We start from the raw sequence: 49,557 nt of genomic DNA on the forward strand, positions 1-49,557 counted from the left end.
ACCGCCTCACGGGCCAGGGTATTAATACTGTTACTCATGGTTTATTCCTTTGCTTCATCTGTCAGAGCGGCCAGGCGTAAGGTTACGGCGTTGGCGTGCGCCTGCAGGCCTTCTGCTGTGGCCAGCACTTCAATTGCCGGGCCTATATTGCGCATGCCCTGCGCCGATAATGTTTGCACCGTGTAACGGCGGTAAAAGTCGGTTAACGATAAGCTGGAAACGGTTTTGCTGTAACCGTAAGTAGGCAACACATGGTTGGTGCCGCTGGCATAGTCACCGGCCGATTCCGGTGTCCACTTGCCAACAAAGATACTGGCGGCGCTGGTAAACTGCTCTGTCAGCGCTTCATCACAAGCGGTTTGCACTATTAAATGCTCCGGCGCGTAGGCATTGGTTACCGCAACGGCCTGCGCAAGATCAGCCGTTAAAATATAGCGGCTATGGCTAAGCGCGGCTGCGGCAATCTCTTGTCGAGGCAACTGAGCCAGTTGCTTCGCGACTTCAGCTTGTACTGCATCAATTAACGCTGCGCTGTCGCTGACTAAGATCACTTGGGAGTCCGGGCCGTGCTCGGCTTGTGACAATAAATCGGCGGCAACAAAGGCCGGGGTGGCGCTGCTATCGGCCAGTACCAGCACTTCCGATGGTCCGGCCGGCATGTCGATCATCGCGCCTTTGGCATCCTGGCTTACCTGCTGTTTGGCTTCGGTCACATAACGGTTACCCGGGCCAAAAATTTTATCGACTTTGGCAATGGTCTCTGTGCCATAGGCCAGGGCTGCTATCGCCTGAGCACCGCCAAGGGTGTAAATTTCGTTGATACCGCACAGCTCAGCGGCGTACAGAATCTCGGGGGCAATATCACCCGCGTCTGGTTTACCCGGCGGCGTGACCAGTACAATGCGCGCACAGCCGGCTAACTGTGCCGGTACACCCAGCATCAGCACGGTAGAGGGCAGCGGCGCGCTGCCGCCCGGAATATATAAACCTACTGCAGCAATGGCGCGGCTTTTCAGCTGGCAGACTACGCCAACACTGGTTTCTACCTCGATATCACGCGGCAACTGCGCAGCGTGGAATTTGCGGATATTGTCATACGCCAGCTCTATTGCCGCTTTACGCTGTGGCAGTAACTTATTTAGCTGCACCAGTTTTGTCTCAACGCTTAAGCGCAGTGGATTCGCGCTTAAACCATCAAACTGCCGGCTGTAGGCAATCAGTGCCTCATCACCTTGCCGGCGCACGCTATCAATAATAGTGCGCACCTGGCCGCTTAAGCTGGCAGAGTCGGCAAGCTCGGGCCTTGCCAGCGCCGCTTGTTGCTCGCTTTTTGACAATTGTGCCCAGTTAAAAACACTGGTAGCAGGTATAGAGGCCATAGCTACTCCATCATCTTTTCAATTGGCAGCACTAAAATCGAGCTGGCGCCCAGCGCTTTTAGCTGCTCCATGGTTTCCCAAAACAGCGTTTCACTGCTAACCACATGGATGGCCACCATATCGCTGTTACCAGCCAGTGGCAGCATCGTCGGGTTTTCGGCGCCCGGCAGCAGCGCAATCACTTCATCCAGGCGTGCACGTGGTGCGTGCAACATAATGTACTTGCTTTCATTGGCCTGCATCACGCCGTTGATGCGCGGCATCAGCTTGTTAATCAGCTTAAGCTGGCGCTCATCAGTAAGGTTTTTGCGCTGAATAAGCACGGCTTTACTGCGGTAAATCACATCCACTTCTTTTAAGCCGTTGGCTTCGAGCGTCGCGCCGGTAGATACCAGGTCACAAATGGCATCGGCTAAACCGGCGCGTGGCGCCACTTCGACTGAGCCTTTTAAATTCACAATGCGGGCATTAACGCCTTGCTGTTTTAAATAACGAGCCAGCAAGCGCGGATAGGTAGTAGCGATGGTTTTACCTTCCAGCGACGCTGCACCGCCGTAGTTTTCTTCCTGCGGCACGGCAATGGATAAGCGGCAGCCGCCGAAATCCAGCCGCTTTAATACCGTGTAATCAAAGCTGTCGTTGTCGAGTTTACGCTGTAAGGATTCTTCTTCCAGTACGTTTTCGCCAACGATGCCCAAATCACAGACGCCGTCCATCACCAGGCCCGGGATGTCGTCATCACGTACGCGCAGGATATCAATATCCATATTTTCCACATGGGCGATAAGGCGCTGCTCGCGCAGGTTGATTTTTAAGCCACAGCTGGTGAACAGGGCCTGAGAGTCGACCGACAAGCGGCCGGATTTCTGCATGGCGATACGTAAGCGTTTAGATTCTGTTGCCGGACTCATACTGGTCTCCGTGACGATATTTAAAATGTGTAAGGCGAATAAACAAAAACCCCGGGCCTGGGCTCGGGGTTTTTGTTGCTGTACCACCGGAGCGCCAGAAAACAGCCCTCCGGAATATCCGGACGGCTAGTCGCTATGATGATGCAGTACAGTGACAGTTTTCATTTCGCAATTCTTGCTAACTAAGATATTATACAAGTTAATCGTTTCGGATTTAAACTGCAAGCAAAAGTTCAGTCAGTATTAGTGTGTTATTTTATCTTAATGCTTTGTTTTTATTTAGCTATTGTTTTAAGTTGGTTTTTTGTGCTGAAATTAATATTGCTGAAACTACCTGAATTCACCAAATTTATGATTGAAATATCGCCAGCTTGTATAGTCAATTTGTGTCAGGCAGGCAATTGTTGCAGCTGTCTCGGGCTTTGCGTCAGCAGTTCGTAACCGTCTTGGGTAATGACAATGTCATCCTCAATTCGTACGCCGCCAAAACCGGGTTTATATAAGCCAGGCTCAATAGTTATAACCATACCCGGTTGTAACCGCACGTCACAGCCGCGGCGCATCAGTGGGTATTCGTGCAGTGCTAAACCGACACCATGGCCTAAACCCTCGCCAACATAGGCAGCATAAGGCGAGGCCGTCAGTACAGCTTGGGCTATCTGATCGAGCCGGTGGCCGCTGACACCGGGTTTTACCGCAGCCAGTGCCGCCTGCTGTGCGGTCAGCACGGTGTGATAAAACTGCTGCTGTTCCGCACTGGCCTGGCCCAGCACCACAGTGCGGGTCATATCAGAGCGGTAGCCTTCAACGCGGGCACCAAAATCGAGCAGGATCCAGTCACCAGGTTCAAAGCAGCGCTGGCCCGGCTTACCATGAGGTAAAGCACTGCGCTCACCTGACAGCAGTATGGTAGGGAAGGCCAGCTCATCAGCGCCCAGCGCATAGATTTTTTGCTGCAGTAAATCCGCTGCTTGCCGCTCTGTCATGCCAATCTGCAATTGTGGCAGTAGCCAGGCTAACGCCTCGTCGGCAATAATGGCGGCCTGGCGCAGGCATTTTAACTCGTGCGGATCTTTGCAGGCGCGCAGCTGCTCAGGCAGATTAGTGGCCGGGCTCAGGGTAATGGCTAAGTCATGTTGCAGCTGCATAAACAGTTCAACACTTAAGTGGCCATATTCCAAATGCAGGCGGCTGACAGCAGTTGGCTGCAGTAAAGAGGCGATACATTGCCCCAGGCTCTGCGCTGAGCGATCGCGACAGATAATGTCAAAGCCGGCACACTCAGCCTGCGCCTGTTCGGTATAGCGATAATCGGTGATCAGGAATTGCTGCTGTGCGGTGATCAGCAAACTGGCTGAGCTGCCGCTAAAACCCGACAGATAGCGGATATTTAATGGTTCAGTCAGCAGCAATGCCTGATAGTTCAGCTGTGCCATCATCTGGCGTAATTTGCGTAAGCGCATTGGCAGATCCCTGATTGTTTTTGTATACAATATCCAAAATGATTAGCTGTAGCAAGCGCTGTTTTTGCCGCGCTGCTAAGTTATTGCTGCAGCAATAAATGTATTTGATATACTGCATACCATGTCAATGCAAAAGCAGGCTCTGTAATGGTTGTTGAATATAAAACCCGAACCCAGGTAGTAGTTGAGGCGATCCGGGAAAAAATTCTTACCGGTGCCATTAAAGCGGGTGAGCCACTGCGACAAGCGGCGCTGGCGGATGAGTTAAAAGTAAGCCGTATTCCGGTGCGTGAAGCGCTGCTGCAGTTGGAAGCCGAAGGCCTGGTAGAGTTTGAAGCGCATAAAGGCGCTACTGCCACTAAACTGTCGGCAGAGCAGGTGACCGAATTATTTGAATTGCGAGCCTTACTGGAATGCGAATTGCTGCGGATGGCAATACCCAAGCTAACCGAAGCCGAGCTGGCGCAAAGCGAGCAATTGCTGCAGCAAATGAGTGCAGCCTATCAGGCGGCCGATACCTCAGGTAGCTGGAGTGAGCTGAACAGCCGCTTTCATATGAGCTTATACCGGGCAGCCAACCGGCCGCTGACTTATGAGATGGTGCAAAACCTGAACAGCAATTCTGATCGCTATATCCGCGTGCATTTAATGCTGGCCGGCGGCGTTAAAAAAGCCGGGCCGGAGCATGAAAATTTATTGCAACTGGTACGGCAGAAAAAAGCCGACGCCGCTTGTCAGTTGTTAAAACAGCATATTCTCGGCGCTGCGGCCGAAATTAAACTGCTGGTGACCAAGCTGGATGCCGGCTAACTAACCAGGCGCCGGTTTTTCGTTGCTAAAACAACAAAGCGGGCAGCATCAGTGCCCGCTTTGTTGTGGTTACTCCACCATATACACGGTTAAATCGACATTATTAAAGCCCTCCAGCGTATTGACCATAATATGGTAATAGCTGCCGGCGACAATATTTGTCAGATGGATTTTCTGCGTGGTACCGCGGGTGATGCTGGATGCGCCATCATAATTGCCCGGCGTCGGCCAGCCCTCGCGTTTAACATACAGCTGGGCATCACCTGTGCCGTTGTCCAGGGTAAAATACAAAGCCTTGGCCTGTGGTGGCACGTATACCCACTGATACAGAGCATAATTGCTGCTAAGCATGGGCCATTGCTGCAGCGAGGTTAAAGTGCCCAGTTTCCAGCTTGCGGTTACATTGGCATCAGTAAATTGGCGATAGCCGTGCAACATCACAAACCAGTCCGGCTGTTGTGGTTGTAAAATACTGACTTGCTCAGCATTGCCAATCACATAGGGGCGGTAATCCCACTCTGTCAGGCTGGGCGCCAGTTGCTGACGCACATATAAGTCGAGATCACCACTGCCGCCTGCAGTGGCAATTTTCACATCATAGGCGTTATCTGGCAGCGTAATACGGAAGTGTTGCTCAGAATCACGCGCGCCGCTAACCATTACCGGCACGCCGTTTTGCAGTTGGGTAACCGGGTCAGTGTTGTTGCTGCAATCTTCGTTGCTGACGATGCAGTCCAGCCAGTTATGAAACTCAGCGTCAAACTGGTTGCCCCAGGCGGCAATAATTTCTGCATAAGGCGTGTAGTCGGGCAGCTCCGGCATGTTGTCATCATTGATTTGGCCACAGGTCCAGACCCAGTTGCCCTCACTCCATTCGCTGTCGTCATACAGCCAGCTCCAGTTATTGGCAATGGCCTCGCTCTTACTTTGCCAACCCCAGTCGAAGCTGCAGGGCGCATCGGAGATCAGGTATTTTACCGCGCGCATGCTGGGCAGCAATTCGTTGTCGATGCGCTGACGCTGGCGCTCAAACATAAAGCGGGTGGCCAGGTAGCCCCAGTGGTAGGTACGGGCAGTATTGCTGTTAGCATAAGTGGTTTGAAACAGCTCACTTAGCTGATAGGTTTTATCCGGTGCCGCCGCCAGTGCGGTGGGGTTGTCATTGCCCTTCGATGAATATTCGGCCAGGCCTTCGCCCCACCAGACAGAGTTAGCCGGCTGATCACTAAAGCTGCCCCATTGGTTAAAGCGACCATCCAGGTAGTGCACATATTCATGTTCTAAATTCCATACCACAAATTCCGGCTGCAACCAGGTAGCCTGATAAGCAATAAAACGCGCCTGATTGTTTGGATCAGACGGCGTGCCTTCCAGATACATACCGCCGTTATTGGTATTGATATTGAAAAAGGTACCGGCGTAGTTCTGATAATCGGCTGAAGAGCTGAAAATGACCATTTCCAGTGCGGTGTTATTGTCGTTGGCCACCGGGCTGCTGTGGCCGAACAGGGTATGGAAGCTTTGCTCCTGTATCGCCAGATCAGTACAAATTTGCTGTAAGTTGCTGGCCGCTATCGGTTGCTGATAGCGCAGTTTCAACGTATCGCCACAGTTATGCCGGCCACTGAGTACCGTGCTTTCCAGATCAAAGTCACAAGCATCGCCGTACAAATGGCAATTAGCGCTGTCGTAAAATTTCACCATGCCCTGGGCATTCACCCAGCCGTTAGAGCCTGTGCCATCATACTGATAGGTGCTGAGAATAGTTTGCAACGCCGGACGCACCTGCTGTGCAATAGCACCACCAAACTTAAGCAAGCGCCCAAGCTCGGTTACGGCATCTGACCATTGATACTCGCGGGTATGGCCGACCAGCCACAGGCCGTCAGTCATAACAAAATTGCGCAGATTATTGATAATTTGCGGCTCGCTCAGCAGCAGTTGCTGCAGAGCAGTGCTACCGTTATTAGTGGCATTATAATAGTGGGTTAACACCTGAGTCAGGCCGTTTTCTTCATAGGCCAGACCCCAGTTATCGCTGCGCGATACCGTATCGGTATAGCCTTTCAGTGCCTGACTAAAACGGGCTAAATAGCGCAGCGGATCGGTACCGGAGCTGTTCACCAGGATCAGCATTTCATAGCGCAGCATAAAATTGCGTGACGCATTGCCGTCAAAACGAACAAAGTGTGCGCCGGCAAAATACTGATCAAAGGCCTGCTGTAGGGTATGCAGATAGACGGCGCTAAACTGGCGGTTGCTGCCGGATTCTACCCAGTGCATGGCGCGCAGGTAGCTGACCAGCTTCTCCAGTTCGGCAGCACCGCTGGCATCTGAGCCATCAAAACCCGCCATCCGGCTGTGGATCGCTTGCACCACAGTGAGAATTTTATCGTCGCTAAAGTGGCCGCTGCCTAATAAATTGCTGTCATAAAGTGCATATAAGCAGCTGGTTAAAATGGCATTTTCAATGGCACTGATCAGCGCCGCACCGCTAAGTGGCAGCAGAGTGTCAGGTGAGGTGCAACTGCTTTGTGTGAGTAATTGGCGCTGTGCTGACATAGCTTTGTCGGCATCGGGGACCAAGTGCGCCGGCAACGGCAGTTGGTTGCGTTCGGCGTGCAACCTGGCCTGCACTTTTTCAAATTCATGCGGCGATACCAGCCGCGGCGGTTTTGGGCTGTGCTGGCGTACATTGTGCTCGTGGCCATGTTGTAAGTCCTGCGCCAGCAGGCCAGGATGCGACGGTGAGGCCGGTTCACCGGCCAGCAGGGTGCTGCTGCCAAATAGCAGGCTAAGCAGCAAGGTGTTTGTTTTCATTTATGTTTGTTCCTTCTCGTGCTGTTGTTATAGTTAATCTGCCGTTAACGGCTGCACTAAATTAGCATAAAAAATATTGTATACAATATAATGTTATAGTTTGATTTACGTCTAAAACCGGGCAGTAAATAGCGTTTTGACATAAGAGAAATAAGGGACAACAGAAATTGCTTTATTGGATATTGTATGCAATAAAAATGCTTGCTAAGCTGCAATGCCGACTTTCCAGCAGGAAATATTATGACTGTCCGTTATATGCTGATGGCTGCCGCGTTATTGTCAATGCCGCTGGCCGCGTCTGACCCATCTGTTATGCAATCTGCTTACCAGCAGGCGCAGCAGTATTTTTACCCCAATGTGCGGCCTTTAGTGCTAAATGCTGAGTTGCCGTTTTACTGGCAACAGCAAGGCTATTGGTTTAGCCGGCAGCAAGCCGGTGGCCGCCGCTTTTACTTTGCCGACAGCTTGCAACAGCCGGTAAGGCAACTGGATATGGTTGAACTGGCACGTGCATTGGGGGCAAGCGCAGTGCCGGATGTGGATAACTTGCAGCTGCAACTAAGCCGCAGCGACAACGTGTGGCAAGCAAAATTGCAGTATCAGCAGCAAAGCTGGCAGTGCGACCTGGCGCAATCGCTGCCGCTGCAAAAAAAGCCGGCGCAAGCGCAGTATCAGTGCCGGGTGGTAGCACAGCCAACTGCCGTAACATCTCCGGATCAGCGCTGGCAGCTTAATAGCGTGGCGCATAATCTGCAGTTAACTGAGCTGAGCACCGGCAGCGTGCAACAACTGACCACAGATGGCAGTGCCGACTATGCCTGGGGCGAGTTAAATGATTGGTATCAGCTGGACCAGATTAATGGCGCGGCGCAAACACCAAAGCGCAGCACGCAGTTTGTTTGGTCAAAGGGTAGCCGCTTTGCCGCCACCTTTGTGCTGGACAGGCGTACTATGCCAAGCCTGCATATGCTGCAAAATATGCCGCCGCAGGGCCACAGCGCGGTATTACACTCGTACAAGCGCGCGTTGCCCGGCAATGATCTGCGCTCGCATTATCAGTTGGCGATTGTCGATACGCACAGTGCCAAAGTGACGCTGACGCAGTTGCCACCACTGGAAACCACGCAAAACTGGGGCGATGTCAGCTGGCATGACGATGGTTTTTTCTATCTGGTGGCGCGCGACCGTGGCATGCGGGCGCTGACATTGTGGCAAATTGATACCGCAGGTGTTGCAACGATTAAATGGCAGGAGCGCAGCGAACAGTTTCTCGATTATGCCAAACACGCTATTGCCTGGCTGGACGCAAAGCAGTTTGTTTTTAGCTCTGAGCGCGATGGCTGGAACCATTTATATTTGCAGCAAGCAGGTGGCAACATACAGCAGCTTACCAAAGGCGAGTTTGTTGTGCGCCAACTGCATGGCGTAGATCCCGAAAACCAGCAGCTGTATTTCTCTGCGTCCGGTCGCGAGAGTGGCGATCCGTACTTTCGCTACCTGTACCGGATTAATCTGGATGGCAGTGCGCTTACCTTGCTGACACCGGAATATGCTGATCATCAGGTGAGTCTGGCGCCAGACTGGCAGCATTTTTATGACAGCTATTCCCGCGTTGATTTGCCGACCGTCAGCACTATACGCCAAAGCACAGATGGCAGCTTGCTGCAAACGCTGGCGGTGGCCGATGACAGCGCGCTGCGCGCTACCGGCTGGCAGCCGCCGGAGCCCTTTAGTGTGCTGGCGCGTGATGGCAAAACACCGCTGTATGGCCTGATCTATAAACCTGTCAATTTTGACCCGGCCAAACGCTATGCGGTGGTGCAGCATATGTATGCCGGGCCGCATACTATCGTGAGTGCTAAGCGCTTCTCCCGCGGCTTTGCCAATACCGAAACACCGCTGGCCCAGTTGGGTGTGGTGGTGGTTAATTTAGATCCGCTGGGTACCGCGCACCGTTCGCGCGCCTTCCAGCTGCACAGTTATAAGAATCTCGGTGATATAGGCGGGCCGGATTATATCAGCGGCTTGCGGCAACTGGCCGCCAAAAGGCCTTATCTGGATTTAAGCCGGGTGGGGGCCTATGGCCATTCTGCCGGCGGTTATGATGCCGCCAGGGCGCTGCTGAAATACGGCGATGTTTATAAAGTGGCGGTGGCCTCGGCCGGGAATCACGATCATCGCATGTCAAAAGCCTGGTGGCCGGAAATGTGGATGGGTATGCCGGAAGAAGGCGAGCATTATGATAGCAACAGCAATATGACGCTGGCGCATCAGTTAAGCGGCAAACTGTTATTAGCTACCGGCGATTTGGACAATAATGTTAACCCGGCCAACAGTTTCCGGCTGGCTGCAGCCATTCAGGCGGCGGGCCGTGATGTCGATTTGCTGCTATTGGCCAATAAAGACCATGATTTGCGCGAAGACAGCTATTTTACCAGGCGGCGCTGGGACTATTTTGTCCGGCATTTACTTGAGCAAACACCACCGGCGTTTTTTTACATCAACAGCAACTGAGTAACATAACGCGGCGGTCGTTAATGCAGCAAAAATTAATGCGCCGCGTTATCAATCAGGCTTTGCCGTGCATCCAGTACACCAGTTTGTCGGCCAGTAAATACAACAGTATCGCCGCTAATATAGCCGTCAGGCTAAAACCACTGAAGATGGCCAGCGCATTGGTTACCATCTGCTGTTCATTATCAGTGTCACCGGTATCCAGCAGGGCACCAATCAGACCAGCCAGTTTATTGGCCGCGGCCAAAAACAGATACCAGGCACCCATTAGCAGCGAGACCACTCTGAGCGGTGCCAGCCGGCACACCAGAGCTAAGCCAATCGGTGACAGGCACAGCTCACCCAGGGTAAAAAACAGATAGGCGAACACCAGCCACCAGAGGCTGGCTTTAGTATCAGCGCTGTATTGCAGGCTGGCACCGACCATAAATAAAAAGCCGATACCTAACAGCAGTAAACCCAGCGCAAACTTAAGCGGCGAATTGGGTTCTGCTTTACCCAACTTTAACCATAAAACGGCCATCAGAGGCGCAAAGATCAAAATAAACAGTGGGTTAAGTGACTGAAAGTAGGTGGGGTTAATCTGCCAATTGCCGACACTGCGGTCAGTAAAGCGATCGGCATAGATATTCATCAGACCGCCGGCCTGCTCAAAGCCGGCCCAGAAAATAATGGTAAACAGCCCCATAATCAGCAATACCTTGAGCCGGTCAATTTCTGTTTTGGTCAGTGCTGCACTGTGCTGTGGCTGTAAACGCCGGGCTTTGCGCGCCGCTGGTTCAGTGCCGATACTGCCCAGCATCGGTTTAGCCAGACTAAGTTGCAGCAGCAGGGCCAGCAGCATGCCGACCCCCGCCAGCAGAAAACCGGCCTGATAGTTACGCACCAGCTCACCATTTTGCTGATAGCCGAAGGCGTCAATGGTGATGCCAACGGCAATACCGGCGAGAAACATACCGGCGTTAATACCGAGGTAAAACACGGTGAACGCACTGTCGCGGCGTGTGTCGGTGGCAGAGTACAAGTCACCGACCATGGTGGAAATATTCGGCTTAAATAAGCCGTTGCCCAACACCAACAGCGCCAGGCCGCTGTAAAATGCCGGTAGTGGTGAGGCAAACCAGTGATGCGGCAGCGCCAGACAAAATTGCCCCAGCGCCATTAGTACCGCACCGGCCAGAATGGCAGTGCGCTGTCCCAGCCAGTTGTCGGCCAGCCAGCCGCCGATAAGCGGCGTCACATATACCAGCATGGTAAAGGTACCGTAAAGTCGCAGCGCACTGGCATGAGCCCAGCCCAGGCCGCCACCTTCAGCGCGCACCTGGTCTACCAGGTACAGCACCAGCAGGGCGCGCATAGCGTAATAGGAAAAGCGCTCCCACATTTCGGTGCCAAACAGTAAAAATAAGCCTTTAGGATGACCAAAGCAGTCAGTTAAGTTGTTTTGCATGATGACAAGATCCGGATAAATCGGGTGATGAAAAAGGCGGAACCTGTTGTGTTACAGGCCCGCCTGAGAGCAGCGATACCAACCGGGTGGCTAGAATTGGTAGCGCACGACTAACGACACGGTGCGGTTGCTTTGCAGAACGGTGGCGGTGTTCCAGTCCGGGTTGGCGGCAAAGCTGTTGTCGGTTTGCGTAATTTGCGCCACTTCATTGACGCTCAGTGGCGTGTCAAAGTTAAACAGGTTAAACACGGTAGCTTTAACCGAGAAATCGCCGTCGCCCAGCTGGCGCTGGTAGGTCAGGCTCAGGTCAAATTCGTATAACCAATCGAGCCGGCCGGCAGAGCCGCGCGGTGCTGGCGTGCCGTCCCAGTCGTAGAATGAGCTTTCATCGTACCACTGGCTGGCACACCAATCGGCCCATAAGCTGGGCTCGGCGCAGCTGTCGACACCGGTGGGGTGAATGCTGAACTTGTTCAGTGGTGCGCCTGAGGTAGCGCGGGCAACAAAGCCCAATGTCCAGTTGTCGCTGATGTCATACACACCGCTTAGTTTAAAGGCATGACGGTGATCGTTTGGCAGGTTGCCGGCGGCGTGGTCCATTAAATCGGCATAGTCGTATGAGGTGGTCCAGCCAGGATCGGCCTGGCCGTTATCGGTGCGCACCAGCCCCTCTGTCATGCCCCAGTTATGCGACCAGACGTAAGAGAACCACAGTTGCAAATCGTCTGTTGGTTTGCCATCCAGGGTAAACTCCCAAGCCAGATATTTACGCTCGGGTTTGGGCAGGCGTAAGTCTGCCGCTGATAGCGCTACGGTTTCTTTAACGCCATCTAAGTCAAAGTCGTAGTGGAAGGTAACGTCCTTACCCGGGTTAATCAGCGTATAGAAATAATACTCGTTGGCATTGTTGGCAATATTATTTTGCTGCAGCCACTGCGCCACTACCGGACCTAAGTCGCTGTCTTCTATTGATTGCTTCAGGTCGCGATAGACAAAACGTACACCGCCTTTGACCTTGTCATTAAACTGGGTTTCATAGCCCAGGGTAAACTCATCAGAATACATCGGCCCCAGGTTGTCTGCTGCGATACGCTCAACATCGACTGCGCCGCTTTGCACCACGTTAGTGGCCACCAGCGCGCCGTGGCTGGGCGCACCATCGGCACCTAATACCAGGCTGCCGTCGCTGTTTAACTGATCTGGCAGGTAGTAATTATAAACATCACGCTGGCCGCTGGCTTGTTTGATATTCATATTGGCCGATACCGGCTGAAAGTAGCGGCCAAAAGTAGCAAATACTTTGCTGTCACCAGTGCCTGTCGGGTCCCAAATCAGTTGTAACCGTGGCGCCAGCTGGTCGTCCAGCTCAACATAGTTTTCACCGGTGGTGGCGGTGTTTTCAAAGCTGCTGTAGCGCAGGCCGGCGTTAAGTACCAGATTATCGTTAATTTGCCAGCTGTCCTGCAGGTAAAACGCCAGTGAGTTCACTTCGGTTTTGCCGCCGGTATCGCGCTGGCGCCGCATTACATAAGTACCGGCATCTAACCCAATCCGTGGTATAGCGACATAAGTACGGTATTCCCACCAACCGCGGGCTTCTGCTTCACCATTTTGAAACTCGAGGTAATCGACACTAAGCTTTTCACTGTCCAGACCAAATTGCAGGGTGTGATCATCAAGCAGATAAGTAAAATCGAGCCGGAACTGATCGCGCTGATAGGTTTCGCTAATCAAATTGCTGGTGGTCCAGTCACCATAGCGCTGGCCGTTCAGATTAACGTAATCCCAAATGCCGGGCAGGCGGTTAGTTGGGATAGTGTCTGCCGAGTCTTCCAGCCGGCCTAAGGTGGCCGACACGGAAAAGTCGTCGGTGATAAAACCCTGATAGCGCGCTGAGTACATAGTGCCGCCGCTGGTACTTTTGGTCACGCCACTGGCATCGCCCTTACCGTCTTGCTGATCCCAGCTAAAGTTGTCGTACCGCAGTTTGGCGCTGTTATCCAGGGCGGTAAAGGTCACCACGTGGTCATCACTGATGTACCAGTCCATATTAACAAACCAGCGGCTGTCGTCTTTTTCATGTTCGGTAAATACCGTCGCGGCGCTGTTGGCATATTGCGAGCGGTATTTTCTCGGGTTAAACAGGGCATAGACAAACAACTTATCCTCTATCAGGGCGCCACTGGCCCAGACATTGGCTTCATAGAATTCAGCTTCCGAGTCTTTATTGTTAATAGAGATGCTGCCACCCGGGTTATATACTGTGCTATGGGCTGAGTGCAGGGCCGCCGGATCATAACGCAGCTCGGCACCAAAGCGGCTGTCGTTACCGCCGGTTTTCGATACTGCATTAACTACGCCACCAATAAAGCGGTCGTATTCAGCCGAAATACCGCCGGTTTTTACCTGAGTTTGTGCTATTGCTTCCCATGGCAGGTCAATAGAACCAATGCCGGTGCGCAGGGCGCTGATATTCATGCCATTTAAAAAGTAGCCGTTTTCCGCCGCCGAAGCGCCGCCAAAACTGGAAGCTTTAAATTCTGAGCTTCGCGCTACACCCGGGGTCAATAGGGCAATATTTTCAAAGCCGGTGTTTACCGGCATCTGATCCAGCGTTACGGCATCAAAGGTCAGGCCGGCAGTAGAGTCACTGGTGTCAATACGCTGAATACGTGAGCCCATTATGGCAATTTTTTCAATGCTATCGCTGCTGCTTAGCACCGGCGCATAGGTAACCGCCTGACCCAGGCTGATGCTGATGCGTTCACCATCAATCACCGGCTTGCCATCTTGCGTAACGCTAACGCTGTATTCGCCCACCGGTAGCGCGCGCAGCACGTATTCACCTTTGCTGTTAGTCTGTACGGTGCGGCTAAAACCCTGTTGTAAATGGCGTAACGTAATGACCACATCAGTTAGCTGGCTGCCGTTTTGCGCACTAATAGTGCCTTTAAGTAAACCGGTGGTGTTGTCCTGGGCCAGCGCCGGGCTGCCAGACAGTGCCAGCGCCATAGCGGTGGCCAGCACGGAGAGCTTGATGTTTTTTGCTGTGTTAAGTTTCATCACTGTTGCTTCCTGTATATTGTATATTCTGATTATGGTTAAAGGTTTTTGCCTACCGCTGCAAAAATTCCGCCCTAAGCGGCGAAAAAAAATTCAGAAGCGATTGATCCGAAATGTTGTCAGATCAAGTGCCGGCGCCTGTTTCTGCAGGCAACTGGTCAGCAACTCGGCGCTAAATGCCGCTTGGGTTAAGCCCAGATGTTGGTGGCCAAAGTTGTAATAGATGCCACTGTGGCGCGGGCAGGGGCCCAGCACCGGCAATGAGTCGGGTAATGATGGCCGGTTACCAGCCCAGACGGTATGGTTAGCAAATAAGTCAGCTGGGGGTTTAACCGCGGTTGTGCGCTGGCGCAGCAACTGGTCGGCATGTTGCTGCAGTACCGTAGCGCGCTGATAATCGGGTTTGGCGTGCAGGCCGGCAAATTCTGCCGTACCGGCCAGACGCAAGCCCTGTTGCATCGGTGTCATAATGCATTTGCGCTCCAGTGAGCTAACCGGCCGGCTCAATGCCACCGGCGCTAACATCAGGTGATAGCCACGCTCGGCTTCAAGCGGTACTCGCCAGCCCAATTGCCGTGTTAGCTGCGCCGAGTGGGCGCCGGCGGCAATAATCAGCTGCTGACAGACAATTTCTCTGTCGTCGCAGATTAGCTGTTGCCGGTTTGGGCCCGGGATCAGCTGGCGCACTTCGGTGCGCAGATACCGGCCGCCGAGTTGGCAAAACTGCCGATAAAGTTGCTGACACAGCAGCAGCGGATTGCTGCTGTGGGCTACTTCAGTAAAATCCAGCGCAGCACTCAGCGTTGCAGCCAATGCCGGCTCCAGCTGCTGCAGTTGTTGTCTGTCACACCAGCGCACATCAATGCCGGCGGTGCGATAGGCCTGATATTGCTGTTGCAGCGCACTGATATTGCGGTTTTCTGTCACCAGCAGCGCGCCGTTATATTGGATTTGCTGGCTGAGCTGACAGCTGTGCAGTAGTTTTTGCCAACTGGCCAGGCTGGCATGGTTTAAGCCACTTAACGCCCGTTGATGGGCATCGCGTTTACTTTTACGCATATTGGCAACAAAGCGGGCGAACCACGGCAGCGCTTGCAGTAAATAACCGGCGCGAATACGCAGAGGCCCAAGTGGATTGAGCAGCATAGCCGGCAATTGGCTTAACAGCGCCGGCTGCGCCAGCGGGAATACCTGCTCGGTAGCAAAGTGGCCGGCATTACCGGCGGAGCAACCCTGGCCAATACCCTTGGCATCGAGTAGCAGCACGTCAAATCCGGCTTGTTGCAAAAATAGCGCATTGCTTAATCCCACTATACCGCCACCGATAATACAGACCTGTTGCACAGTAAAACTCCAAAATCACTTGATAATGTAGATTGTATACAATATTCTTTATTCAACATCAATGATAGAGGTTAAAAAAGATGCAAGTAAACTGGCAAGGTGTCTATCCGGCAATCTCCACCCAATTTCAGGCTGACGGCAGTATTAACTACGCGGCCAATGCCCGTATGTTAGAGCAGCTGATAGCTGATGGCATTGACGGCATTATTGCGCTGGGTACGGTGGGCGAAAATGCTTCACTAACGGCGACAGAGAAGCGGGAGTTTTTGCAGCAAACGGTAAAGACGGTGGCCGGGCGCATTCCGGTGATTGCCGGTTGCACAGAGCACAGTGCCGCTCAGGCCATTGATTATATTAAGGCCGCCGAACAGATTGGTGTCGATGGCATTATGCTGCTGCCGGCGGTGGTGTACCGCGGCACTGACAGAGAAGTGTTGGTGCATTATCAGACGGCCGCCCGCGCTACCCGGCTGCCGATTATGTTGTACAACAACCCGGTTAGCTACGGCGTGGATATTAACCTGGAGATGACGGCCGTTCTGGCAGAAGAGCCGAATATTGTTGCCATTAAAGAATCCACCACTGACACCCGCCGCATTACCGAGCTGCAAAGTCGCTTTGGCGAGCGATTTCAGATTTTCTGCGGTGTTGATGACATTGCGCTGGAGTCGGTATTGCTCGGTGCCACCGGCTGGATCTCCGGTTTAACCAATGTGTTTCCGCGCGAATCGGTAATGTTGTTCCGACTGGCCCGGGCCGGGCGCATTAACGAGGCGCGGGAAATTTACCGCTGGTTTATGCCGCTGCTGCGGCTGGATACCATTCCAACCCTGGTGCAGTGCATCAAGCTGGCAGAGCAACTGCTTGAGCGCGGCAGTGAGAATGTGCGTTTGCCGCGGTTGGCATTACAGGGCACCGAGCGGGCCTATGTTGAGCAAGTGGTTGCTCAGGCACTGCGTACCCGGCCTGATTTGAGCAAATATCAAGCCGTGCCGGCTGAATAACCAAGCGGGGACTGTTTGTGTTAAAAGGAACCTATTTTTGTGTCGATGCCCATACCTGCGGCAATCCGGTGCGGCTGGTAACCAGCGGTCATCCTGTGCTGCGCGGCAACACTATGAGTGAGAAACGGCTGGATTTTCTCGCCCACCATGATTGGATCCGTAAAGGCCTGATGTTTGAGCCGCGCGGCCACGCCATGATGTCAGGGGCATTTTTGTACCCGCCTTGCTCAGACAATGCCGATGCCTCGGTGCTGTTTATTGAAACCAGTGGCTGCTTGCCGATGTGCGGCCACGGCACCATAGGTACAGTAACAGCGGCGATAGAAAGTGGTTTGTTAACGCCGAAAACGCCGGATGAGCTTATTTTGGATGTGCCGGCCGGGCAAATTCGCGTCAGCTACCGTCAGCAGGGCGACAAAGTGCTGGCGGTGAAAATTATCAATGTGCCGTCCTATCTGGCGATTGCCGATGCCCGCGTCACAGTGCCGGGGCTGGGGGAGCTGAACATTGATGTTGCTTATGGCGGTAACTTTTATGCCATTGTCGAGCCGCAGGCAAATTTCCCCGGTTTAGAGCACTGGAGCGCCGACAAGGTGCTGCACTTTAGCCCGCTGCTGCGCGACGCGATGAACAGCGCTTATCAGTGTCAGCATCCGCTGGATAGCAGTATTAGCGGCGTTAGCCATGTGCTGTGGACCGGCGTGCCGAAAACCGCCGGTTCCGATGCGGCCAATGCGGTGTTTTATGGCGACGGCGCTATCGACCGCTCGCCTTGTGGCACCGGCACCAGTGCCCGTATGGCGCAGCGTTTTGCCCGTGGTTTGTTACAGCAGGGCCAGCGTTTTGTGCACGAGAGTATTATCGGCAGCCAGTTTAGCGGTGTGGTGGAAGCGGTCACTGAAGTGGCCGGTTGCACAGCAATAATACCGTCCATTGAAGGCTGGGCGCACGTTTATGGTTATAACCAGATCCGCATCGACGATGCCGATCCCTACGCCGCAGGCTTTTTGGTGAGGTAATGATGATTACAGGACAACATTATATCGGCGGCCACTGGTGTGGTCAGCCGCTAAGTACTAACACAGCGTTTAATCCGGCGCAAAACACGGCGCTGCCCTGGTGTTTTGCCGAAGCGGGGGAGGCCGAGTTGCACAGCCTGCTTGAGCAGGCCACGGCGGCCTTTGCGCTATATCGTTATGTAACAAACGCTGCCAGAGCTGATTTTCTCGATGCGATTGCTGCTGAACTGGAGCAGCGTAAAGCCGATATTATCAGCACTATGCTGCAGGAAACTGCGTTAGCACAAGCCAGAGCGCAGAGTGAGCTCGGCCGCACCTGCAACCAGTTGCGGTTATTTGCCACAGAGCTGCGCGCGCCGGCTGACGATTGCAGCCTGCCAGCCTTACCTGAGCGCCAACCGCTGCCAAGGCCGGCGCTGCGGCTTGGCAAAGTACCGCTTGGCCCGGTGGTGGTGTTTGCCGCCAGTAATTTTCCGCTGGCGTTTTCGGTCGCCGGTGGCGATACCGCCTCAGCGCTGGCCGCCGGCTGTCCGGTGATTGTCAAAGCGCATAATGCGCATCCGGCCACGTCTGAGCTGGCAGCGCGTGCTATAGCAGCGGCAGCAGATAAAACGGCGATGCCGGCCGGGGTGTTTACGCTGGTGCATGCCCGTCAGCATGCATTTTCAGAGGCGCTGATCCGGCATCCGGCGATTAAAGCGGTGGCCTTTACCGGCTCTGAGCAGCTGGGCATGCATTTTCAGCGTTTGATATGGCAACGGCCGGTACCTATTCCGTTTTTTGGCGAGCTGGGCTCACAAAACCCGCTGTTTGTGTTGCCGCAATATCTGGCGCAGCATAATGACAGTTTTGCCAGCCAACTGGCGCAGTCAGTGCTAAATGGCTGCGGTCAGTTTTGCACCCGGCCCGGCTTAGTGTTTGTGCTTAAAGGGGCTGAGGCATTGCAGACGCAACTTAAACAGCATTTTAGCCAGGCGCAGGCCGGCGCCATGCTAACGGCGAAAATTGCCAGCCATTACCGCGCCGGCTGTCAGGCGTTGTTGCAAACGGATGGTGTAACCCTGCTGGCGCAAGGCCAGGGCGAGGAAACGGCGTGTTATACCCGGCCGCGGTTGTTTCTGACCACTGCCAATGCGTTTATGCAACAAGGCAGCTTGCAGCAGGAGATTTTTGGCCCGGCTACAGTGTTGATTGAATGCGCTGACCTAACCCAGATGCAGATGCTGGCCACCACCTTACAAGGCCAGTTAACGGCCACGCTGTATGCCACTGAGGCGGAACTGGCTAGCGCTCAGGGGTTATTGCACGAGCTGGAATTACATTGCGGAAGGCTTATTTATGCGCAAATGCCAACCGGGGTTGAAGTCTGTGCCGCTATGCAGCATGGTGGACCCTTTCCGGCCACTACCGACAGCCGTTATACTGCGGTAGGCAGCCGGGCAGTACAGCGTTTTTTACGGCCACTGTGCTATCAGAACTTTCCACCGCATAACGGAGATACAGCATGAGCAGACAAATTGGTGGCGCAAGCACCGCAGATGCACTGGCGCAGTTAAACGATATGACGGCCGGCGTAGTGCCGATAGCGGCGGACGAATTCCGCCAGCGCTTAGCCAATGCCTGTCAGCTAATGCAACAGCAGCAGTTGGATGCCATGCTACTGACGGCCGGCACTAATTTGTACTATTTCACCGGTTTGCGTTGGTACGCCAGTGAACGCTTAGTGGCGGCACTGCTGCTGGCCGATGGCAGCCTGCATTATATTATTCCGGAGTTTGAGCGCGGTACTATAGCGCCACTACTGCTGTTACCCGGCCAGCTGCACGGCTGGCAAGAGCACGAAAGCCCGTATCAGCTGTGTGTGCAGCTGCTGCAGGGCAAAACCGCGCTGGCACTGGATGAAAGTGCAACGTTTTTTATTGCCGATGGTTTAAAAAACGCTAACCCAGCCTTGCAACTAACTAATGCTGCCAGCGTTAGTGCTACATGCCGGCGCTGTAAATCTGCAACCGAGCTGGCGATTATGCAGCGGGCGATGGATATGACGCTGGCCGTGCATAAAGCGGTGGCCGGTATCTTATATGCCGGCATTAGCACAGCTGAAGTTGAAGCTTTTATCGATGCGGCGCATCGTAAGGTCGGGGCGGCAGAGGGCAGTTATTTTTGTATTGTGCTGTTTGGTGGCGACACCGCTTATCCGCACGGTGTGGCTAAGCCCAAAGCACTGGAAGACGGCGATATGGTGTTAATAGATACCGGTTGCCGCTTGCACGGCTATTTGTCTGATATTACCCGCAGCTATGTATTTGGCACACCAAGCGCGCGCCAGCGTGACGTGTGGCAACATGAAAAAGCCGCTCAGGCTGCTGCCTTTGCCGCTGCTGCTATCGGCGTGCCGTGCCAGCAGGTCGACCGGGCGGCGCGCAGTTATTTACAGCAACAGGGTTACGGTCCAGGTTATCAGTTACCTGGCCTGCCGCACCGCACCGGCCATGGTATTGGCCTGGATATTCATGAGGGGCCTTATCTGGTTGAGGGCGACGAACAGCCACTGGAAGCGGGCATGTGCTTTAGCAACGAGCCGATGCTGGTGCTGCCGGGTGAGTTTGGCGTGCGGCTGGAAGACCACTTTTATATGACGGAGCAAGGGCCGTGCTGGTTTACTGAGCCGGCACTGGCTGTTGATCAGCCATTTAACTAAACGGGCATGAATGAACTTTAGCGTCTTTGGCTATCTCTTAAATTAAAGTTAGTGTTGTGTTTGCCGATAACAGTAGCTAACACCAGATGCAACTGCAGGAGACGGTGATGGACGCTTTTATGCCCTTTGTACAGCGCGTACCCGGCACGCCGGTCGAGCCTGATCCCAAGCAGGTTGTACCGGTATTTAAGGATGCGCGCTTAAGCCCGATTAAAGCAAATGAACAGAAATTCCTTATTCTGACCCGGCCTGCACGCAAGCACGACCGGCGCCAACAAGAGTATCCCGAGGCGCCTTACACTACGCCGGAAGAAGATTTGCATGTCGATAAAGACGGCCATCTGGATATTTTTGTCTGAATTTGCCCGCTGTTAAGGCATAATAGCCGCCTTATTTTGCTGCCGGTTGTATCAGTGTTGCCTACTTCCTTTTATTACAAACTGAGTTGTTATGCGTAAGCAGGTTGCCAGCGCCTTTGCGCCAGGCGGTGCTTTAGCCGTGCATATAGCCGGTTTTAACGCCCGCGATGCGCAAGTAAAAATGGCACAAGCCGTAGCTGATGTCATCGAAACGCCGGGCGCGTTAGTGGTAGAAGCCGGTACCGGTACCGGTAAAACCTATGCCTATTTAGTGCCGGCGCTGCTGAGCGGGAAAAAAGTAGTGCTATCTACCGGCACCAAGAATCTGCAGGAACAGCTGTATTTCCGCGATTTGCCCAAGGTGGTTAAAGCCCTGGCCAGCCCGTTGCAGCTGGCGTTACTTAAAGGCCGTAGTAATTACCTGTGTTTGTTTCGTTTAGAGCAGCACTACAACCATGTGCCGATGCAGGATGAGCAACTGATCCAGGATTTAAGCCTGATCAAAAAGTGGTCGGCCGAAACCCAAAGCGGCGATATCGGCGAGTTAAGCTACATCAGCGAAGACTCCAAAGCCTTGCCTTATGTCACCAGCACCACCGACAACTGCCTGGGCAAAGACTGCCCGGTGTACGAAGACTGCCATTTACTCAAAGCGCGTAAAAAAGCCCAGGCGGCCGATTTGGTGGTAGTAAACCATCATTTGTTTTTTGCTGATCTGGCATTAAAAGACACCGGCTTTGGCGAGCTGCTGCCGCAAATGGATGTGATTATTTTTGATGAAGCGCATCAGCTGCCGGATATTGCCAGTGACTATTTTGGCGAAAATGTTTCCAGTCGCCTGTTACTGGACTTGTGCCGTGATATTGATGTTGCTTGCAAAACTGAACTGCGCGACCACCCGCAACTGGCGAAAACTGCTGATAAAGTGGCACAGTTGATCAAAGACTGGCGCCTGCAGTTTGGCAATGATGCCACTAAAGGTAACTGGCGCGAGGCTTACCAAAAACCGGAGATGCAAACGGCATTGAACCGCGTTAGCGAAGCCATAGATATGCTGTATCTGGTGATGAAAAGCAGCCTGGGTCGCAGCGATTTAATTGATAATGCCTTTGAGCGCTTAGCGCTGTGTAAAGCACGCTTATTAAAACTGACCGATATGCAGCAAAACGGTGTCAGCCTGTGGTTTGAAACTACCCGCTTGCACGTTAGCCTGCATTTAACGCCGCTGAGTATTGCTGATAAATTTCGTGACATTGTCGCTGCTGATAACCGTAGCTGGGTGTTTACCTCGGCCACCTTGTCGGTGAATAACGGCTTTAGTCATTATACTGCGCAGATGGGGCTGAATAACGCCAAAACCCTGTTGCTGGAAAGCCCGTTTAACTACGCTGAGCAGGCATTGCTGTGTGTACCGCGCTATATGAGCGAGCCACACGAGCAGGGCATGGCACGGCAGTTACTGCAAATTGCCGTTAGGCTGATAGAAGCCAATAACGGCCGCTGTTTCTTTTTATTTACCAGCCACCGTATGCTGCAACTGGTAGCGAAACAACTGCCCGATCTGGTGCGCCAGCCGGTGTTGGTGCAGGGCAGCAGCGGCAAGCGGTTATTGCTCGACCAGTTTGTTAAACTGGATAACGCCGTGCTGCTCGGCACCGGCAGTTTTTGGGAAGGTGTCGACGTGCGCGGCGATACACTCAGCTGCGTAATTATTGATAAACTACCCTTTGCCTCACCGGACGAACCTTTGCTGCAAGCGCGCAGCGAAGACTGCACCCTGCGCGGTTTGGATCCTTTTGCCGAAGTGCAATTGCCACAAGCGGTGATCACCTTAAAGCAGGGCGTAGGCCGCTTAATTCGTGATGTCACTGACCGCGGCGTGATGGTAATTTGCGACAATCGTTTAGTGACAAAGCCGTACGGCGAAGTATTTTTAACCAGCTTACCGCCGATGCGCCGCACCCGCTCGCTGGACGAGGCAGTAAGCTTTTTACAACAGATTAAACAGGACAGCGAACGTGAATAAAAGCGCCGTGGCCGGCATAAAGTTACTTGCCTTAGACACCTCTACCGAAGCCTGCTCAGTCGCCTTGCAGGTTGGCACGGATATTTTAACCCTGGACGAAGTCTGCCCGCAGCAGCATAGTAAACGGGTGCTGCCGATGGTGCAGCAGTTGCTGAGTCAGGCCGGTATCAGCCTTAATCAGTTGGACGGCATTGTATTTGGCCGTGGCCCGGGCAGCTTTACCGGGGTGCGCATTGGTGTAGGGGTAACCCAGGGGCTGGCCTTTGGTGCAGATCTGCCGGTATATGGCGTGTCCACCCTGGCGGCGATGGCGCAGGCGGCGCAGCGTTTACACGGTGCAAAGCAGGTTATCGCGGCAATAGATGCGCGTATGGCCGAGGTGTATATCGGTAGCTTTAGCTTACAACAGGGCCTGATGCAGGCAATCAGCAGCGAAGTGGCCATTAAACCGCAGGATATCAGTGGCTTTGATCTCAGTGGTGAAGTACATGCTGTTGGTACCGGTTGGCAAACCTATGCTGCAGTCTTACTGCAAAAACAGCCTGCTGTTATCGCCAAGGATATTTTATATCCGTCGGCACAGGATATGCTTACGCTGGCGCTGCCGGCCCTTGGCGCAGGGCAGTTTATCGCCGCAGAGCTGGCAGAGCCGGTGTATGTGCGTGATGATGTGACCTGGCAAAAACTGCCGGGAAGATAAAATAACTTGGTTAATAATGCTTTCTGGTTATAATTAAGCCAGTTTGCTTAAGTGATGATGCTATGACGTTAAACGTTAATCAGAGCCTGAATGCCACCACCAACATTAGCAGCATTTTTGCCGGTAATGAGCCTCGCCGTGCGTTGCCGCGCAATGAGACGACGACTGAGCTGCCGCAAGGCCGTGGTGTACGTGCCAGCAATGAGGTGATAAGCCAACTGGATGACGAGCGTCGCCGGCAAGCAAACTTCAGCTCTGCCAACGACCGGCGCAGCCAACAAGCCATAGATGCCTACCAAAGCCAGGCCAACGAGCAGCGGCGCAGCGAAGTGCAATCGCTGCTCGGTGTTGATCTTTACGCCTGAATAAAACCAATCATCGTTTCTCGCCGTAGTCTAAGCAGAGATATTCTGCATAGAGACGGTTATGACTTCTACTTGTTTAATTACCGGTGCCAGCTCCGGCATCGGCCGCGAATTAGCGCTGCATTACGCCGCCAACGGCTGGAAAGTGTACGCAGTAGCGCGTTCAACCGATAAACTGCAAGAGTTGGCGCAAAATTCTGCTATTCGCGCTTTGCCGCTGGACCTTACCGATAACACCGCACTACAGCGTATTGCACAGCAATTAACAGATGACGGCATAGTGCTGGACTTACTGCTACTTAATGCCGGTACCTGCGAATATGTTGATGCCAACGATTTGGAGCTGGCGGCGTTTGAGCGCACCTTTGCTATTAACTTTCATGCTGTGGTGGCGGCCACCAAATACTTTATGCCGCTGCTAAAAGCCTCGTTAACACCACAATTGGCAATTGTCAGTTCGATGGCACACTTTTTCCCTTTCACCCGCAGCGAAGCCTATGGTGCCAGCAAGGCCGCAGTCAGTTATTTTGTCGACAGTTTACGGGTAGATTTAGCCGATAGCGGTATTAATGTCAGTTTAATTGAACCGGGTTTTGTTGATACGCCGCTGACGCAAAAGAACGATTTTGCCATGCCATTTTTAGTGCCGGTAACGCAAGCCGCCAACCGTATTTATACCGGTTTAGCCAAAGGTAACAGCCGGATCCGTTTTCCGCGCCGCTTAAGCCTGCTGTTAAAGCTGTTGTCTTTATTGCCGTATGATTTACGCAATAGTGTAGCCAGAAGGATGAAGCAGTAGTGGCCGGCGCTAAGGGTTTTAACTGGCGTGCTCTGGTTGGTTTTGAGCTGTGTTGGTTTGCGCTGGTGTATTTTCAACAAATGGCTGTACTGCCGGTGCTGGCTTACTTAGTTTATGGCTTATGGCAGTTGGATAAAGCAGGACGCGTTGCGGTGCTACTGATACTGCTGGCAGGTGTCGCTACAGACACGCTGTTGCTGCGTCTGAACGTTATACAGTTCAGCGGCAGCACGCTATTGCCATTCTGGTTTGTACTGCTGTGGGCGGTGTTTGCTCTGGCTGCAGTGGAATTTATGGCCAAAGTACTCACTAAACCCTGGTTGGCTGCCATACTGGGCGCCAGCGGTGGGCCTTTATCTTACTGGGGCGGGGCAGCGCTTAGCGGTGGTGCCTTGCAGTTTCCGTTGCAGCTTTACTCTGCAGTCGTGTTAATTGTGGTCTGGGCGTTTATTGCTGTAGCGCTTGGCCAAAGCAGGAGGTGGTATGTTAAAGCCGTATAGTCTGTTATTGCTGCTGGGTTTAGCCGGTGGCGTTGGTTTTAATGCTGCGGCGGTGCCTGAGCTGACAACGGTTGGCGAAGGCTCGTACCGCTATCTGTTCTGGCAGTTATACGATGCGCGTTTAGCCAGTGAAGATGGTAAGTTCGACAGTTACCAGCAAAGTACGCCTTTATTGCTGGAGCTGACCTATAAACGTGATATTACCAGACAGCAGTTTATTGATGCCACCATAGATGAGTGGAAAAAACTGGGGCACAGCAGTAAAGCACAGCAACAGCAGTGGGCGCAGCAGTTACAAAGCTTGTGGCAGGATGTGAAGGAAGGCGATACGCTGGCAGCGCTGTTGCAAGATGATGGCAGTGTTAAGTTTTATTTAAATGGTACACAAACCGGTGTGCTGGAAGACAGCGCTTTTGGCACGGCATTTTTTGATATCTGGTTGCACCCTGATACCAGCGCACCTAAATTGCGCCGTCAGTTAATTGCAATAAATTAACGGGACACCATCGAACCGATTTGCTCACGCTAACGCGCCGTGAACCCTTCCCTGGGGGCTCGACTATAAACTTCTTCCTTGAAGTTTACCCGTCGGGCCAGCGGAGCTGTTCAAATTCGCTCCCGGCGAATTTGTCAGGCATCCATGCCTTCAACGGTCAGCTTAGAGCAAATCGGTTCTTACTTCGCAGCGTAAACAATGATGCATGCTACTTAGTTTGCTGAATATACTGGATCAGCTTTTTCGCAATCTGGGTATTATCCTGAAAACCGACAAAGTCTTTAGCATCTTTGCCATACGCCAGTACGGCAACATCAGCAGCGGTATGGCCGCCACTGGTCCAGCCGGTATAGGAGTACTTTGCTACCAACTGGTTTGACAGCTTGCGCAGCGTGGTTTCATCCTGTTGCCGTGCAGCTAACAGTGCCTGTTGTTCTTCTGCCGTTAAGCTGATTGATGTCAGCTTTGTCCACAGAGCCAAAGCGGCGTTATCTGAATCCGCTTTTTTCAGCTGCTGTGCAATACTGCGGCCGGTAGCAGTAACTTTGCGTACCACATCCGGCAGCCACTGGTATTCGCCGGCCGCACCCAGAGACATACCGCCGGTTTCATGATCGGCAGTAATTACCAAAATAGTATCAGGGTGTTTATCCACATAAGCTTTAGCCACGGCTATGGCTTTAGCAAAATCGTCCATTTCGGCCATCGCACAGGCGATATCGTTATCATGGCCACACCAGTCTATCTGGCTGCCTTCTACCATCAGCACAAAGCCTTTTTTGGCTGGCGTTAACAGTTGCAGTGCTTTTTCTGTCAGGGTGGCCAGTTGCTGATCCTGCCCGCTGTTTAATACTGCCGGTAAAGCGGTTTCAGCCAATAATGCCAGGGCGGGGATCCTGGTTAAGGTATCCAGCTGCTGCCAACTGTCGGTGTACTGAAAACCCAGTTGTTTAAACTCATTAACCAGGTTGCGATCATCGCGGATAAAATATTGTGTGCCTCCACCTAAAATAACGTCGGCAACGGTTTTACCTTCGATGCGATAATCCAGGTACATATCGGCAATTTCATTGTAATTACGCCGGCTTTTATTGTGCGCTAAAAAAGACGCCGGCGTAGCGTGGTTAACCTGAGAACTGGCAACAATACCGTTAGCTTTGCCCAGCTTTTTGGCCAGCTGCATCATGGTGCCGATAGGAATGTGCTGGCGGTTTACCGAAATAGCACCGTTGTAGCTTTTAAAGCCAGTGGCCAGCGCTGTGGCGCCGGCAGCTGAATCGGTAACGTAGGTGTCATCATCCGGGTAGGTGCTGGCCATGCCCAGCCACAGCTCGTCAAAAATAGTGTTTTCCACTTCAGCTGTGGCTTTGTCATCACTGAAATAACGGTAACCGGCCAGATAAGCCGGGCCCATGCCATCGCCAATCATATAAATAATATTTTTCGGAGCAGCAGACGCCAAAGCAGGCGTGAGCAGCAGTGTCAGCGTGAGCAGAGAGTTACGCATAGGGCTTTACCTTATAACAGCTTGATGTTCTGGTGGGCTAGTGTACTTTATAGCGGCAAGATGGCAAAAAGATGTCGACGGTTATCTGGTTTTCTGTGGCCAAAGGTTTATTTTCAGCATAAAAATGTCGCTGAACCCTTAATACAAAATGAACTGTATTAAATCCAGAGACTCTTATGTGCATATTTTGTACAGTTTTTTCGTTCAAGCTTTGCAACTTGCAAAGTGCCAACAAAACCAAGGTGTTGTTTATGTCGATAAAAATTACAAGAAAGACAGTGTTGTACCCGTTAGCTTTTCTCTGCGTTACCTTAGCGGGCTCACTGGCTGCGCAAAGTACTGATCATACTGAAAAGTTGACGCAGTTGGCTGACGCGACACAGCGCAGCAAAGCGCATAAACAACGCAATCAATATCGTAATCCGGTAGAAACGCTGCAATTTTTTGGCCTGACACCCGATATGTCGGTACTGGAGATTTGGCCCGGCCATGGTTGGTATACCGAAATTCTGGCGCCTTTTGTTAAAGAGCAGGGCAAGCTGACTCTGGCGCAGTTTCGTCACAATGACGGTTCGTTAAAAGATGATCGCAGTATTTTCTGGGCGCGGGTTAGCCAAAAGTTGGCTGAGCGTATAGCTGAACAAGCCGACTATTTTGGTGAGGTGGCAATGGTTGAGCTGGACCCGCCGCTGTTATCACCGCAACAGGATGAACAGTTTGATATGGTGCTGACATTTCGTAATGCCCATATCTGGAACGAAGACGGCAATTTGTTCGGCACCTTGCAAAGCCTTTTCCAGGCACTAAAGCCCGGTGGCACCTTAGGCATGGTCGAACACCGCGCCGCACGGTTGTCGGATATCTCCAGTTCAGCAGTGGATGGTTACCTGGATGAGTCTTATGTTATTCAGGCCGCCCAGCTGGCCGGTTTTGAACTGGTTGCCAGCAGCGAAATTAATGCCAATCCCGCCGATATGAAAAATTATCCCAAAGGTGTTTATGCCTTGCCTCCGACCCTGGCGATGGGGCAGTATAACAAAGCTGAGTACCTCGCTATTGGTGAAAGCGATCGTATGACGCTGAAGTTTGTTAAACCAAAGGAATAATCAGGCCAATTGTGCAATGCCTGTAATTGTGGGATGATTGGCCGTTAGAGTAAAAACTCCAATAAAGCCACTATTGTAATTAAAGCGCAACGACAGATTGCGTGTCAGTGGTTTTATATCTATACAATAATAACCTTAGACAAGAGGAGAGGACGGTGGATAGAGTTTGGTTAAAACGTTACCCGTCAGGCGTACCCGCAGAAATTAATGCCGATCATTACCCGTCATTATTAGATATTTTTGAACAAAGCATTGCACAATATCCGGATAACACCGCTTTTATCAATATGGGTAAAAGCATCAGTTATCGTGAACTGGACCAGCAAAGCACCGCTTTTGCCGCTTACCTGCAAACAGAACTGGGGCTGAAAAAAGGCGATGCCGTTGCCATTATGATGCCTAATTTGTTGCAATACCCCATTGCATTGATGGGCGTGCTGCGAGCCGGTTGTGCAGTGGTAAACGTTAACCCGCTGTATACGCCACGTGAGCTGGAGCATCAGCTAAATGACTCCAAAGCCAAAGCCATTATTATCGTAGAGAACTTTGCTCACACCTTAAGTGCAATAGAAAGCAAGGTGAAATTGGATCACGTGATCCTGACCACTATGGGCGATCGTTTAGGTGCGCTAAAAGGCACTATCGTTAATTTAGTGGTTAAGCATGTTAAAAAGCTGGTGCCGGCCTATAAACTGACAAAGTTTGTGCGCTTTAACAGTGCGTTGGAAAAAGGCGCCACCCTACAGTACAGCAAGCCTGCAATGCAGGGCTCCGACATTGCGTTTTTACAATACACCGGCGGTACAACCGGCGTATCAAAAGGCGCTATGTTAACGCACCGTAATATGGTGGGTAACCTGGAGCAGGTCAGTGGTTGTTTGGACAATTTGCTGGAAAAAGGTGCCGAGCAGGTAGTTACCGCACTGCCGCTGTACCATATCTTTGCCTTAACCGCGAACTTCTTCACCTTCTTTAAATATGGTGCAACCAACCTGCTGATCACTAACCCGCGTGATATGAAGGGCTTTGTTAAAGAGCTGCAGAAGTTTCACTTTACTATCTTTACCGGTGTCAACACGTTGTACAACGGCTTATTAAATACCCCGGGTTTTGCTGAGTTAAACTTCAGCGGCCTCAAAGCCTCCATCGGCGGTGGTATGGCAGTACAACGCCCGGTCGCAGAGCGCTGGCAGAAAGTAACCGGCACCCGTTTAATGGAAGGTTACGGTTTAACAGAATGCTGCCCACTGGTAACGGTAAGCCCTTATGACTTAACCGGTTTTAACGGCAGCATTGGTTTGCCTGCGCCTTCTACCGATATCCGTCTGGTCGATGAGGATGGCAATGATGTTGCCGCCGGAGAACCGGGTGAAATGCTGGTAAAAGGCCCGCAGGTGATGTTGGGCTATTTAAACCGGCCGGAAGAAACGGCAAAGGTGCTGAAAGACGGCTGGTTGTATACCGGTGATATCGCCCGTATGGACGAAGAAGGCTTCTTTTATATTGTCGATCGCAAGAAAGACATGATTCTGGTCTCCGGCTTCAACGTTTATCCGAACGAAATTGAAGAAGTGGTCGCAATGAGCGATAAGGTGCTTGAAGTTGCAGCTGTGGGCGTGCCAAACGACGCCACCGGCGAAGCGGTTAAACTCTTTATTGTAAAAAAAGACGCCAGCTTAACTGAGCAGGAAGTGATCCAACACTGCCGGCAACATTTAACGGGCTATAAAGTGCCTAAGCAGGTAGAATTCCGTACAGAATTACCGAAAACCAATGTCGGTAAAATTTTACGGCGAGAGCTTCGTGGTTAATACGCTTTACAACAAAAGCCGGCCTTGAAGCCGGCTTTTGTTTTCATAAGACACAACAGGTAACGCATGATTCCGTTAATTACTGATAACGAGGCATTGGCCACTTACTGTCAGCAAGCCGCAAACCATAACGTATTGGCAGTAGACACCGAGTTTATCCGCCAAAGTACACTGTATCCCAAGCTGGGTTTGATCCAACTGTTTGACGGCCAGGCTCTGGCGCTGGTTGATCCGCTGCGCATTACTGACTGGCAACCGCTGAACCGCTTATTTGCTGACACCGGCATTATTAAACTGCTGCATTCCTGTAGTGAAGATCTTGAAGCTCTGGCCACCATTGGTATTAACCAAATAACGCCGTTGTTTGATACCCAACTGGCCGCCGAGCTACTGGGGTGGGGCAGCAGCATGGGCTATGCCAGGCTGGTAGAGCAACTCACCGGTGAGATACTGGATAAAAGTGAATCGCGTACCGATTGGTTAGCGCGGCCTTTATCAGACACCCAGCTGACTTATGCCGCTAACGATGTACACTTTTTATTTCCGCTGTACGAAAAGTTTACCGCGCAGATGAGCACAGCGCAGCAACAGTTGTTGTTACAAGAGGGCGAGCAGTTAACCCGGCGTAAAGAGCAGCAACTGCCGCTGGAATTTAAGTATCTGGAAATTAAAAACAGCTGGCAACTTACCCCGCGGGAGCTGGCAATACTGCGTGAGCTGACCGCCTGGCGCCAACGCTATGCTATGGAACGTGACCTGGCATTGGGGCTGATACTAAAAGATATCCAGCTGATTGAGCTGGCCAAGCGCCGGCCGTCGACGGCTGAGAGCTTACTGAATATTCCCGGCATGCCACCGCGCGAACTACGGCGTCACGCTAAAACATTGGTGGAAATTATTGCTCAGGCCAAAGACTTGCCACAGGCACAGTGCCCGCAACGGTTTTACCACGAGCAGCAGTTTGCCGGCCATAAAGAAACCGTAGTGCAACTAACTCAGGCGATAAAACATGCCGCAGCAGAGCAGGGCATTCCGGCCGAATTTATCTCGGTGAAACGTCAGTTAAATGAGTATTTGAACTGGTGCTGGCGGGTAGCAGATCACGAGCGGCAGTTATTGCCGTTGCCGGAGTATTTACAGGGCTGGCGGCAAAGCCGTCTGCTGCCGTACTTGCCAAAACCGGCACATATAAAATAGTTAAACCTGGTATTAACGTCTGTCAGTTGCAGGTAGATCAGTATAATTTTCCGACAGTTTTATTCGATATTTGCCATTCATTTTGGTTGATCGTGATAAAAAACCATGGCGTAACACTTCAGCAATTCATAACTGAAGGGTTACAACAATGAAAGGAATAAAAATCTTTGCTTTGCCTGCAGTGTTGTCGCTGTCTTTGACAGGCTGTTTTCTCGATTCTGATTCAGATCCGTTGCCAACACCACCAGCTCCTCTTCCGGTGGTAGATGCCACAGTGCAGGTGGTGCATACAGCAATAGATGCGCCTGATGTGAACGTACTGGCCAACGACGATGTAGTTATCGAAGGTCTGGCCTTTGGCGAAGCTTCTGAGGTGCTGTCGCTGCCTCCGGCCACGTACAGCGTAGCGGTGGATGCATTGTTGCCGGGCGACAGCAGTGCCACTGTCATTGGTCCGCTGGACCTGGCGTTGGCAGAAGCCGTGCGTTATACCGTATTTGCCGTGGGTAAAGTGGCAGAAGAAACCTTAGAGCCGCTGGTCGTAACCGGCACAGTAAACGATGTCGCTGACGGTAAAATCCGTTTACAGGTAGTACACGCCGCCTCTACTGCACCTGAAGTCAGTGTGCATGTCACTGCACCGCAAGCTGAACTTGGCACCCCGGCAGTAACTTTCTCGTTTAAAGACTTTACCGATCCACTGCTGCTGGATCCGGCTGAATACCGGGTGCGCATTACACTGCCAGACAATGAAACCGTAGTGTTCGACAGCGGCACTTTGGATCTGTCTACTGCCGGTACGGATTTAGTGGTTGCCGCTGTGGACAGCCAATATTCCGGCGAGTCACCGGTGTCTTTACTTGCCGTGGGGCAGGATGGCAGCGGGTCAGCAATTTTGGATGCCGGCGCCACCGCATCGGTGCGGGTGGTGCACAATGTGTCTGATGCACCTGCTGTGGATGTGGTTGCAAATGATAATTTTGCTGAGCCGCTGGTTACTGCTTTGGCTTTCCCTGATTTTACTGACTATCTGACACCAGCAGCCGGTGATTACAACATTAAAGTAGCTGTATCAGGCACTGAAACTGATGTAATAGATGCAGACGTAACATTTGAAGCCGGGACCTTCTACAGCGTGTTGGCAGTTGGTTCATTAGACGCAACGGATGACTTCGCTATTGAGCCGCTGGTGTTAACCGATATGCCGCGCCGTGTCGCCACTGAAGCTAAGGTGCGCATTGTGCATGGCTCTACACTGGCGGGTAATGTCGATATTTATGTAACTGCAGATGGTGATATTGCCGAAGCTACTCCTGCCTTTGCCGATGTAGCCTTTAAAGCCGAAACCGGTTATGTGTCTTTAGCTGCCGGTGACTATGTGGTTAGCGTTACGCCAACCGGCAGTAAAACCGCAGCGATAGAAGCCGCGGTAGAATTGTCTGCCAATAGTATCTACACCGCTATTGCCCGCGACGGCGCAAACTTAGACGCTACTATGATTGGCCTGATCCTGATGGATGATTTTGGTGTGCTCTAACTCTGCACCACAGCAGCAAAATCATGGTGACAGCTAAGGTCCTGTAACCAGATTAAAGCCCGCATGCAGCGGGCTTTGTTTATGTTACGAAATTTCTCGTTCAACTCTGTGAAATATTTTGCCAGTGTGCAAGCATTTTGCTACTTTGCAGCTGAAAAAAATAATGATAACAGGAACGTTAAGCATGAAGTTGGTCTCTTTACGTCTGCTGGTTATGGCAGCCATATTGCCGCTGCAGGTTGCGGCTCAAGCCGCTATTCAGCCCACAGCAGCAGAACTGCCGGTAGAGGCCTTTGCCAGCGCCCCCACGGTAGATAAGCTTAAACTGTCACCGGATGGCACCAGGTTGTCGATGATCCAAACCGTCGATACTGAGAAAGAGCAGCTGGTGTTGGTAAAGTTGTTTGATCTGCAAACCGGCGAGCAGAGATTCCTGGTTAAGGCTGATAGCCGCGACCTGACTATCTATTCGGTGATCTGGGCCAACAATAAGCAGCTGCTGATGCGTGCGGCTTACGCTTCGCACCGTTACGGCACCCCGGTTACTGAAACGCGGCTGATGGTAATAGATATTGAAACCGGTAAAAACCGCAGTGTTATCTCGGGGCAGTTGCAGCGTAAACTGGTGCGTACGCCGCAGTTTCAATCGAATATTGTTGACCTTATGCCAGCCGATGAGCACAACTTTTTACTGGCGTTAGATGGCTTTAGCTATGGTGTTGGCACCAGTTTGGTTAAGGTTAATCTGAATGGTGAATTTTCTGAAATAGTTGCCCACTATCGGGGGTATTTGATTGATTGGGTTGTTGACCGTCAACACCGGCCGCGCATTGCTGTGTTTCGCGATGACACCAAGTATGAGATTAAAGAAAAACTGCCACAGGGTAATGAGTTTCGCAGCCTGTGGCAATTTGAGCTGTTCTCCGAACAAGAGGTGTGGCCTATAGGTTTCGATGCATCGCCGGATATTCTGTATGTGTCGGCCTATCATGAGGGCAAAAAAGCTATTTTCCGCGCCGACCTGTCTGCGCCGGTGCTCAAACTGGAGCTGGTTAAAGCCGACCCGAATTACGATGTACCCGCCGACATTACCTATTCCTGGCAAGACAACAAAGTGATTGCCGTTGGTAACGAGTATATCGATGATGATTATGTGGCGTTTCAAAAGGCTCTGGACACGGCTTTACCCGATGCTGATAACCATATTGTTAGCATGAGCCATGATCAAAACCGTTATATTATTGAATCCAGCAGCGCAACCCAGGCCGGTAGCTATTTACTGGGCGATCGTAAAGATAAATCGATAACCTTTTTACTGAACAAATTCAGCCAGCTTGACCCGGAGCAAATGGTGGCGAAGCAGAAAATTCAATACCAGGCACGTGACGGCCTGACTATTGAAGGCTACCTGACCACGCCGCTGGGTTATAAGCAGGGCAGCCTGCCGACTATTATTTTTCCGCATGGCGGCCCAATCAGCTTTGATGACGAGGGTTTTGATTACTGGACGCAGTTTTTTGCTAACCGTGGCTATGCTGTGCTGCAAATGAATTTTCGTGGCTCGCACGGCTATGGCTTCGACTTTATGCAAATGGGTTTGCAGGGCTGGGGCCTGCAAATGCAGGATGATGTGGAAGACGGTACCCGCTGGTTAATTAAGCAAGGTATAGCCGACCCCGGTCGTATCTGTATCGTCGGAGCCAGTTATGGTGGCTATGCCGCACTGATGGGCGCAGTAAAAACACCTGAGTTGTACAAGTGCGTAGTCAGTTTTGCCGGCGTAACTGATGTAGAAGCACTGGTAAAATCGCATCGTAAATTTACCAATTACGAAATTGTGAAAAAGCAGTTGGGGGATGATTTCGACCTGTTAGAGCAGCGCTCACCGTTAACTCATGCCGCTAAAATACAGGTGCCGGTATTGCTGGTGCATGGCACTAAAGATCGCAGTGTGCCGGTAAAGCAAAGCAGCGCCATGTACCGTGCACTTAGCAAGCATGATAAAAACGTGCAGTATATTGAGCTGGACGACGGTGATCATTATCTCAGCACTAACAGTCACCGGCTGCAAACGTTTAAAGCGATGGATGTGTTTTTGAAAAACCATCTGCAGCTGCCGGTGCGGCAAGCTGCAGGCCCTCAGACCGCTGCGCAGTAAACCCGGAAACTCAGACGGCAATAAAACAGGCCCGCATTAAGCGGGCCTGTTTTATTGTTAAAGACGAAATATCAGCGCTTTTCATCCGGAAAGGTAACATTCAGCTCCAGCACGGACAGCTGGTCGTCGCGCTGCTCTAAGGTTACGGCAATATCTTCCGGCGAAATATCCACGTATTTGCGGATCACTTCTAAGATATCGCGCTCCAGCTGCGGCAGATAATCCGGGCTGTTACGCCGTCTGCGCTCGTGCGCGACGATGATTTGTAAGCGCTCTTTGGCCGTGTTGGCGGTGCTTTTTTTGGTTGAACGAAAATAATCCAGTAATGACATCCTTTATCCTCCGAAAATCCGTTTTAACAGGCCCTTTTTCTCCACTGTTAAAAAGCGGAACGGCACTTTTTCACCCAATAAACGTTCTACCGTATCCAGGTAAGCCTGACCGGCATCACTTTCGCTATCAAGAATAACCGGCTGACCGGAGTTCGACGCATTAAGCACGGCTTGCGACTCAGGAATAACGCCCAACAGGTCAATCGACAGAATTTCTTTTACGTCTTCAACGCTGAGCATCTCGCCTTTTTCTACCCGCTCCGGGTTGTAGCGGGTTAGCAGTAAGTGCTCTTTAATCGCGTCCAGGCCTTGCTCGGCGCGGCGTGACTTACTGGCTAACATGCCCAGAATGCGGTCTGAATCGCGTACTGATGACACTTCCGGGTTGGTAACTACTACGGCTTCATCGGCAAAATACAGCGCCATCATGGCACCGGCTTCAATGCCGGCCGGCGAGTCACATAAAATAAAGTCGAAATCTTTTGCCAGCTCGTTCAGTACCTTTTCTACCCCGGCTTTGCTTAACGCATCTTTATCGCGTGTTTGCGACGCCGGTAAAATAAACAGGTTGTCGGTACGTTTATCTTTAATAAGAGTCTGTTTTAAATTGGCTTCGCCGTTGATTACATTAACGAAGTCGTACACTACGCGGCGCTCACAACCCATAATCAGGTCTAAATTACGCAAGCCAATGTCAAAATCGATAATTACCGTTTTATGGCCTTTTAATGCCAGGCCGGTACCGATAGCTGCACTGGAAGTGGTTTTACCCACGCCGCCCTTTCCTGACGTTACAACTATGATTTTTGCCATAGTGAAATCCTTACCCTAATTCTGCTAATACCAGTTGATCGTCCTGTAATTTGATACAAGCCGATTTACCCCAAAATTCACCCTGCAGGCTTTCGCTAAGCCAATAGTTACCGGCAATAGACACCAATTCGGCCTGCAAGTTGTAACAAAAAATACGTTTACTGCGATCGCCGGCCGCTCCGGCAATGGCTTTGCCACGCAAGGTGCCGTAAATATGAATATTGCCATCGGCGATCACTTCAGCACCGGCGCCTACGGTACCTTTAACAATTAAGTCGGTGCCTTTGGCATACAGTTGCTGGCCGGAGCGCACGGTTTGCTCAACAATCTTCGCGTCCATCGACACATTCACCGTTTCTGCGTGGCTGTTTGACACCGCAGCGCTGGCTTTGGCGGCTGTTTTGCTGTCTTTACCCAATTGCAACGCGGCTAAGCCGGCTTGCTGCGCTTGTTGCTTTAACTCCGCGCCGGCGCCGCATACCCCAACCAGTACCAAATTTAACTCGGTAAACAGTTGTTTTATCGCAGTAAAGTCGGGTGTTTGCCGGCATTCGGCTACATTGAGCACTATAGGCGCCTGATAGAAAAAGGCCGGTGCCTGAGCCAGTTTTTGGCTTAAACCACTGCGTAGGGCGTTAACGCTGAGATCGGCGCAGGAGAGTACCGATAAAGGAAATAAACTGCCTTTTAATTCCAAAGTCTGATCTGACATAACTGTTCTGTGCGCACTTATAATTATCTGTAGCGGGCTTTGGCCTATTGCTTGCCAGGCCGCGCTTTTATTTGCGTTGCCGCTTGTTTGCGGGTACGCAATACCTGGGCTTCATGTTATAGTTTAGACCTTCGTTAAGCAAGGTTGAGGCGTGGTTTTATTCGATGCTGTGTGCAGTTTACAGAAGTCCGAACAAGGACAGTACCTATCTTTATGTTGAACGGCGAGATGACTTCAGCAAGGTACCGGCAACCTTGCTAACCACCTTTGGTGTGCCGCAACTGGTTACTGTACTTAATTTAGCCGCGCGGGAACAATTGGCGCTGGCAGATATCGATAAGGTACGGCTGCTGTTGCAGCAGCAGGGCTATTACCTGCAGTTGCCACCGCCACCGCAGGATATGCTGGCACAGCATAAGGCGCAGCATCAGCAATAAATTCATTTATCTAACGGGTCCTTATTATGATTAAATCTGTTATCTGTATTACCATCGCGGCTGTCTTCAGTGTCTCCGTTTTTGCCGCCGACAATAAGCCTGAATTTTCTGATTATGTTGCCACACTGAAGCAAGAAGCGCTGAGCAAAGGCTATAAGCCGGAGTTAATCGAACCGGTGTTTGCCTCGCTGACCTACCATGAGCGTATTGTTGCCGCTGACAAAAGCCAGCCGGAAGTAGTGGAAACCCTCAGCACTTACTTACCCAAACGGGTAAGTGAAACCCGCATCAGAATGGCGCGTGAGCGTTATCAGCAATATTTACCGCAGCTGGAAAAAATTGCCGCGCAGTACGGGGTGCAAGCGCGCTTTATTGTCGCGCTGTGGGGACTGGAGAGCAGTTTCGGTAACTTTATGGGCACTTATTCTGTGCCGTCCGCTCTGGTAACCCTGGCCTATGACGGCCGGCGCGAAAGCTTTTTTAAACAAGAGTTTTACCAGGCGCTGGATATTTTAGCCCAGGGCCATATCAGCCTGGAGCAGATGAAAGGTTCCTGGGCCGGCGCTATGGGGCAAAGCCAGTTTATGCCCAGCTCTTTTATGGCCTATGCGCAGGACGGTGACGGCGATGGCAAGAAAGATATCTGGACGAATCAGGCCGATGTATTTGCCTCTATTGCTAACTACTTAAAGCAGCAGGGTTGGGATAACAGTAAAACCTGGGGTCGGGAAGTCATACTGCCGGAGAATTTTGACATAACACATGCTATTGCCCGTGGCAGCTTACAGCGCGGCGAATGGTTGCAGCGCTGGGCAGCGTCGGAGCGTAGCCTGGCGGACTGGCAGCAACTGGGCTTGCAGCGGTTAAATAAAACAGCACTGCCGGTGCGCGATATCAGCGCTGCTTTAGTGCTGCCGGATGGTGAAGGTGGCCGCGCCTTTTTAGCTTACGACAACTACAAAGTGCTGATGCATTGGAACCGGTCTTATTACTTTGTTACCAGTGTCGGCTACCTGGCCGATTTAATCGTGGCGGCGGAATAACAACATGACATATCAACATCTTACTGTTGCCGGCGAAGCCATAGCGCTGCCGGTTGGCAAGGTGCTGTGCATCGGCCAGAACTATCAGGATCACATTGCGGAGATGCAAAGCAAAACGGCTCCGCAGGCGCTGTTTTTTATTAAGCCTTCTACCGCACTGTGTCACTTTGCACCGGGCTTCAGCTTGCCGCAGCAACAGGGGGCGGTACACAACGAAACTGAGCTGGCAGTGCTGATTGCCAAGCCGTTACGCCAGGCTGACTTTGCCAGTGTAAACGACGCTATCTGGGGTTACAGTTTAGCGCTGGATCTGACGCTTCGTGATGTACAGGCACAGTTAAAACAGCTGGGCCGGCCGTGGGAAATTGCCAAAGGCTTCGACGGAGCCTGTCCGGTGGCCGGCTTTGTCGACAAAGCGCTGCTGCAGCATCCGCAGCAGTTAGAGTTTCGTTTAACGGTTAATTCGCAGTTGCGCCAACAGGGCAATACCGCCAATATGATCCGTGGTATCAGCCAGCTGATCAGTGAAATGAGCCAGCATTTTACCCTGTTACCCGGGGATATCGTGCTTACCGGCACACCCGCCGGCGTGGGGCCGCTGCAAAGCGGGGATCAGTTGCAGTTACAACTGGCTGATGTTTTTACAGTAAACAGCAAGGTAAATTAAGCATGGCTTTAGCAGAACGCTATTGGGAAACCAAAACGCTTGATGAAATGAACACAGAAGAGTGGGAAGCCTTGTGTGATGGCTGTGCCAAATGCTGCCTGAACAAGTTTATTGATGATGACGAAGATGAAGGCCCAACGGCAGTGCTGCATCAGGATGAGCAGGTGCATTACACTAATATTGCCTGTCGTTATTTAAACAGTCATAAGTGCGAATGCACTGAATATACACAGCGCACTGTGCTGGTGCCGGATTGCATCGCACTGACCAAAGAAAACCTGAAAGACATTTTCTTTATGCCAACCAGTTGTGCTTACCGGCGTTTGCACGAAGGCCGTGGTTTGCCGCATTGGCATCCGCTGTTAAACGGTGGCAAAAAAAGCCTGATGCACAAAAAGCAAATGTCGGTGCGCAATAAAACCATTTCAGAGCACCAGGTTAATCTGGATGATTTTGAAGATTTTATCGTGCGCTGGCCACTGAACGACCTGGATTAACCTGCATCTTTGTGAGAGCCTAACTTTGTCATTCTTTCAGTATTTGCAACAGCTGATGCAACATTTCAGCCCCACCACAGTGCAACTGATTATCACTGTGTCTGTGGTTATTTTGTACTTTATTATCAGCCGGCGCATTGCCCCGGTGCTATACCGCTTTATTGCCGCCAGCCGGTTAAAAGCCGAGATGAATAAACGCGCCCTGGTGGTATTTCACATTCTGTTAGTACTACTACTGGTGGTGGTGCTTAGCATTGTTTGGGGTGTCGATATCCGCGGCTTACTGGTGCTGGCTTCATCAATGATTGCGGTAGTGGGGGTGGCATTATTTGCCGCCTGGAGTCTGCTTAGTAATATCACCGCGTTTTTTATTCTGTTGGGGCAAAAGGCCTTTGCCGAGGGCATGGAAGTGCGGGTAGTCGACGGCGGCAATTTTCTTGAAGGCCGTATTATTGAAATTAACTTGTTCAGCACGGTACTGCGCACTAAAGATAACGAGTTAGTGGTGTATCCGAACAACCTGCTGATTTCGCGGCCGGTGGTGGTGTTTCCAAAGCAAAGCCGCAAAGTGGTAACTAATACAGTGGTAGAAAAAGCCCGGCGCTGGCGTAGTAAGACCTTGATTGGTCAGAAAAGCGAGTGATTTTCCCGTGACAGTAAGCAAGACGGCTGCTACATTCGGCCAAACGCGATGATAACAATAATAATTTGCCCCGATGCGCTTAAAACAGATCAAGCTGTCCGGCTTTAAGTCGTTCGTTGACAGCACCAGTGTGCCTTTTCCACAGCAAATGACCGCTGTGGTTGGGCCCAATGGCTGTGGTAAATCTAATGTAATTGATGCAGTGCGCTGGGTGCTGGGCGAAAGCTCGGCCAAGAATCTGCGTGGCGATGCCATGACAGATGTTATTTTTAACGGCTCGTCGCAGCGCAAGCCGGTATCACAAGCCTCGGTAGAACTGGTGTTTGAGAACACTCAGGGCCGCCTGGCCGGCGGCATGGCCGATCGCAGTGAAATTTCCATTAAGCGTATTGTTACCCGCGATGCCCAATCAAATTATTTTCTTAACGGCAGTAAATGCCGCCGCCGTGACATTACCGATATTTTCTTAGGCACCGGGCTTGGGCCGCGCAGCTACGCCATTATCGAACAGGGCATGATTTCCAGGCTTATCGAATCCAGGCCGCAGGAGCTGCGGGTTTTTATTGAAGAAGCAGCCGGCATTTCCAAGTACAAAGAGCGGCGGCGCGAAACGGAAAACCGCATTAAGCGTACACGGGAGAACCTCGAGCGTTTAGCCGATGTGCGTGAAGAGCTGGGCAAAAATATTGATAAGTTAAAGCGCCAGGCCAGCGCCGCCCAGCGCTACAAAGAACTTAAAGCACAAGAGCGTAAGCTCAAAGCGGAACTGACCACCATTAAGTGGCTGCAATACAACAACCGCTTTACCGCATTAGAGCAGCAACTGCAGCAGCAACAAACCGAATTGGATAAGTATCAGTCGCAGGAGTTGGGCGACCAGCGTGTGTTGTTGGAGTTAAAACAACAGGCGCAGGATGGCCGTCAGGTGCTGGAAAAAGTGCAAAGCAATTTTTATCAACTGGGCAGCAGTATCAGCCGGCTGGAACAGCAAATTTTGCATCAGCGCCAGCAACAGCAAAGCCTCAGTGCTCAGTTACAACAAGCACAATACGCCCTGGCGCAAGCACAGGAGTTTATAGCCACCGAACAGGCACAGCAGGCTGAACTGCAACTGCAACTGGCAGAAGATGAACCGCAGCAGGCGCTGCTGGATGAGCAACTGGCCGAACTGACAGAGCAACTGCAGCAGTTGGAAGACGAGCAGCAGCAACAGCAGCAGGCCTTTAACCACTGGCAACAGCAGCATTTTCGCCTGCAGCAACAACAACAACAGCAACAGCTGCAACAGCAAAATCAGCTTCATCAGCTCACGCAGTTACACCAGCAGGAACAGCAACTGCAGCAGGAGTTGGCCGGGCTGGCTCTGGCGCCGTTACAGCTGCGTGTCGGCGCGCTTGCTGCTGAACTGGAACAGGCCGCTACTCAGGTACAACAGGCTACTGAGCAGCACGGCCGGGCACAGCAGGCAGTGCAGCAGCAGGAACAGCTCAGCCGCGAACTGGATGCCGCGCAGTTGCAGGCCAAATCTGAACTGCTGCTGTTGCAGCGCGAGCAACAACAATTGCAGCAACAGCAGCAACAACAAGACAGTGAACAACAGCAATTGCTGCAGCAGTTGCAGGTAAAACCCGGCTGGGCCACCTCTGTCGCGCTGGTGTTGGGCCAATTGCAGCATGCTGCGGTGGGCGAGCAACTGCCCGCTGCGGCGCTGACTATGGTAAGCCGTAACACTTGCCCGGCAGCCAAAGGCAGCCTGGCCGAAGTGATTGTCAGCGGGGTTTATCCGGATAGTTTCAACCAGATCCGCTGCGTGGCCGACATTAATGCCGCACAGCAGGCGCTGCCACAGCTGGCGCCAGGCCAGAGTGTAATCACCGCATCGGGCTATTGGCTGGGCAGCAACTGGTCATTGCAGGCCGGGGCACAGCAGCAGGACAATTATTTACTGCGCGAAGAGCGCCTGGTACAACTGACGCAGGAATTAACAACAGCTGAGCAGCATGCAGTGCAGCTGAGCGAACAATACACCGCGCAGCAAAGCGCGTTGCAACAGGCACAGCAACAGCAGCAACATGCCATGGCGCAACTGCAACAGGCAGAGCGCTCACAGCAGCAGCAGCTCACCGCGCAGTTACTGGCACAGCAAGAGCTGCAACAGGCAGAAAAGCTGGCGCAAAAGCTGGCGGCAGAACAGCAGCAGTTACAACTGAAACAAGCGCAACTGGAAGAAAGCACCGAACAACTGGCGATGGAGCTGGAGCAAAGTGCAGAGCAATTGTTGCAACACGAAGCTGCGCAACAGCAATTGCACAGTCAAAGTGGTAATCAGCAACAGCAAGTGCAACAACTGCGCGCGCAGTTCGAGCAAAAACGGGCGCAGCAGCAACAGCTGCTGATGCAACAAAAAGTGGCCGAACAACAACTCAGCACACTGCAGCAAAGCCTGCAACGCGCCCGTATGCAACAGCAGCAATTGCAGGAACAAACCAGCGCGCTTGAAGCCAAATTGCACCAGGACGATGAACCTGAATTACTGCTGCACGAACAATTGCAGCAAGCCTTACTGGAGCGCGAAGAGGCTGAACAGCAAATGATTGCGCAGCAAGATCAGCTGGCTGTAGTAGAGCAGCAAATCCGTGAGCTGGAACAGGGCCAACACGGTATTTTGCAGCTGTTGAACAAAAAACGTGCTGAGTTGGCCGAATTGCGCCTTGATGCCGAAGGCTACCGCGTGCGCGCCAATAATATGCTGGAACTTTTACGCGAGCAGCAGGCCAATATGAAGGATGTTTTGGCTGAGCTGGCACCGGACGCCGAAGAAGCCGTCTGGCAGCAGCAGTTGGATAAAACTGTGGATGCCGTTGGCCGTTTGGGCCCGATTAACCTGGCGGCCATTGAAGAATATGAGCAACAGGCAGAGCGTAAGCAGTATCTGGATGCGCAGAATGATGACTTAACCTCGGCGATGGAAACGCTGGAAACGGCGATCCGTAAAATTGATAAAGAAACGCGGCAAAAGTTCAAAGAAACCTTTGAACAGGTGAATGACGGTTTAAAAACGCTGTTTCCGAAAGTGTTTGGCGGCGGTAGCGCTTACCTGGCGCTGACCGAAGATGACTTGTTGGAAACCGGTGTAACTATTATGGCAAGGCCGCCGGGCAAAAAAAACAGTACAATACATTTATTATCGGGTGGTGAAAAAGCGCTAACGGCTTTATCATTAGTGTTTTCGATTTTCCGGCTGAATCCGGCGCCATTTTGTATGTTAGATGAAGTAGATGCGCCACTGGACGATGCTAACGTCGGCCGTTTTTGTAATTTGGTGCGGGAAATGTCGGAAACAGTGCAATTTATTTATATTAGCCACAATAAAATTGCCATGGAAATGGCGGCGCAGTTAATGGGCGTGACAATGCAGGAACCCGGCGTGTCACGTGTTGTAGCTGTCGATGTGGATGATGCTGTCAAGATGGCAGCAGCCTCTTAATTAAAGGTAACCTTATGGCTGACGAATTACGTTTAGTGTTTATTATTATCGGCGCTTTAGTGCTGGGTGCTTTACTGCTGCACGGCTTGTGGACAGTGCGGAAAAATTCCGGCCAGCCAAGACACCGCTATTACGATGAGCAACAGCCGGACAGCACAGAAAAAGCTGACGGGTTCGACGATTTTGGTGTAGGCCAGGTGCGGGTGGTGAAAAAAGGCAATGCAGCGGAGAAGCCGTCAGCAGCTAAATCCGTAGCTAAAACTGAACCGCTAAAACGGCCTGAGCCACAAAAAGCCGTAGCTGAAGTGCAAACCGAATTAGCCTTTGACGAGCCAAAAGAGCCGGAGCTTAATTTCAGTGCGCTGAGTGAAGATGAATTACAGCAACCGGCGTTTGAAGCACCGGCAGAGCAAGATGAACCGGCCCCGGCAGCTGAAGAGCCGGCAGAAGTGCTGATTTTGTATGTGCTGTTGCCGGAAAGCAAAGATATGAAAGGGCCGGATTTACTCTCAGCGCTGTTAACCCTGGGCTTTAAATACGGCGAGATGGACATTTTTCACCGCCATCTGGACAGTGCCGGCTCCGGTGCGGTGTTATTCAGCCTGGCCAATATGTTTAACCCGGGCACCTTTGACCTGGAAAATATTGAAAAGCTCAGCACCCGCGGTGTCAGCTTGTTTATGACCTTACCCGGCCCTGGTGAACCGCTGCAGAACTTTAACCTGATGCACAACGCGGCGAAGAAGCTGGCAGAAGAATTCGGTGGTCAGGTGTTAGATGGCCAACGCAGTGTACTCACGGTACAAACGGTACGGCATTACGTGGATAAGATCCGCGAGTTTCAGCGCCAGCGTTTGATCCACGGCTAAAGCGCGCCGCTTACGGCGAAAATAACAGCAGCTAAAACGGCAGGCAGTAGTCCTGCCGTTTTTGTTATGGCAAACTCAGAGCTAAATTTTTACAGGCACATTCAGGTTATGGAACAGGCAATTTTGCAGCAGGTACAGCAGCTGCGTCAGCAATTGGAAGACTACAGCTATCAGTACTATGTGCTGGACAACCCCTCGGTACCGGACGCTGAATACGACCGCTTATACCGGCAGTTGCAGCAGTTAGAAGCAGACTATCCGCAGTTGGTTACAGCGGACTCGCCCACGCAGCGGGTTGGCGCGGCACCGCTGGCCAAATTTGGCCAGGTCAGCCACAGCATTGCCATGTTATCGCTGGACAACGCCTTTGGCGCGGAAGAATTCAACGCCTTTTGCAAACGTATGGCAGACAAACTTGATAGCAGCGCCGAGTTCAGCTTTTGCTGCGAGCCGAAGCTGGATGGCCTGGCGGTAAGTATCCGCTATGAAAACGGCGTGCTGGTGCAGGCGGCAACCCGCGGTGATGGCTATACCGGTGAGGATATTACATCGAACGTCAAAACGATCCGCGCCGTGCCGTTAAAGCTTAAAGGCCAGGCTATACCGGCGGTACTGGAAGTGCGCGGCGAGGTGTTTATGCCGTTGGCCGGCTTTAACCAGATGAACGATAAAGCCCGTGCCGCCGGTGACAAAGTGTTTGCCAATCCGCGTAATGCCGCCGCCGGCAGTTTACGCCAGCTGGACCCGAAAATTACCGCACAGCGGCCACTGATGTTTTATGCCTATGCCGTGGGCGCGGTGGAAGACCCGGCGCAGTTGCTCGACAGCCGCAGTCATTATCAGCGCTTAATGCAGCTAAAAGACTGGGGGCTACCGGTTTGTCCGGAAATTCGCCTGGTAAGCGGTGCCGATGCGGCGCTGTCGTACTATCAGGATATTATGCAGCGCCGTGCCGGGCTGGCCTATGAAATTGACGGCGTGGTGATTAAAGTGTCGGATCTGGCACAGCAGCAGGCGCTGGGGTTTGTCGCCCGGGCGCCGCGCTGGGCTATAGCGTTTAAATTTCCGGCCCAGGAAATGCTGACCACCTTGTTGGATGTCGAATTTCAGGTTGGCCGTACCGGAGCCATAACGCCGGTTGCGCGGTTAGAGCCGGTGCTGGTGGGCGGTGTTACCGTTAGCAATGCTACCTTACATAATCAGGATGAGATCGACCGCTTAGCGGTAAAAATCGGCGACAGAGTTATAGTGCGCCGTGCCGGTGATGTGATCCCGCAAATTGTCTCGGTAGTGACAGAGCAGCGGCCCGATACGGCGCGCGACATTGTGTTTCCGCTAAGCTGCCCGGTATGTGGCTCGGCAGTAGAGCGGGTCAGTGGTGAAGCGGTAGCACGCTGCAGCGGTGGTTTGTTTTGCGCGGCGCAGTTAAAAGAGTCGATAAAACATTTTGTCTCGCGCAAAGCCATCGATATAGAGGGCCTGGGCGATAAGTTGGTGGAACAGTTAGTTGATCAGCAGTTGGTGAAAACTCCGGCCGATATCTATAGCCTGGATATGGCGGCGCTGGTGGGGTTGGAGCGGATGGCGGAGAAATCTGCGCTGAAGTTGCTGGCGGCGATCACGCAGTCAAAACAGACCACCTTAGCGCGTTTTATTTATGCCTTGGGTATTCGTGAAGTAGGGGAGGCGACGGCGCTGAATTTGGCCAATCATTTTGCTGAGTTGCCGAATATACAACAAGCCACAGTGGAACAACTGCTGCAGGTCAGCGATGTGGGTACTGTAGTGGCGGAGCATGTAAACAGCTTTTTTGCCGAGCCGCATAACCAGGAAGTAATCGCTGCTCTGCTGGCGGCAGGGATCAGTTGGCCGCTAATAGAGCAACAAGCGCAAACCGAGCAACCGTTGGCCGGGCAAACCATAGTCCTTACCGGCACCCTGATCAGCATGGGGCGCGACGATGCCAAGGCTAAACTGCAACGGCTGGGTGCTAAGGTGTCCGGCTCGGTATCGGCGAAAACTCATGCCGTTATTGCCGGTGATAATGCCGGCTCTAAACTGGCCAAAGCGAATGAGTTAAATGTGGCAGTGTGGAGTGAGCAACAAATGCTGGAATTATTTACGCAGTACGGGGTGAACTAAGATGCCGGATGTTATTTATCAGTTGCTGCTGGATTGGGGCAGTTTTTTCCGGCCTTATGTGCGCGATATTGCCCTGGCAATGGTGGCAACCTGTCTGGTGGTGTTCGGCGATGATGTAAACCGCTTTGTGCGCCGGCAAATCGCATCACTGCACTTTGTCTGGCGTACCGGCATTTTTATTCTGCTGTGTGCTTTTGGTTATGGCGCGCTAACGATATTGTTAACGCCGCTGGTGGCCGGCCAGCTGGGTAAGTTAACTAATCTGTGGTTGCCCTGGGTATGCCTGGCAATTTTTATCGCGCTTGGCAGCCTGGCGCAGCGTAAACGCCAGCTATGAGCCGCGCGCCGCTGTGGCCGGTACTGGATGACTATGGCTTACACAAGGTGCCGCTGCGCTTTTACTGGCTATTGCTGTTGTTATTACGGCCGTATATCTGTTGGGTATTGGTGCTGACATTGCCGCAGGCGCAGCGCGATATGTTGGCACTGTTTTACCCGCAACAAGCCGATTTTATCCTCGCCTGTTTGGTGGCTGCGCCGCTGTTGTTACTCATTGCCGCGCTTAGCCAACGCAAACCCAAAGGCCACCGCGGTTGGTGGCATATCTGGCGTTTTGGCCGTGTAATTTTGTTGCTGGTGGCTTTGGCCGACCTGGTACTAAGCATTGCAGACTTGCCGGCGCTGGTAATGCTGGATGCGCCCTGGCGTATTGCGGCCCCGGTGTTGTTACTGGCCGGGGTGTGCTGGCTATTGCGCTCGCGTACGCTGCGGGCGGTATTTGCTGAATGGCCGGACGTGGCTAACGTCAACAATACTAAGCCTTAAGCCAGTTTACTCAGGTACTTTTGTTTTAATTGCAAATAACGCTGCTGTTGCTCCGGCCTGAGGTTGGTGTTTTCAATCAGTTGATGGCATTGCTGCAGTAGCTGTTCCCGTTGCTGTGGCGGGCATAGTGGCCTTGGCGATGTCAGCAGGGTTTGCCATAAATTCAGCGCGATACCGGCGTTTTTCGGCATCACCTGCCATGCCAGTGCAAAAGCCGAAAAAGCCTCCTGCCAGTTACCGTGCTGATACAAATGCACGGCATTATTATTCAGCTCACGCGGGCCATGTGCCATAGCCGCGCGCTCGCGTTGCTCTTGTTGTAAGTAGGCGCTTAATACCGGCTCCGGTTGTTGCCGGCGGCAATGCTCAGTTATTTGCTTAAACAGCGCCCGTGAGGCGTCGCTTAAGCCCACTTCATGCAGGGCCTTGGCTTTATCCAGCGCGTCTTCTAATGAATCTATATCGCTCTGTGTGGTTAAATCCGCCAGCAGCAACCGTGCTTTTTCCCTATGGTCCTGTAAATACAATAGTCTGGCCTGCAGCACTTGCTGCGCTGCAGTCAGCTTCTGTTCGGCAAACTGGCGTTGCACGGTATTAATCGACAAGGTAGCCTGGCGGTTCAGCCGTGCCTGTTGCTCGCTGTCGTCGGTGCTCAGGGCAAAATCTATGCTGGCGCGGGCCAGGTTCAGATACAAATCGGCTTGCTCGTGCATCGAGTTGCGGGCGTACTTTACCATATCGCGGGCGGCACGGTACTGCAGCTCGTAGTCATGGTTTAACCTGGATAACTGCAATAATTTTTGCTGACGTAATAAATTACGCGGCGCTATATCGGCGGCGGCCAGAATATGTTGCTGTGCCTGCTGATAACGCTGTTGCTGAAACTCCAGCTCAGCCAGGCAGTCCAGCGCAAACAGGCGTGTTTCGCTGCGTGCCAGCATCTGCTCCAGCTCAGCAAAGGCTTGCTGTTCGTGGTTATCGTGCAGCAGGCAGCGCACACGGCCGATGCGGGCCCAACTGAACGGCTGAATGCGCAACATGGCATCAAAGAAGCTGGCGGCGTCAGCAAAGGCTTGTTGCTCCAGCAAAATGTCGCCTTTAAGTTTGAGCAGCAGCGGAAAATACTTATGCAGCTCGGCTTGTGCCAGTTGCTGGTCTACTGCCGACAGTGCACGGCCATACAGTTTTTGCTGCAGTAAGTCATACACCGGTCGCAACTGTTGTTTACGGCGGAACACCCGCTCAATGCGCAGTTGTAAATCACGAATGACAAAAGGTTTAGCTAAAAACTCATCCGGCTGCAATTCCAGTACACTGTGCACCAGCGCGGGGTCAGTCTCGGCACTGATAAAAATCATGCCGCAATTCAGCGGCTGTAAGCCACTGACTTTGAGCTCTTCAAATAATTGGTAACCGTCTTTGCCTTTGGGCAGGTTATAAGCACAGATAATTAAGTCATAACTGTTTTGTTTACATAAGCTCAGCGCAGTCTGAGCGCGGTCAGCATAGCTGATATTCTGGTAGCCCAATTGCTCCAGCGCATAACGCAGGTAGCTTTGGCTTAAACTTTGATCGTCAATAATCAGAATGCGTTCATCACGCTTGACGGTATTATCCATAGGTGGCCAAAAAGCTGTCAAAAGTAAAATTAGCGTTACTATAGCAATAATTTTTCACAGAAAAACCAAAAGCCGCAGAAATTGCGTTGATGTAACTGCTATTCGCAGCTGAATGACTTAAACAGGGATTTTTAGCAAGGTTTTAGCAAAAGCAAAGTAGTGCTTGCTGTTGAATTTTTATGCTGAAGAAGGAATTTGGTGGATTGTACTGGTTCGGAGCAGCGGCAACCGTGTCTTAGTATAGAGCGGGCGGTGTTTTCATGATAAGAAATTAGATGGTGGATTGTACTGGGTTCGAACCAGTGACCCCCGCCTTGTAAGGGCGGTGCTCTCCCAGCTGAGCTAACAATCCATGGGATAAGTCTTTTACATCAAATTTGGTGGATTGTACTGGGTTCGAACCAGTGACCCCCGCCTTGTAAGGGCGGTGCT

41 protein-coding genes and 1 tRNA gene (1 of these 42 running past the window's edge) are annotated in these 49,557 nt (G+C 52.0%); 28 read left to right on the plus strand and 14 right to left on the minus strand.

The features are described 5' to 3' along the window. From hisC to ACTZWV_RS15530, 4 genes are all read right to left on the minus strand, one after another. Nucleotides 1-38: the 5' portion of a histidinol-phosphate transaminase gene (gene hisC / locus ACTZWV_RS15515; RefSeq protein ID WP_444787414.1), read on the minus strand. 1,078 nt of this gene lie to the left of the window's left edge; 38 of the gene's 1,116 nt are visible here — the first part of the coding sequence; the start codon lies at nucleotides 36-38; the stop codon falls past the left edge of the window. Between the two features lie 3 nt (nucleotides 39-41). Next, a complete protein-coding gene (gene hisD / locus ACTZWV_RS15520) occupies nucleotides 42-1,379 on the minus strand; it encodes a histidinol dehydrogenase (protein ID WP_444787415.1) in 1,338 nt (445 codons plus the stop codon). A gap of 2 nt (nucleotides 1,380-1,381) precedes the next feature. Further along, nucleotides 1,382-2,290, minus strand: a complete 909-nt coding sequence (gene hisG / locus ACTZWV_RS15525; protein ID WP_444787416.1) for an ATP phosphoribosyltransferase — start codon at nucleotides 2,288-2,290, stop codon at nucleotides 1,382-1,384. Between the two features lie 389 nt (nucleotides 2,291-2,679). Next, nucleotides 2,680-3,753 (minus strand): M24 family metallopeptidase, encoded by a 1,074-nt coding sequence (locus ACTZWV_RS15530; protein WP_444787417.1) that lies wholly within the window; start codon nucleotides 3,751-3,753, stop codon nucleotides 2,680-2,682. A 147-nt stretch (nucleotides 3,754-3,900) separates the two neighbouring features. Between ACTZWV_RS15530 and ACTZWV_RS15535 the strand changes: the two genes are divergently transcribed. After that, nucleotides 3,901-4,563, plus strand: coding sequence for a GntR family transcriptional regulator (locus ACTZWV_RS15535; RefSeq protein WP_444787418.1), 663 nt, complete (start codon nucleotides 3,901-3,903; stop codon nucleotides 4,561-4,563). Between the two features lie 69 nt (nucleotides 4,564-4,632). On the opposite strand, the gene ACTZWV_RS15540 is transcribed toward ACTZWV_RS15535, so the two are convergent. Beyond that, complete coding sequence (locus ACTZWV_RS15540) at nucleotides 4,633-7,383, minus strand: collagenase (protein WP_444787419.1); 2,751 nt, start codon at nucleotides 7,381-7,383, stop codon at nucleotides 4,633-4,635. 240 nt (nucleotides 7,384-7,623) lie between these two features. On the opposite strand from ACTZWV_RS15540, the gene ACTZWV_RS15545 reads away from it, so the two are divergent. Further along, complete coding sequence (locus ACTZWV_RS15545) at nucleotides 7,624-9,897, plus strand: DPP IV N-terminal domain-containing protein (protein WP_444787420.1); 2,274 nt, start codon at nucleotides 7,624-7,626, stop codon at nucleotides 9,895-9,897. 55 nt (nucleotides 9,898-9,952) lie between these two features. Here ACTZWV_RS15545 and ACTZWV_RS15550 read toward each other — a convergent pair whose 3' ends face one another. The 3 genes from ACTZWV_RS15550 to ACTZWV_RS15560 form a co-directional block, all read right to left on the minus strand. After that, nucleotides 9,953-11,347 (minus strand): peptide MFS transporter, encoded by a 1,395-nt coding sequence (locus ACTZWV_RS15550; RefSeq protein WP_444787421.1) that lies wholly within the window; start codon nucleotides 11,345-11,347, stop codon nucleotides 9,953-9,955. 90 nt (nucleotides 11,348-11,437) lie between these two features. Then, a complete protein-coding gene (locus tag ACTZWV_RS15555; RefSeq protein WP_444787454.1) occupies nucleotides 11,438-14,410 on the minus strand; it encodes a TonB-dependent receptor in 2,973 nt (990 codons plus the stop codon). A 93-nt stretch (nucleotides 14,411-14,503) separates the two neighbouring features. Beyond that, complete coding sequence (locus ACTZWV_RS15560; RefSeq protein ID WP_444787422.1) at nucleotides 14,504-15,754, minus strand: NAD(P)/FAD-dependent oxidoreductase; 1,251 nt, start codon at nucleotides 15,752-15,754, stop codon at nucleotides 14,504-14,506. 80 nt (nucleotides 15,755-15,834) lie between these two features. Here ACTZWV_RS15560 and dapA point away from each other — a divergent pair, with 80 nt between their 5' ends. From dapA to ACTZWV_RS15615, 11 genes are all read left to right on the plus strand, one after another. Beyond that, nucleotides 15,835-16,758, plus strand: coding sequence for a 4-hydroxy-tetrahydrodipicolinate synthase (dapA, locus tag ACTZWV_RS15565; protein ID WP_444787423.1), 924 nt, complete (start codon nucleotides 15,835-15,837; stop codon nucleotides 16,756-16,758). A 17-nt stretch (nucleotides 16,759-16,775) separates the two neighbouring features. After that, complete coding sequence (locus ACTZWV_RS15570; protein ID WP_444787424.1) at nucleotides 16,776-17,777, plus strand: 4-hydroxyproline epimerase; 1,002 nt, start codon at nucleotides 16,776-16,778, stop codon at nucleotides 17,775-17,777. Then, the gene (locus ACTZWV_RS15575; RefSeq protein ID WP_444787425.1) at nucleotides 17,777-19,285 is read left to right on the plus strand and encodes an aldehyde dehydrogenase (NADP(+)); all 1,509 of its coding nucleotides are present in this window, start codon (nucleotides 17,777-17,779) and stop codon (nucleotides 19,283-19,285) included. The genes ACTZWV_RS15570 and ACTZWV_RS15575 overlap by 1 nt, the downstream gene beginning before the upstream one ends. Then, nucleotides 19,282-20,478, plus strand: coding sequence for a M24 family metallopeptidase (locus ACTZWV_RS15580; protein ID WP_444787426.1), 1,197 nt, complete (start codon nucleotides 19,282-19,284; stop codon nucleotides 20,476-20,478). Before ACTZWV_RS15575 ends, ACTZWV_RS15580 begins: the two co-directional genes overlap by 4 nt. 107 nt (nucleotides 20,479-20,585) lie before the next feature. Then, complete coding sequence (locus ACTZWV_RS15585) at nucleotides 20,586-20,837, plus strand: hypothetical protein (RefSeq protein ID WP_444787427.1); 252 nt, start codon at nucleotides 20,586-20,588, stop codon at nucleotides 20,835-20,837. Between the two features lie 91 nt (nucleotides 20,838-20,928). Beyond that, the gene (locus ACTZWV_RS15590; RefSeq protein ID WP_444787428.1) at nucleotides 20,929-22,863 is read left to right on the plus strand and encodes an ATP-dependent DNA helicase; all 1,935 of its coding nucleotides are present in this window, start codon (nucleotides 20,929-20,931) and stop codon (nucleotides 22,861-22,863) included. Continuing rightward, nucleotides 22,856-23,563, plus strand: a complete 708-nt coding sequence (gene tsaB / locus ACTZWV_RS15595; RefSeq protein ID WP_444787429.1) for a tRNA (adenosine(37)-N6)-threonylcarbamoyltransferase complex dimerization subunit type 1 TsaB — start codon at nucleotides 22,856-22,858, stop codon at nucleotides 23,561-23,563. Before ACTZWV_RS15590 ends, tsaB begins: the two co-directional genes overlap by 8 nt. Nucleotides 23,564-23,625: 62 nt before the next feature. Continuing rightward, on the plus strand, nucleotides 23,626-23,928 hold the full coding sequence (locus ACTZWV_RS15600) for a hypothetical protein (protein WP_444787430.1): 303 nt from the start codon (nucleotides 23,626-23,628) through the stop codon (nucleotides 23,926-23,928). Nucleotides 23,929-23,989: 61 nt separating this feature from the next. Further along, on the plus strand, nucleotides 23,990-24,727 hold the full coding sequence (locus tag ACTZWV_RS15605; RefSeq protein ID WP_444787431.1) for an SDR family NAD(P)-dependent oxidoreductase: 738 nt from the start codon (nucleotides 23,990-23,992) through the stop codon (nucleotides 24,725-24,727). Further along, nucleotides 24,727-25,227, plus strand: coding sequence for a DUF2878 domain-containing protein (locus tag ACTZWV_RS15610; protein WP_444787432.1), 501 nt, complete (start codon nucleotides 24,727-24,729; stop codon nucleotides 25,225-25,227). Before ACTZWV_RS15605 ends, ACTZWV_RS15610 begins: the two co-directional genes overlap by 1 nt. Next, nucleotides 25,211-25,723 (plus strand): chalcone isomerase family protein, encoded by a 513-nt coding sequence (locus tag ACTZWV_RS15615; protein ID WP_444787433.1) that lies wholly within the window; start codon nucleotides 25,211-25,213, stop codon nucleotides 25,721-25,723. Before ACTZWV_RS15610 ends, ACTZWV_RS15615 begins: the two co-directional genes overlap by 17 nt. 208 nt (nucleotides 25,724-25,931) lie before the next feature. Here ACTZWV_RS15615 and ACTZWV_RS15620 read toward each other — a convergent pair whose 3' ends face one another. Beyond that, nucleotides 25,932-27,230: an alkaline phosphatase gene (locus ACTZWV_RS15620; RefSeq protein ID WP_444787434.1), complete on the minus strand. Its 1,299-nt coding sequence runs from the start codon at nucleotides 27,228-27,230 to the stop codon at nucleotides 25,932-25,934. 251 nt (nucleotides 27,231-27,481) lie between these two features. Here ACTZWV_RS15620 and ACTZWV_RS15625 point away from each other — a divergent pair, with 251 nt between their 5' ends. The 5 genes from ACTZWV_RS15625 (at nucleotide 27,482) to ACTZWV_RS15645 (ending at nucleotide 35,039) form a co-directional block, all read left to right on the plus strand. Then, a complete protein-coding gene (locus tag ACTZWV_RS15625) occupies nucleotides 27,482-28,336 on the plus strand; it encodes a class I SAM-dependent methyltransferase (protein WP_444787435.1) in 855 nt (284 codons plus the stop codon). 155 nt (nucleotides 28,337-28,491) lie between these two features. Beyond that, a complete protein-coding gene (fadD, locus tag ACTZWV_RS15630; RefSeq protein ID WP_444787436.1) occupies nucleotides 28,492-30,147 on the plus strand; it encodes a long-chain-fatty-acid--CoA ligase FadD in 1,656 nt (551 codons plus the stop codon). Between the two features lie 66 nt (nucleotides 30,148-30,213). Next, nucleotides 30,214-31,344 carry a ribonuclease D gene (rnd, locus tag ACTZWV_RS15635; protein WP_444787437.1) on the plus strand — a complete coding sequence of 377 codons (1,131 nt, stop codon included), beginning with the start codon at nucleotides 30,214-30,216 and terminating at the stop codon, nucleotides 31,342-31,344. A 148-nt stretch (nucleotides 31,345-31,492) separates the two neighbouring features. Next, complete coding sequence (locus tag ACTZWV_RS15640; RefSeq protein ID WP_444787438.1) at nucleotides 31,493-32,881, plus strand: DUF4397 domain-containing protein; 1,389 nt, start codon at nucleotides 31,493-31,495, stop codon at nucleotides 32,879-32,881. 184 nt (nucleotides 32,882-33,065) lie between these two features. Beyond that, nucleotides 33,066-35,039, plus strand: coding sequence for an alpha/beta hydrolase family protein (locus ACTZWV_RS15645; protein WP_444787439.1), 1,974 nt, complete (start codon nucleotides 33,066-33,068; stop codon nucleotides 35,037-35,039). 71 nt (nucleotides 35,040-35,110) lie between these two features. On the opposite strand, the gene minE is transcribed toward ACTZWV_RS15645, so the two are convergent. The 3 genes from minE to minC are packed head-to-tail and all read right to left on the minus strand — an operon-like array spanning nucleotide 35,111 to nucleotide 36,896. Continuing rightward, nucleotides 35,111-35,371, minus strand: a complete 261-nt coding sequence (gene minE / locus ACTZWV_RS15650) for a cell division topological specificity factor MinE (protein ID WP_305551461.1) — start codon at nucleotides 35,369-35,371, stop codon at nucleotides 35,111-35,113. A 3-nt stretch (nucleotides 35,372-35,374) separates the two neighbouring features. Then, nucleotides 35,375-36,184: a septum site-determining protein MinD gene (gene minD / locus ACTZWV_RS15655; protein WP_305551460.1), complete on the minus strand. Its 810-nt coding sequence runs from the start codon at nucleotides 36,182-36,184 to the stop codon at nucleotides 35,375-35,377. 10 nt (nucleotides 36,185-36,194) lie between these two features. Beyond that, nucleotides 36,195-36,896, minus strand: coding sequence for a septum site-determining protein MinC (gene minC, locus ACTZWV_RS15660; RefSeq protein WP_444787440.1), 702 nt, complete (start codon nucleotides 36,894-36,896; stop codon nucleotides 36,195-36,197). Between the two features lie 164 nt (nucleotides 36,897-37,060). Here minC and ACTZWV_RS15665 point away from each other — a divergent pair, with 164 nt between their 5' ends. The 10 genes from ACTZWV_RS15665 to ACTZWV_RS15710 all read left to right on the plus strand — a co-directional run bounded on the left by ACTZWV_RS15665 (nucleotide 37,061) and on the right by ACTZWV_RS15710 (nucleotide 47,506). Then, the gene (locus ACTZWV_RS15665) at nucleotides 37,061-37,333 is read left to right on the plus strand and encodes a YcgL domain-containing protein (protein ID WP_305551458.1); all 273 of its coding nucleotides are present in this window, start codon (nucleotides 37,061-37,063) and stop codon (nucleotides 37,331-37,333) included. A gap of 26 nt (nucleotides 37,334-37,359) precedes the next feature. Continuing rightward, the gene (locus tag ACTZWV_RS15670; protein ID WP_444787441.1) at nucleotides 37,360-38,376 is read left to right on the plus strand and encodes a lytic murein transglycosylase; all 1,017 of its coding nucleotides are present in this window, start codon (nucleotides 37,360-37,362) and stop codon (nucleotides 38,374-38,376) included. A 4-nt stretch (nucleotides 38,377-38,380) separates the two neighbouring features. Beyond that, nucleotides 38,381-39,043 carry a fumarylacetoacetate hydrolase family protein gene (locus ACTZWV_RS15675; RefSeq protein WP_444787442.1) on the plus strand — a complete coding sequence of 221 codons (663 nt, stop codon included), beginning with the start codon at nucleotides 38,381-38,383 and terminating at the stop codon, nucleotides 39,041-39,043. Between the two features lie 2 nt (nucleotides 39,044-39,045). Beyond that, complete coding sequence (locus ACTZWV_RS15680; protein WP_444787443.1) at nucleotides 39,046-39,540, plus strand: YcgN family cysteine cluster protein; 495 nt, start codon at nucleotides 39,046-39,048, stop codon at nucleotides 39,538-39,540. 25 nt (nucleotides 39,541-39,565) lie between these two features. Continuing rightward, on the plus strand, nucleotides 39,566-40,183 hold the full coding sequence (locus ACTZWV_RS15685) for a mechanosensitive ion channel domain-containing protein (RefSeq protein WP_444787444.1): 618 nt from the start codon (nucleotides 39,566-39,568) through the stop codon (nucleotides 40,181-40,183). Nucleotides 40,184-40,256: 73 nt separating this feature from the next. Then, the gene (gene smc, locus ACTZWV_RS15690) at nucleotides 40,257-43,670 is read left to right on the plus strand and encodes a chromosome segregation protein SMC (RefSeq protein ID WP_444787445.1); all 3,414 of its coding nucleotides are present in this window, start codon (nucleotides 40,257-40,259) and stop codon (nucleotides 43,668-43,670) included. Between the two features lie 14 nt (nucleotides 43,671-43,684). After that, complete coding sequence (gene zipA / locus ACTZWV_RS15695; RefSeq protein WP_444787446.1) at nucleotides 43,685-44,539, plus strand: cell division protein ZipA; 855 nt, start codon at nucleotides 43,685-43,687, stop codon at nucleotides 44,537-44,539. Between the two features lie 108 nt (nucleotides 44,540-44,647). Then, nucleotides 44,648-46,681, plus strand: coding sequence for an NAD-dependent DNA ligase LigA (gene ligA, locus ACTZWV_RS15700; RefSeq protein WP_444787447.1), 2,034 nt, complete (start codon nucleotides 44,648-44,650; stop codon nucleotides 46,679-46,681). Nucleotide 46,682: 1 nt separating this feature from the next. Further along, nucleotides 46,683-47,018, plus strand: coding sequence for a DUF3392 domain-containing protein (locus ACTZWV_RS15705; protein ID WP_305551451.1), 336 nt, complete (start codon nucleotides 46,683-46,685; stop codon nucleotides 47,016-47,018). After that, complete coding sequence (locus tag ACTZWV_RS15710) at nucleotides 47,015-47,506, plus strand: DUF2919 family protein (RefSeq protein ID WP_444787448.1); 492 nt, start codon at nucleotides 47,015-47,017, stop codon at nucleotides 47,504-47,506. Before ACTZWV_RS15705 ends, ACTZWV_RS15710 begins: the two co-directional genes overlap by 4 nt. Here the strand turns inward: ACTZWV_RS15710 and ACTZWV_RS15715 are convergent. Then, nucleotides 47,503-49,125 (minus strand): response regulator, encoded by a 1,623-nt coding sequence (locus ACTZWV_RS15715; protein WP_444787449.1) that lies wholly within the window; start codon nucleotides 49,123-49,125, stop codon nucleotides 47,503-47,505. The two genes, ACTZWV_RS15710 and ACTZWV_RS15715, sit on opposite strands and share 4 nt — an antisense overlap. A gap of 276 nt (nucleotides 49,126-49,401) precedes the next feature. Continuing rightward, nucleotides 49,402-49,477, minus strand: a tRNA-Val gene (locus tag ACTZWV_RS15720). Between the last annotated feature and the right edge of the window lie 80 nt (nucleotides 49,478-49,557).

It is taken from the genome of Rheinheimera sp. NSM, from assembly GCF_052380015.1.
In the GTDB taxonomy this organism is placed as follows: domain Bacteria; phylum Pseudomonadota; class Gammaproteobacteria; order Enterobacterales; family Alteromonadaceae; genus Alishewanella.

Excerpts from the sequence above, each read along its gene's own strand:
- hisD (WP_444787415.1), bottom strand. The coding sequence starts at position 1,379 with ATGGCCTCTATACCTGCTACCAGTGTTTTTAACTGGGCACAATTGTCA.
- rnd (WP_444787437.1), top strand. The coding sequence starts at position 30,214 with ATGATTCCGTTAATTACTGATAACGAGGCATTGGCCACTTACTGTCAG.
- ligA (WP_444787447.1), top strand. The coding sequence starts at position 44,648 with ATGGAACAGGCAATTTTGCAGCAGGTACAGCAGCTGCGTCAGCAATTG.
- ACTZWV_RS15620 (WP_444787434.1), bottom strand. The coding sequence starts at position 27,230 with ATGCGTAACTCTCTGCTCACGCTGACACTGCTGCTCACGCCTGCTTTG.
- smc (WP_444787445.1), top strand. The coding sequence starts at position 40,257 with ATGCGCTTAAAACAGATCAAGCTGTCCGGCTTTAAGTCGTTCGTTGAC.
- ACTZWV_RS15535 (WP_444787418.1), top strand. The coding sequence starts at position 3,901 with ATGGTTGTTGAATATAAAACCCGAACCCAGGTAGTAGTTGAGGCGATC.
- hisG (WP_444787416.1), bottom strand. The coding sequence starts at position 2,290 with ATGAGTCCGGCAACAGAATCTAAACGCTTACGTATCGCCATGCAGAAA.
- ACTZWV_RS15590 (WP_444787428.1), top strand. The coding sequence starts at position 20,929 with ATGCGTAAGCAGGTTGCCAGCGCCTTTGCGCCAGGCGGTGCTTTAGCC.
- ACTZWV_RS15600 (WP_444787430.1), top strand. The coding sequence starts at position 23,626 with ATGACGTTAAACGTTAATCAGAGCCTGAATGCCACCACCAACATTAGC.
- ACTZWV_RS15580 (WP_444787426.1), top strand. The coding sequence starts at position 19,282 with ATGAGCAGACAAATTGGTGGCGCAAGCACCGCAGATGCACTGGCGCAG.
- ACTZWV_RS15705 (WP_305551451.1), top strand. The coding sequence starts at position 46,683 with ATGCCGGATGTTATTTATCAGTTGCTGCTGGATTGGGGCAGTTTTTTC.
- minC (WP_444787440.1), bottom strand. The coding sequence starts at position 36,896 with ATGTCAGATCAGACTTTGGAATTAAAAGGCAGTTTATTTCCTTTATCG.
- ACTZWV_RS15530 (WP_444787417.1), bottom strand. The coding sequence starts at position 3,753 with ATGCGCTTACGCAAATTACGCCAGATGATGGCACAGCTGAACTATCAG.
- ACTZWV_RS15555 (WP_444787454.1), bottom strand. The coding sequence starts at position 14,410 with ATGAAACTTAACACAGCAAAAAACATCAAGCTCTCCGTGCTGGCCACC.
- dapA (WP_444787423.1), top strand. The coding sequence starts at position 15,835 with ATGCAAGTAAACTGGCAAGGTGTCTATCCGGCAATCTCCACCCAATTT.
- ACTZWV_RS15665 (WP_305551458.1), top strand. The coding sequence starts at position 37,061 with ATGCTGTGTGCAGTTTACAGAAGTCCGAACAAGGACAGTACCTATCTT.
- ACTZWV_RS15550 (WP_444787421.1), bottom strand. The coding sequence starts at position 11,347 with ATGCAAAACAACTTAACTGACTGCTTTGGTCATCCTAAAGGCTTATTT.
- ACTZWV_RS15585 (WP_444787427.1), top strand. The coding sequence starts at position 20,586 with ATGGACGCTTTTATGCCCTTTGTACAGCGCGTACCCGGCACGCCGGTC.
- ACTZWV_RS15625 (WP_444787435.1), top strand. The coding sequence starts at position 27,482 with ATGTCGATAAAAATTACAAGAAAGACAGTGTTGTACCCGTTAGCTTTT.
- ACTZWV_RS15670 (WP_444787441.1), top strand. The coding sequence starts at position 37,360 with ATGATTAAATCTGTTATCTGTATTACCATCGCGGCTGTCTTCAGTGTC.
- ACTZWV_RS15710 (WP_444787448.1), top strand. The coding sequence starts at position 47,015 with ATGAGCCGCGCGCCGCTGTGGCCGGTACTGGATGACTATGGCTTACAC.
- ACTZWV_RS15675 (WP_444787442.1), top strand. The coding sequence starts at position 38,381 with ATGACATATCAACATCTTACTGTTGCCGGCGAAGCCATAGCGCTGCCG.
- ACTZWV_RS15640 (WP_444787438.1), top strand. The coding sequence starts at position 31,493 with ATGAAAGGAATAAAAATCTTTGCTTTGCCTGCAGTGTTGTCGCTGTCT.
- ACTZWV_RS15680 (WP_444787443.1), top strand. The coding sequence starts at position 39,046 with ATGGCTTTAGCAGAACGCTATTGGGAAACCAAAACGCTTGATGAAATG.
- ACTZWV_RS15645 (WP_444787439.1), top strand. The coding sequence starts at position 33,066 with ATGAAGTTGGTCTCTTTACGTCTGCTGGTTATGGCAGCCATATTGCCG.
- ACTZWV_RS15615 (WP_444787433.1), top strand. The coding sequence starts at position 25,211 with ATGTTAAAGCCGTATAGTCTGTTATTGCTGCTGGGTTTAGCCGGTGGC.
- ACTZWV_RS15575 (WP_444787425.1), top strand. The coding sequence starts at position 17,777 with ATGATGATTACAGGACAACATTATATCGGCGGCCACTGGTGTGGTCAG.
- minE (WP_305551461.1), bottom strand. The coding sequence starts at position 35,371 with ATGTCATTACTGGATTATTTTCGTTCAACCAAAAAAAGCACCGCCAAC.
- zipA (WP_444787446.1), top strand. The coding sequence starts at position 43,685 with ATGGCTGACGAATTACGTTTAGTGTTTATTATTATCGGCGCTTTAGTG.
- ACTZWV_RS15545 (WP_444787420.1), top strand. The coding sequence starts at position 7,624 with ATGACTGTCCGTTATATGCTGATGGCTGCCGCGTTATTGTCAATGCCG.
- ACTZWV_RS15540 (WP_444787419.1), bottom strand. The coding sequence starts at position 7,383 with ATGAAAACAAACACCTTGCTGCTTAGCCTGCTATTTGGCAGCAGCACC.
- ACTZWV_RS15715 (WP_444787449.1), bottom strand. The coding sequence starts at position 49,125 with ATGGATAATACCGTCAAGCGTGATGAACGCATTCTGATTATTGACGAT.
- ACTZWV_RS15605 (WP_444787431.1), top strand. The coding sequence starts at position 23,990 with ATGACTTCTACTTGTTTAATTACCGGTGCCAGCTCCGGCATCGGCCGC.
- minD (WP_305551460.1), bottom strand. The coding sequence starts at position 36,184 with ATGGCAAAAATCATAGTTGTAACGTCAGGAAAGGGCGGCGTGGGTAAA.